This window comes from Rosenbergiella australiborealis, assembly GCF_018494035.1.
Lineage (GTDB): Bacteria > Pseudomonadota > Gammaproteobacteria > Enterobacterales > Enterobacteriaceae > Rosenbergiella > Rosenbergiella australiborealis.
In genome coordinates, this window is sequence record NZ_JABBFO010000003.1 from 115,344 (window position 1) to 173,014 (window position 57,671).

Genomic DNA, 57,671 nt, shown 5'->3' on the forward strand with positions numbered 1-57,671 from the left:
CTGCCCTGGCTGGAGAAGATGAAGCATTTGAACCAGGTCACCCACCTGATGCGGGAAAAAATAACCCGTTCTGGCGGTGGAATGCCAAAACCAGTGGCCACATTCCAAAGTGGTCGCAGTCTGGTTGTATTATTGGACCAAAGCGCAAAGTGGCCTGGCGAATCCTTAATGCCCAATACTTCGGAGTGGCCCAACGCCGCCGCCGTGTGTTCGTTGTCGCAAGTGCTAGAAACGACTTCGATCCCACAAAGGTACTACTTGAGTCCGACGGCATGCGCCGGGATATTGCGCCGAGCAGAGAATCGGGGGAGGCAGTTGCCACCCTTACTGCAAGTGGCGTTGGAACATGTGGCGCAGACGACAATCAGGCACAAGCAGGACATTTGATAGCGACCTTTGGTGGTGGCAATTGCTCAGGAGAGATTGATGTGTCTACTTGCCTAACGGCTCATGGATATAGGATCGATTTTGATGTTGAAACCTTTGCCATACATGGAACACAAGATCCTGATGTTAATGCTGAGTTTGCGCATACTATAGGCCGCAATCAGGGACAGGAGAATACTATTGTCTATGGGATACCGGGGAACTGGATTGGTCGTGCTCCTGAGAATGGTGGTAATTCCTTAGAACCCACCCATAACATTTCACCATGTCTGACGGCAACTGATCGTCATGGTGTCGCTTATGGCAATCTTGTCGTGCGTCGTCTGATGCCGGTTGAATGTGAACGCCTGCAAGGGTTCCCGGCTAACTGGACGCAAATTCACTGGCGTAATGCTGATGCGGTCAATTGCCCGGATGGCCCACGCTATAAAGCGATAGGAAACAGTATGGCAGTACCGGTCATGAGATGGATTGGCGAGCGAATCCATCAGCAACTGTGTAACGCTAATAGTTAGGGGAAGATGATGAACATCCCAAAGACGGACTCCGGTTACACAAATCCAACTTTCAGGCCATAGGCCAGCAACTCTCAGAAGTCCTCCAGTCAGGTGATTGCTACCGACTCAAAATTGAGCCATGGCGAGAACGCAGAAGCCTTTCACAAAACTCACTCAGCCATATGTGGTACGGAGAAATCAGCCGCTACTTAATCAAGCGCGGTAAAGATTTTGCTACGCCTAAATGGGTGAAAGATGCGTTAAAACACACCTATCTCGGATATGAAACCACTGAGAGAGTGGACGTGATAACCGGTGAGAAAACGACGGTTCAGATACTCAGGCAAACATCAAAACTCGATACAGGTGGTATGCATAACTACTTGTCGAAAGTCGAGGGATGGGCGCAAAACATCGGGTGTCTGCTGACCATTCCAGAACATAGCGAATACAGAGAGCTTCAGAGGAAACAAGAACAGTGAAAATAAAAGGACTTAGAAAACCTAAGACCTGTAAAACCTGCAAAGAACAATTCATCCCTCACAGTACAACCCAAACCGTCTGCTCAATCTCCTGTGCCATCCAATACAGTAAAGCTCAGTCAGCAAAACTTGCTGAAAAGCGGGCACTTGCTGAACGGAAAAAACACCGACAAAGACGAGCAGACGTTAAACCCTTAAGCCATTGGGTAAACATGACTCAGCGTGTATTCAATGACTACATACGGGCAAGGGATGGGAATGTCTGTATCAGTTGTGGCAGTACCACCGCATCGAGTTACCACGCAGGTCATTACAGAACAACAGCTGCGGCTAAGCAATTACGCTTCAATGAGGATAACTGCCATTCGCAGTGCGCAGCCTGCAATACGCATCAATCCGGCAACCTTGGCCCCTATCATATCAATCTGCTAGCGAAAATTGGTACTGAGCGAGTCCAGGCGCTTGAAAGTAATAACCAGGCATATCGATACACCAGAGAAGAGCTTGAAGCGCTCAGAGCGCATTACAGGCAGAAAATCAGAACACTTAACTCAGAAAGGGGGCAACCATGACCAAGCATACACACTCGCTATCTTTATTCACGCGCGCGCGCGTTTAGGAGATCCCTATGCCCACTATCGCTACGGTAAAAATCGACTGGTTCCGTGTGATCACCGACATCACCCGCAAAGGTATTCCCTTGCAGGCGATCGCCAAAGAACTGGACGTGTCCAAATCAGCCATCATCGGTTGGAAGCAGGGCGCTGCGCCTAACCATCACACAGGTGAGGCACTCATTAATTTCTGGTGCTATGTCACTCATCACGAGCGACCAGAGCTACCGGTGGTAGTGATATCGAAACGCTTCGTGTATGGATGGCATCGTCGAGCGCCCACACCGTGATTTGGTCAGGATTCTGACCGAGAGGAAAGAGGACACTCTATGCTCACATAACACAGGAGCATACACATGGCACGTGCACAAAAACCAATTGAAGTTCCCGGTCAAGAGCCTGCAGCTGTTGAACCAGAGCAGATCCCCGACACATCCGATACGGAAACAAATCAATCCGTCGAGGCAACCCCTGACGTTACTCCCGATATAGCAGCTCGTAATCAATTACTGTCCACTCTACATCCACAAGCCACTGACATCATCGCTCGTTTTGAAGCACTGGGCTTTATTGACGATCACGGCAGCGCACTGACTGACAACCTTGATTTCATCAATCTCGTTAAACAAGCGACCGTCGTAACAATAGCCTCAGGTTCTGACAGGGTGACCAATGACGAAGGTAAGCGTCAGCCCGTAACGGGTGCGCCCGTACTAACTGAGCGCGGCTGGCATATCCCAGGCTAAGGAGGAATCGCTATGTGCGGAGGACTTGATGTCAACAAAGTGCTGGACCCGTTGGGACTCTTCAAGAAAGACAAAACCCCGGATGTTCAACAGACCGACCCACAGGCTGAAGCGGATGCGGCGGCCAATGCGGCAGCTAAGTCGGCCAATGCCGATGCAGCAGCACGTCGAAAACGTAAACAGGGATCGTCTTTACTGGCATCGGGCGCGTCAGGTGCCGATGACTCGGGCGGCTCCCTGCTGGCATCGGGGGCGCAGGCTGCTCAGAAGAAAAGAACGTTAGGGGCATAAGCGATGGATGAACTGGCGGTTAAGCTCCTCAAGCGCGCAGAAGCTCTCAAAGCGCAACGTCAGATGCATGAAAGTGTCTGGCGTGAATGCTATGACTACACCTATCCACTGCGGGGCGCAGGACTGAGCGGTGAAGTACTTAATGCGCAGAGTGCCAAACACAAAGTGGCTAAACTCCTCGATGGTACCGCGACGGACAGTGCGCGTATGTTGGCCTCGGCGCTGATGTCTGGCATGACCCCAGCCAATGCACAGTGGCTTAATCTGAGCAGTGAATCACTGCCTGATGACGCGAAAGCGTGGCTCTCGGATTGTGCCACACTGGTGTGGGAAAACATTCACGCCGCCAACTTCGATGCGGAAGGTTATGAGGCGAACCTCGATGTGGTCTGTGCGGGCTGGTTGGTGCTGTACATCGATGAAAACCGGGAAGAGGGGGGCTACAGCTTCCAGCAGTGGCCACTGGCACAGTGCTGTGTCGCCTCAACCCGTAACGATGGGATCGTGGATACCCTGTTCCGTCGCTATCAACTTACGGCTGAACAAGCTATGCGTGAGTTTGGTGCAGATCGTGTTCACCCGAAAATTCGGCAGGCAGCACAACAAAAACCCGATGAGGCCTTTGAGTTTATCCATGCCATTTACCCACGTGAGAATTACCTCAGCAGCGGACGTCTAGCCAAGAACTTACGCTTTGCCTCTTATAACCTAGACGTCTCTCACAAGCATATCGTCCGTGAATCGGGCTATCACGAATTCCCTTGCTGTGTACCTCGCTGGATGAAAATTCCGGGGGGTGCCTATGGTATTGGCCCTGTGTATGACGCACTGCCAGACTGCAAAGAGCTTAATCAAACCAAACGCATGGAGAAAGCGGCGCAGGATTTGGCTATCTCTGGAATGTGGATCGCGGAAGATGATGGGGTACTTAACCCACGCACAGTCAAAGTAGGGCCTCGTCGTATCATCATTGCCAACAGCACTGACAGCATGAAACCGTTGCTGACCGGTGCAGATTTTAATGTCGCCTTCACGGCAGAAGAACGGCTGCAAGCCTCCATCCGTAAAATCATGATGGCAGACCAACTCCAACCGCAGGATGGTCCAGCGATGACGGCGACAGAAGTTCACGTCCGCGTCGCGTTGATACGACAGCTGCTAGGACCCGTTTATGGGCGATTTCAGGCGGAATATCTGCAGCCCCTAGTGGCGCGCTGCTTTGGGCTAGCACTGCGAGCTGGAGTATTCAGACCCGCTCCAGAGAGTCTGCAACACGCTAATTTTCATGTGCGTTATATCTCACCCTTGGCACGTGCACAGCAACTCGAGGACGTCACGGCCATTGAACGCCTCGGTGCCAACGTCGCCAACCTCGCATCGATTAACCAGGAGGTGGTGGATCTGGTTGATACCGATGAAGCGACCCGCGTGGTGGCCGATGCACTGGGCGTACCCGCTAAAGTGATCCGCACGACTGAGGCTGTTTCAGACTTACGTCAACAACGCCAGCAAGCACAACAACAGGCACAGCAACAAGCGATGATGATGGAAGCAGGAACTCAAGCAGCTGGGGCTGCCGGAAATATCACCGGCGAAGCACTGGCACAAAAACTGATGGGGGAAGGATGACAAAGCCCGTGATGCCCGCTGATTTTAAACGCGTGTTTGAGGAGATGCCTGGCGGGGCTGCAGTCCTCAATGAATTAACTCGACGATTTGGTCGGGCAGTGTATGTCACCGGCGGCAATGAAGGCGATCGTGAAACCTGTTACCGCGCCGGACAACGTTCTGTACTGGATTTTATCTTACGTGAAATTAATTTAGCTGATGGAGTAGACGATGATTTGGATGATGAAACACCGCCTCATGACGATTGAGCAAGGGGCAGACGAACAGGGGGCTGGCGGCACTCCCCCTGTAAATACCTTACTCGGCGAGGGGGAAAACACAGTTAATGATGCTGCTTGGCTGCCTGAAAAGTTTCAGATTAAAGGGGATGACGGTCAGCTCAATATCGAAGACTCCGCGCGTAAACTGGCCGAGAACTATGCTCACCTTGAGAAACGGCTAGGCAGCGGTGATGCGCCACCCAAAAGCATGGAAGAATATGCCCCACAGGTGGAGGTCAAAGGGTTCCAATGGGAGGAATTTAAACAGGCGCCTGAGTCTCAGGAGTTCTTAAAAGGTGCGCATGCGAAGGGTATCACTAATGACCAGATGGGCTTTATCTTGGGTGAATACCTGAAAAACGCGCAGACGCTGACAACGGGTATGGCAGCGTTGGACGCGGATGCGGCAGCGGCCTCCCTGCGTGATGTATGGAAAAACGATGCCGAGTTCTCACAAAACTTAGGGCTGGCACACCGGGCATTCACCCAGCTGGCCGAACAAGGTGACGACATAAACAGCATTGGTAATAACCCGCTGGTCATTCGCCTATTGGCTAAAGTCGGCCGTGAAATGCAGGAGGATAGCCCAGCAGGCCTGACACAACCGATGGCAGAGCAACAAACGGTAAAGGATTTGATGCGTTCGCCCGCTTATATGGACGACAAACATCCCGATCATCAACGCGTATCCGCACAGGTTCGCGCCTACTATCAAAAGCACTACGGTGACCAAGCCGTGATCTAACCCTCCTAAGCCAGCCTAAGTGCTGGCTTTTTTTATTTGGTCGGGATTCTGACCATTACCCTGCTTGAAAATCACGTCATCAACAGCCCGGCGGGGACGCCGGATAACTGATTTCTCCCGCAGTGCGTAAACGCCAATCGCATTGTGTTGCGGGGTCGGGTAACCGGTAACCCTTAGGCGTTAATTTTTGGAGTACTCACCATGTCATTTGATACTAACAAAAGCATGATCACCGCGGCCTTTGTCACGCAGTTTCATGACTCATTCGATATTGCCTCACAGCAAAAGGATTCACGCCTACAGGCCGCTGTCCATGACCGTGGAAAAATCACCGGTTCCTCATTCACCATCAACGATATGGGTACCATCGAGATGAATGCCATTACCACGCGTTTCGGCGATACCGTATGGGATGTTCCCGAGGCGGGTACCCGTAATGCGCTGATGGCCGATTACGGGGTGTTTGTCCCAGTGGAAAAACGTGACCTACGCAAACTGATCGCCGACCCGCAGGGCCCTTACTTACAGCTGACGCTGGCGGCGGCGAATCGTAAAAAGGACGACATCATTTACCGCGCGCTACTCGATACGGTATTTCGTAAAACGGAAAACAATGGGGCCTATGCGCCGATACCTTTACCACCGGATCAGCGCATTGTGTCGGGTAATGCTGGCATGACAAAAGCGAAGCTGATCGCAGCCAAAGCGATGTTCCGTCGCAATGAGTGTGATGAACAGAATGGCGAAGAGCTGTTCATGACCTATAACGCCGATATGTTGACGCAAATCCTCAGTGATACCACTTTAACCTCTGCCGATTTTATGGCGGTGAAAATGCTGCAGGAAGGCGCCGTATCATCCAAATGGCTGGGCTTTAACTGGTTGGCTTATGAAAAACTCGATGCTGATGCCGCGGGAACCACGAAAACAGCTGCGGCATGGTGTAAATCGGCGGTGCATTTCGGTACCGGAGCGGAATACAACGTCGACATCGGACCGCGCCGCGATAAAAACAACACCATTCAAATCTCGGTAGATGCCTCTTACGGTGCCGGTCGAGCCAGTGAGAAAAAGGTTGTGTCCATCGAGTTTATGGCTTAACCGCTATTTAGGACGCCGGGGGCTAACCCCGGTTTGTCTATCCTTGAGGCATCATTATGACTTCCAGCGTATCAATTTGTTCTAATGCGTTACTGGCACTTGGTGGACATCCGATCAACGATTTGAGTGAGGCAACTGAACACGCACGCTTATGTGCCAATATTTACCCAACGGTTCGCAATAACTTACTGAGAGCCCATCCGTGGAACTGTGCGGTAAAACGTGTGGTGTTATCACCGACCACCGCGACGCCCATTTTTGGTTTCTCACAACAATTTACCCTCCCGAGTGATTTACTGCGCCTGCTGTCCGTCGGCGAAGTCGCAGACGATATCGACTATCAACTCGAAGGCAACCGCTTACTGGCAAACATCAATATGCTGAAGGTGCGTTATATCTTTCGCAATGAGGATGAGTCGACGTGGGATGCTGCCTTGATCCAGGTGGCCGAAGCGATGATGCAAGCCCGACTTGCTTACGCGGTGACCGGATCAACGAGCCTGCGTGATTCCTTAACTCAAGAAGCCAATTATCTATTACGGCAGGCGAAATCGATTGATGGCCAAGAACAGCCTTCAGAAATTCTCGATGGCTTTCCAACCTTTGAGTCGAGGTTCTGAGATGCGTGCAAACCTGATCCAAACCAATTTTACAGCAGGGGAACTCTCTCCTCGCCTTATGGGACGAGTCGATATCTCCCGTTATGGCAATGGTGCAAAGCGCATCGAAAATGGCATCGTTGTCGTACAGGGGGGTATTGTACGCCGTGCGGGTACCGCCTTTGCTGCAGCCACCAAATATGCGGATAAAGGGGTACGTCTCATCCCTTATGTGTTCAATCGTACACAAGCCTATGTGCTTGAATTCGGTGAAAGCTATATCCGAGTCTTTCAGCACGGCATGCCAGTGGTGAATGCAGATAATACTCCTTATGAAATCAACAGCCCTTTTACGGCAGAGATGTTGCCAGAGGTAAATTATGTCCAGGGCGCTGACACCATGTTTCTGGTACATCCAGCCGTCAAGCCGCAGCGACTCCAGCGTCGTGGGCAAACCGAGTGGGTGATGGAGCCAATAAGCTTCACGGTAGAGCCATTCGACGAAATTCGCGATACCCCGCAGAAATGGTGCAAACCCTCTGCAAAACACTTCATCGGCTCAGAAATTACCCTAACCCTAAGCGATGAGGAACCACCGGAGAGTGGCGAAGGCAGTTTTACCGGCAATGGTTGGGCATCACAGGACGTAGGATCCTATTTGCGCATCAATAGTGGTCTGGTGTTACTGACCCATATCACCTCCAGCCAGAAAGCAACCGGAGTTATTCGTGCCGAATTGAGCGCGACACAGGCTTCCTCACCGGGGGCATGGACGCGGGAAGATAGCGTTTGGTCGGAAGAGTTTGGGTATCCCGCCGCCGTCACGCTTTATCAGCAACGTTTGGTACTGGCGGGTTCCCCGCGTTTTCCGCAAACCCTATGGTTTAGCGAAACGGGTGTCTACTTATCGTTCGAGCTTGGCACGGAAGATGATAAGGCAATGAGTTTCACGCTCTCCTCCGATCAACTTAATCCGATTGTTCATCTGGCACAGATGAACACCTTGCTGGCATTAACCTATGGGGGTGAGTTCACTATCACCGCCGGTAATGAGTCTGCGATTACCCCGACCAATATCTCGGTAAAAAATCCCAGTCAATACGGCTGCAATGGTATTCGCCCAATTCGTGTCGGGACCGAAATTATGTTTGTGCAACGGGCAGGCCTCAAGCTCTATGCTACGGCCTACGACCCTGATTCACTAGTGGCCTACAGCTCTAGCGATGTCACGGTGCTGGCAGAACATATCACGCACAGCGGGATTCGCGAGGTGGCGTATCAGCAACAGCCTGACTCACTGGTTTGGTTAGTGCGCAACGATGGCACGTTAGCGTCGATGACGATTGACCGTAATCAGGAAGTGGTAGCCTGGACACAGCATCAGACGCAAGGGACATTCGAATCAATTACCTGTATCCCCTCTGAACAGCATGATGTGTTGTATGCAGTCGTGCAGCGTGAGGTGAATGGGCAACGCGTCCGCTTTGTGGAGGTCTTTGATACTGCCCTAAATACCGACGCGACAGTAAGCGGTAGCAGTGTAGACGGCGCTGATACCTGGTCAGGCTTCTCTCATCTTGAAGGACAACGGCTCGACGTTATTGCCGATGGTAGCGTTATGCCGCAAGCAATGGTCGTCAATGGGTACATTACCCTTACCCGTAAAGCAAAACGGGTAGTCGCTGGCTTGCACTATGAAACCACCATTGAAACACTACCACCAGAAATCGCGACTGCCGAGGGCACGATACAGAACGCGAAGAAACGTATTAGCGAAGTCACTATGCGCTTTCTGAACACTACGGGTGCCGAATGTAATGGACAGGTCATCCCGTTCCGGCGCCTCGGCCCACAGATTCTGGATAAACCTGCAGCGTTATTCACCGGGGATCACTACTGGGGAAAACTCGGCTGGGATCGTGACGGGAGTACCTTACTCATTCAGCAGCGCCAGCCGCTGCCTTTTTATCTGCTGGCCATCATCTTCACTTTTACCAGTAATGGAGGCTAACCATGATCCGACCTGCCACCCATGACGATATTACCGCCATCTTACAACTCTCCGCCGCGATGCATAACGAGTCGCGCTATCGCACCTTACCGTATAACGCCGATAAATTTGCGGCTGTCCTTCAGCAGTTACTCGACTCACCACAGGGCATGGTGGCGGTAGCTGAGCGAGAAGGGCGAGTGATTGGCGCGATCGCTGCGGTGATCACTGAGCACTATTTTGCAGATGCCACGATTTCCTACGAGCTAGGGCTGTATATCGAAAAACCGCAGCGCGGGGGCTTAGCGGGCTATCGACTCGCAAAGGCTTATATTGATTGGGCGCGTTCACGTGGCGTTGATCAAATTGATATGGGGATCACCACCGATATTAACGAATCTCGCACGGCAAGTCTTTACACCCGTCTAGGGTTAAATCGTGTGGGCACCGTCTTTTCAGGAGGTCAATGATGGCATGGGTGGCAGTGGCCGCAGCAGCTGTTTCAGCGCTCGGCTCAATCAAACAAGGTCAATCAGCGCAAACTGCAGCGAACTATAACGCGGCTCAAACAAGAGCTGATGCCGATGCCAGTACCGCAGCAGCCAAAGTTCAGGCACAAAAAATTCGGCAGCAAGGCGCACGTCAGGCATCACAGGCTACCTCAGCATTTGGCGCTTCAGGCGTGGAAACGGATACCGGTACCGCTTTGCGTGTTACATCAGGGATTGCCGGTGATGCGGAGCAGGATGCCTACACCACCATTCTGAATGGCGTTAATAATGCTAATCGGATGCGGGCGCAAGCACAAGCCGATGTGATTGGCGGGCAACAGGCAAAACAGGCGGGAATGATCAGCGGGGGCAGCTCGCTGCTTAACTCAGGCTCGCAATATTACAGTGGATGGAAACGATAATGCGGATACCCGTCGGTAATTTTGGCAACCTCACGCCACAGGCAACCACTGGACGTGTGGGGTTAAGTCATACCACCGCAGTCGGTGCGGCACTCAGTGGCACGGGAGCAACGCTTTCGCACGTCGCAGAGGGGGTGCAGAAGGCGCAAAATAAAAAAGACCTTGCGGCGACGCAGGCGGCACTGCTCGACTTAGACTCTAAATCTAACGAACGCTGGGAAAACCCTGAAACTGGCGCTCTTACTACACGTCAAGGCTTTCACTCCGCTGGAGTGGGGCAAGATATGGGAAAACTAGATAGCAGCGATTATCTCGAAGCACGTCAGCGTATCCCAGCCACACAACTCGACTACTTCGATGCACAGTGGAAAGCAGGTCAGGTTCGGCGCGAGAGCACCTATAACAGTTTTGAACGCACCCAAACCGCGCAGGCACAACAGAAACAACTCACGGCGACGGTGAAACTCTCCGTTAATGATGAAGGGAATGCCTTTGATGATCCGAAATCAGCGGCGTTAATTCGTGGGGCGCGCCGTCATTCCATCGAACTCTATGGGCAGGCGCAAGGCTGGTCGGCTGAGCAGATCAATCAGGCAATTACCACTGCCGACCTCGATGCCAGCGAAAAACGATCAATGAATTTCGCGGTGACCCATCCTCAGGCTTGGTTATCCCGTAAAGATAAACAACAGACGGGGCTGGATGCGGCGACCATTTATCGAATCGACAAAGTGGCTGAGTCAAAAATTAGGGAGCAACGTGAAGCGGCACGGCAGAGTCTCGACGACATTCTGAGCAACACACTGGCCCAGCTAAATAATGGCGAGGTGCCTGATGCGATCCCCGATAAAGGCGCCATCATGTTTGCTTACGGTAAACAGGGCGGTAAAGCGGTCAAACAATTGAATGCCGCACTGGAAAGCGCGCTGACTTTTCAGCGTATTCAGCACGCTTCACCAAATGAGCAAAAACAGGCGTTAGCAGAAGCCAAACCCAAGGTGAATGATGCTAACTATGCGCTCAAACTGGAGAGTTACAACAAGCTGCTTAGTCTAGTGAAACGCAGTAATCAGCAACAGGAAGAGGCACGCAACGCCCAGCATTTCAATGAAGCCTTGGTGATGGGGCAGAAATTGGACCCGACCGATAAAGCCATGCAAAAGGCGGCGGATAGCACCGACTATGTCCAACAGTTTCAGATCAATAATGCGGCAACCCATGATGGCATTGTTCTGCAGGTGGCACAAACGGGGCTTGTTCCTGATAAGGTAACGTCACAATTATCCGCTGTGTCACGTGCCAAAGACCCAGGCATTGTGAATCAAGGAGCGGAACTCTTTAACCGACTCTATGAGACCGATCCGGCCTCGGTTGGCGATTTACCAAAACAAATACAGAGTTTTTATCTGACGGTGAAACAATTCACCGATTCTGGCATGGCCGCAGAGTCAGCCATCGAGCAGGCGCAGAATCTGACCTATAACCAGACTGATGCAATGAAAGCGCAATTGGCCTCACAACAAACTACCAAAGAATATAAAAAGGACCGGAGTAAAGCGATGGACTCTGCCGCGGGTAGCATGTCGCAGTGGTTCCGCTGGGATCCTTCTGCGGACGATCCTACCCCTGAGGCAGTCCGCTTCCGCAACGACTATCAATCGCTTTATGACATTAATTATCGAATCAGTGGCGGCAACAGCGATGCGGCGAAAAAAATGACACAACAGCAAATCTCGCGCACCTGGCGAATCAGTGAGGTAAACGGCAGCGCTCAGTTTATGAAGTATGCCCCGGAAGCCTTATATCCGCATGGCCCGGAGGGCTGGCAGGCCGCGCAATGGCAAGAGGAAAAATCGCTGCTGATGTACGGCGATCGCAGCAAGACCGTTGAAGTGAATGCGGCGCAGCGCGGTGATACCTCAGGGCGGGGCAATATCATTAAGAGCGAGATGGTCGAGAGCCGCATTGACGGAGATCTCGAAATTACACCTGATGTCCTAACCCCTCGTAAGGGCGACTACGCGATTATGGTGCGTCGGAAAGATAAAGACGGTATCGAAACAGTACAGCCCTTCTACGATGAGGAGGGTCGCGCGATGCGCTGGCAGCCAGAGTTAACGGCTTGGCAGCCTTACCAACAAATGCTGAAAGATGCGGAAAAAAATGCGCAGGAAGAACTTAGCCGAGCGCAGGCACAGCGTGGTTTTAATGAAAAACGTCGTGCGCTGAATGAACAGTATCAGCGCTTACATAACCAGCGCAGACAAAATATCCCGCAATTTATTTATGGAAGGAGTGATGACTGATGCCGGTATATGCCTCACCCGATCAAATCGCCAATGGTTTTATGCCGTCAGGCAGCGCGCTACCTGAGGCGGAAGGTTTTGACGTCTCACTCCCTGAAGGGGTTAATCCTCAGCCTGCCGCGCAAAAGCCCTCGGTGTGGAATGCGGCCTTTAATCAGAATAATGTGTTGAGTGGATTATTTCGTTCAGCTCCACAGTTCGAGCCACAAGAGGGCTATAACCCCTTTCAGGATAAGCTCGATATTCAGGGGTATGAAACCTGGGCCACGCAGTTTGTACATTCATCTTCACCCGAAGAAACTGCTTGGATTAAACAGCAAATTGACGATGAAAATGAAGACCGGCAAGTGTTGGCCGAGGCGGGGGGAATAGGACTGTTAGCCAGCATTGCGGCGGGTGCTATTGATCCTATCACGCTAGCCTCCATGGCGATCCCTGTTGCTAAAGGGGGAATGCTCGCACGCGTGGGGTCGCAAATGGTCAGTGGGGTGGAGGGTTCCGCGCTCAGTGAATTGGCACTTAACCAACAGCAACAAACGCGTACCCTCAATGAAAGTGCCGCACACATCGCATCTGCAGCGTTAATGAGTACTGTTTTCGCAACGGCCGGACATTTCATTTCCCCACAAGTCAAAAGTGCCGTGACACAAGAGGTGGCTGATGCGCTGGAAACGGTCAGCGAACGGGCTTCACCCGATGATGCCGCGCACCTATTGCCTCGAGGCGGGAGTGTCGGTGCAGCAAAAATTGAACAGGCCACACTCGAGGATTTGACGCTGGCCAATAATAGCCATCTAAGCAAACTGGCCTATAAAGCAGGGCGATCGTTAACGCCTATCGCTCGGCTGATGGATTCTCCCTCACTCACTACTCGACGTACCGCATTGGAATTGGCTGAGAACAATTTTACCTTACAGGGGAATGCGCGGGGAATTGCCACACCGGTGGCGGCAGAAACCCGCGTAAGAGGCTGGCGCCGTGAAGAAGCTGCGGTGGTGGTGACCAATAAACAGGCCTACACCAAATATAAATCTGCCGGCGGTGACAAATCATTTAGCGAATTTCGGGAAGAGGTCGGCAATGCGATGCGCCAGAATGATGTGCATAGCAATCCGGCAGTGGCTGAAACTGCCCAGGCGATGCGTCAGGTCGTCAATCGTGTAAAAGTCGAACAGCAAAAACTAGGGCTATTGCCACCGGACGAGGAGCTAAAAGCAATCGGCCAAGAGAGTTATTTCCCTCGAGTTTATAAGGTCGGCAAGATCATCAATGAACGGGATAAGTTTCGGGAGATGCTTGTCGACTGGTGGTCACGCGGGGAGCAGACCTTATCGCGTGAAGAGGCTGAGCTGAGTGCAGATGCGACGATCAATAAAATTGTTGGGGCAAAAGTGCCGCAGGATTTTACGACAGTCTTTATGGTGAAATCGCCCTCGAGTACGAAAAGCCGCACGCTCAGTGTGCCTGACCGTTTGATGAAAGATTATCTGGAAAGTGACGTGAACTATGTTCTGCAGCGGCATATTCGTGAGGCCGCCAGTGATATTGAATTAACCCGCAGTTTTGGGGATAAATCACTGAAAACAAGGGTGGATGATATTAATGCTGAATATGATGCGCTGATGCGGGAACGTCCTCAGGATCAGGCCAAATTGTCAAAAGCCCGTGATAATGATGTGCGGGATATTATGGCATTACGTGATCGCCTCGAGGGGACCTATAAAATGCCCGATGATCCCAATTCCTTTTTTGTGCGTGCTGGGGCGTTTATGCGTAGCGCCAACTTCGTTACCAAACTCGGCGGGATGACGGTATCAGCAATTCCTGACCTAGCACGTGGTGTGATGATGAATGGCTTTCAGAAAGTAACCCGAGGCTATGCCACGATGATCACCCGCTCTCCAGCATGGAAAGCCAGTCGAGCTGAACAGAAAAAGATGGCGGTGGGACTGGAAACTATCCTACAGAGTCGCGCTCGCACCATGGCTGATTTAGTCGACAGCTCTGCCCGTACCTCGGCCGTTGAAGCGGGCATCGAACGTGTTACGGATGTGTTCGGCAAATTAACGTTGATGGGGCAGTTTGACGATATTAACAAATCAGTAAATGGCATGATCACTTCGGACGGTATTTTATCAGGCACCTTTGCGACACGCCGTTTGGCGAAGCTTGGTATCAATGAAAATATGGCCCAGCGTATTCGCCAAGAATTTACGCAGCATGGTGAAGTGATTGAGGGCTGGCACATTGGTAACTTTGAGAAGTGGGGCGATCAGCACGTTGCCTCAGTGTTTCAAGCCGCTGTGCTTAAAGATGTTAATAATACGGTGATCACCCCGGGTATTGGTGATACGCCCTTGTGGGCCAGCTCAGCAATGGGAAAAACCATTTTCCAGTTTAAGTCCTTTACTACCGCCTCCTATAACCGCGCGACCTTGGGAGGATTACAGGAGGGAACGGCGCAATTTTATTATGGTACCGCGTTGCAGATTGGGCTGGGTGCGCTGACCTATGCGCTTAAAGAAGCCGCAAAAGGTAAAGAGATTGATTGGTCGCCAGAGAAGTTAGTCGCAGAAGGGATCGACCGCTCAGGTGTTCTGGGGCCACTGATGGAATACAATAACATCGCAGAAAAGGCCTCGTGGGGCACAGTCGGTATGGGGGCATTACTAGGTACCAGTACACAATCACGTTATGCCAGTCGTGGGTTGGTGGGTTCAATCGCGGGTCCTACTTTTGGGCTAACGGATTCAGTGGTCGATGTAACGGGGGGGATATTAAACGGTGATATGGGGGATAGGGTGTTGCACAATTTCCGAACCTTATTGCCGGGTAATAATCTGTTCTGGATTGCGCCTTTAGTTAACCAGGTGGATCCGGGAGTGAGGTGATAGATTTTGATGCATAAGAATGATCGAGAGTGTAAACTCAGTTGTATTGGTATATCAGTTAATACACATTTAATAAGCAGGTATTGAAAAGGATTTAGTTTGAAAGGTATTGTTTTTAGTTTATATGAAAGAGACTCATACCACATACCGTTAATTACGGTATTTTTATATGCGTGTTCATGTTCTTATGAAATGGGAGTGGCTAACTATAACCATATACCAATTAGTTTGATATCTATGGGTATGACTAACATAATATGGAATGTTACGACATCAGTTGTCTTTTTATTTCCTATTTTATTAATAGAGATAATTCTAAGTAGGTTAAACTTTTCTAGTGCTTTAAAGTTTGTAGTATCAAATGTCCTTTTTATTTCTTACCTAGTTTATTCAAGTTCTGCAAATATTTCATTTGTACCACTTTTAGGATTATCATCGGCGTTCATATTAAGCTTGCAGTATATTTTTTTTAGCTTCAGTTATGAAGGTGATGTAAACAAGAGAAATGAACTGATAATGATTTTTATTTTCGTGATAACAACTATATCCATATGTTACTTCATTGGATCTTATCCAAAGACTGAAAGTAGAATGGATGTCGTAAGCATAAAAAACAAACAATACAAATTAATAACAACATATGGTGATAATATTTTTGTAAAAGACGAGAATAATAAAACTATATGGTTAAGAGCAGATGCAGATAATGAAATAAAAATAAATTAATTGTTATTTATTTTTAAATGATGATGTTATTTTTATTTGGGAGATTAAAGTTATAATTCCTGCGTTATATTTATAACTGTATGATTAGATGTTTTTTTGGACGTAACGTACCAGTAGAGTTGTCACTATCATCACCAATCAGTCAGGATCCTGACCTGCGACACACGCCATCATAACCCCGTCTCTCACACGGGGTTATTTTATGCATCAAGATTATAAAACACGCCTAAGCACGCTTTGTGACCAACTCACCGATGTGGTGTTACAAGAAGCCGATCCGACGCAGTGGCCAGGCGCTGATAAGCAAATCAGCGAACTGACCAAAGATGAGCGGGGCAACCGTTATTGGGATAAGAAAAATGCCGCGGCCTCCTTGACGCTATTGATCAAAGTCCACTCATTGATTGGCATGCATCGTCGTGGCGGTACCGCTGACTCACTGGGCGAACAGGATGATGAGGCCTTTGCGCTAGGCCAGCAGGTGTCTAAAGCGGAACGCGAAGCGACAGCCATTCTGGAAAGGTTACAAAAAGGTCGTCGATGATCTCTTTTCTGGCCTTTTTCCTGATGTGGGCAGAGCGCATGCGCTGGCAGGTGCCTGACTGCCATTATCGCGCCTGTCACTGGTTAGAGTATCGTGGTGATCTGGCCGTTTTACGCTGTTTCCGTGGCTTTGGGAAATCAACTATCCTCGCCGTTTATAACGCTTGGCGCTATTACCAGGACCGGCAATATCGCATTCTGCACCAGTCAGAGTCAGATGGCACCGCCTATAAAACCAGTCGCGACACACAAAACGTCTTACGAAATCACCCGCTCACCAAAGGGCTGTTACCCGATGGACAAGGCACGGTGGAACAGTGGTGGGTCAATGGGGCGCTGGATCTGCGTAATGGCAGCATGTATGCCAAAGGCATTCTCTCTAACGTTACCTCGGCGCGCGCCAATGAATGCCAAAACGATGACGTAGAAGTGCCGCGCAATATCCAGACCCCTGAGGCACGTGAAAAATTACGCTATCGCCTCGGTGAGCAAACTCATATCTTAATTCCCGGAGGCCGTAAATTGTTTATCGGAACCCCGCACACGCATGACAGCCTTTATGATGAGATTGAAGCCTTGGGGGCAGACTGCCTAACCATCCGTCTGTTTGATAAAGCGCATCGCATCGAAGCGCAGCAAGCAACACAGCTTAGCTATGAGATCCCTTTTCGACCTGACTATATATTTACTGGAATTCATAAGGGTGCGCGGTTATTGGTGCCGGGCGTAGATTATCAACATACGTCCCAGGGAATTCAGTTTGCCAGCGCGCCGGAATCCGTGATCGACTGTTATGCCGACTGTGCTTGGCCGGAACGCTTCACTCCTGAAGAGATGGAAAAGCGTCGCAAAGAAACCCGCACCATTAATGAATGGGATAGCCAGTATCAGCTCCACAGTAAACCGGTGGGAGAGGTACGACTCGATCCCGATCGTATTCGTGAATATAACCTGCAGCCGGAAATCCGGTACGCCAACCGGAGCGCCTCTCTATGGTTGGGACAAGTGCAAATCGTGGGTGCAGTGGCTTGGTGGGATGTGGCGACAGGAAAGCTAAAAGCTGATGCCTCGGCGTTCTCATTAGTGTTAACGGATACGCGGGGCCATCTTTACTGGCAGGTGTGTGAAGCCTTATCGGGCGAGCTGGCGGAGTTTGACGATCACGATAAGATTATCGGTGGGCAGGTGATGCAAATTAAAGCTCTCGTGCTGAAATATCAAATCCCAGTGGTGTGTGTCGAAGTAAATGGTCCGGGCAGTTTCGCCGGTAAATTACTCCGGCAGACGTTAAAAGGGACGGGATGTGGGGTACGCGAAGAGTTTAGCGTGGTCAATAAACAAAAACGTATCCTTGATGCCTTCGAAGCTCCCTTATCCTCGCGCTTTCTGTGGGCGCATACCGATGTCCTCGATGGTCCGATGTATAACCAATTACGAGATTTCAATCCTGCAGTGAATAACCAACCGGATGATTTTATCGATTCAGGCGCCGGAGCCATCAGTGCCACACCGGTCAGGATAGGTAAAGTAGTCGGGATCCCGACCGGACAGTCGCGCGAACATTGGCAGCAAAGTGACGGAAACCATCTGGTGGACGTCGATTACTAGGCTTGCCAGGGGCGCAGATATGTCATTACCGAATCAACTTCCATTCAATAGCTATCAAGCGAATGGAGCCAGCACAGTGTTTACCTTTGAATTTTACCTGATCAGTGTGGACGATCTTCAGGTGAGTATTGATGGACAACGTATCGACAGTGGCTTTAGTGTCATTGATGTGGGGAAGGTCACTGGCGGCAGCGTAATCTTTTTAACCCCACCCACTGCGGGACGTGTCGTCATGCTTGAACGTGTCGTTCCCGCCTATCGATCAACCGATTATCAAGATAATGGCGATCTACTCGCTGATACCCTCAACAAAGATTTTGACCGGCTCTGGATGGCACTACAGCATATCTCGTTATATCTGGATTTAACCCTTCAGCGGCCTTTATTGTCCGGTCCCTTTAACGCCCAGCACTATCGGATTATCAATGGTGCAGACCCGATCGACGAGCAGGACTTCGCGACGAAACACTATATCGACCAAGTGGCTTTAGCTCAGACACTGCGTGTGCCAGAGAAAAACGTATCACTCTTACCCCTCGCGAAAGAAAGGGCGAATAAACTACTCGCTTTCGATACAGGAGGTCAGCCGATCGTAATTCTCCCTGATAAGGGTACTGCGGCAGATGTTTTACTCGAACTTGAAAAAGAAACCGGTGCAGGCAAGGTTGGCGCACTGACTCCCGATAAAGATAAAACAACGACACAGCAGGCGCTGGATAATCTTGCTGATCGGGCATCGGAAATGGAAAAATCAATTGGTGACATTACAGGAGGGATAGGTGAATGGAATTCAACGGTTGATTACGAGATGAATGAAATTGTGCGTATCGGCTTATCACTGTATATCGCTAAACGAAAAAATAGCCAGTCACGGCCATTAAGCTCCAAAACCAGTATCAATGACTGGTGCCCGCTGTTACTAAATGATCCCATCACTGTCACGGTACCAACGCTGTTTGATACGTTAACTCAGGCGGTGACTTATTTCGACAAAACAACCGCCACTCAGCCGGTCACTATCGTTATTAATGGTTCGATTGCGGATAAAAATATTCAGGTAACGAACAGCGCATTACGTCAGTTAATTATCCGTGGTGGTGAAATCCAGTTGGGTACCGATAATGGCATTATTGCTAAAGGCAGTGGTGTCAATGTGGAAGTCAATAATGTGAAATATATCGGTGCTGGACCAACCGCAGGTGGAGATAAATGGACAAATACCGCTGTTGCCAATTTTGCGATGGATGGTGCGGCAATGATCCTGAAATCTGTGACCACGACAAAAGTTTACTATGGCGCACAGGCAGCCCGGGCTTTCTTGTCCGCTGAATATAGTTCTTTTCTGAGCGGTGGTGATGCGGGGGTGCTGGCGTTTGACGGCGGGCAAATCTACCTGAAACGTTGTGAGAGTAACCAGTGTTACGATGCTGCTCACGGGCTGGGATATGGCTATGTTGCCGAAGCTGGTGGATCAATTTGGCTACAAAACTGTTCTTCAACACTTAATGTTATCGCGGGGCTGTTTGCCAATATCGGTGGGCATATCCGTGATGATGATGGTCGTCATAGTGGCAATGTACGCGCCTGCAAAGTGTGTGCTGGCAGTAACATTGAAATGATGGGCAGCCAAATGAATAACAGCAATACCACCAATGCCGAAGTACTCGGCGGTGCATTATCCGCCTGGAATACCCAGTTTAACGGGTCAAAAGAAGGGAATGGAATGTATGTCACTGGTGGGGGTGTCGTTCACCTGCATAACTGCAGTACCAATTCAAATAAAGCCTACGGCATTATCAGCGAGGGGCTTTCTTCTGTAAAACTTTACTCATCACACACGGCAAGCGGCAATAAAGCCGGACCCTGCTTACCGGCGACATTCCAGCAACTGGGTGAAAATGGTGGTTGGATCAGTAATTAACAGGGAATAGAGGATTCAGGATGAATTCACACAATAACTGGCAATCGTGGGTGGGTAACGGGATTACCACTTTGGCGGCCGCATTAGGGATCTCAACACTCGAACTTTCCTATCTTGTGATAGCCATACTGGGCTTTCTCTTATCCTACTGCAGCTGGTGGGACCGTCGACAGGCGATACGCGCAGAACGTCAAGCGCGCACAGAAACGCTGCGCCTCGATCGGCAGCGCACGCGAGCAGTAATCGATTACCTCAGCCACTCGGAACATCATGACTTAGTACAAACGGATGAGGTGCTGGCAAAAGTTCAGCGCGTATTGAAGGATACGGAGCTTAAATCATGAATAAGCCCTCAAGCAAACTAAGTGTCGCCGTTTTGGGGCTGATTCTAACGGGGGCGCCTGCCTCTGTAGTATTGGATGCTTTCCTTGATGAGAAAGAAGGAAACAGCCTTAAAGCATATCGAGATGGTCATGATCGTGGAACATGGACCATCTGTCGCGGGGCGACTCACGTTAATGGTAAACCCGTCTGGCCAAGCATGCGTTTGAGCGCAGAGCAATGTGAAGTGGTTAATGCCTTAGAGCGAGACAAAGCATTGGCATGGGTTGAGCGCAATATTCATGTACCACTCACTGAACCGCAAAAAGCGGGGATCGCCTCGTTTTGTCCCTATAACATCGGTCCGGGTAAATGTTTTCCCTCAACCTTCTACCAACGTATTAATGCCGGAGATCGGAAGGGTGCGTGCGAGGCGATTCGTTGGTGGATTAAAGATGGTGGCCGAGACTGCCGGGTGAGAGAAAATAACTGTTACGGGCAGGTACTGCGACGCGACCAAGAAAGCGCTTTGGTATGTTGGGGGATAGAGCAATGAGACTCGCAACCGTTGGAACCGGATTAGCCGGAGGGTTTTTACTGTTAAGCAGTATGTTTTATGCCGGTTACCTGAGAGGCTGGTACGGTCACAGTGAAAAGGTTAACCGTGACTATGCAGTCAAACAGCTACAGGTATCCGAAGCTTGGCTTGAACAGGAACAGCTAGCAACAAAAACAGCAGAAGAAGGGAAGGTGGTTTATCGGACCATTTACAAGGATGTGGTGAAATATGTGCAGGTACCGACTCGTAACCAGTGTGATTTTGATCAGTCTGCTGTGCAGCTGCGCCAGCAAGCCCTTGATTATGCCAATACCCTCAGCGGATATGATGAGCCCGCCATGCAAAGGGGCGAGCAAAGCCGGGACAAATAGCGACGAGGACTTACAGGCAGATATTGAAACAGCTGAGTGTCTGCGCCAACTTAGGTTGGATAAGTATCGCTGGCAACAGTGGTGGAGGGGGATCATTTCATCTTATGGCAGCTGATATTCAGCAAAGGTAAGCCGCTGACCATCGCATTATTTCTCGTGGTTAGTCGGTGACTTTTACCAGACTTTTACCATCTTTTTACCATTGGTAAATCACAGCCACAAAAAAAGCAGTCGTAAGTGGCTGCTTTTCTTTGGGATTTTTGGTCGGCACGAGAGGATTTGAACCTCCGACCCCTGACACCCCATGACAGTGCGCTACCAGGCTGCGCTACGTGCCGAACACTGCAAAGTATAGTACCGAGATTTTTTATAAAAGCAATATGTTACTGATCTAATTGATTTATTAATAATCAATTTGCAATAAAACGTTTTTCTTCTGTTAAGACTTGTAGCAGTAATCCTAACTCAGGGGTGTCATCGTGTAGTTTATTACCCTTTGTATCATAAGAGCTATAATTTCCGTTATTATTCAGCACAATAGAACGAGTAGGCGTTGTAATAATCAGTCGATTATCATCACTACTGGTTACCCAGTTGTTACGTCCTAGCGCAGTAAATAAATCGCGGCCTTGAGTGTAATCATAGCTAGGCGTGATTACACCAAGTAAACGCTGCATAAGCGTTGCCATAATATCTTGATGATCAGTTAGGTAATCGATGGACTGTGCTGGCGTATTCGGCCAATGGATCACTAACGGAACGTGTAAGACACTACGTTGACTTGCCGAGTACTTTTGTTGATTAAGGAGCAAGCCATGTGAGCCGGTGATCACTACCACAGTTTTATCGAATGCTGAACTGTGACTCAGTTCGTTAAGAATCACAGCAAGTTGTTTATCAGTGCTAGCGGAATTTTGCTGATAAGTTAGGCTACTTGAATTATTGCTCGCCGCGCCTTGTAGTGCAATCCATGAGAACCAAGGTTGCGTTCCCGCTTGCTGCTGTTCATACCAGTTCTGCCACTGCATAACGGTTTGTGCATCTGACTGACGATGTTGTAATGGAATAGTATAGTCAGTCAGTAATGCTTGGCGGTAAAAGGGTTGTTTAAAGCCGTCAGTTGAAAATAAGCCAAATTGATAGTGGCGATTCGCTAACGTGGTCAATAAAGTTGATGGAATTCTCGAAGCCAGAATTCCGTCTAAATAGCTTGATGAAATACCATAGAATAGGCCAAATAAACCGTTTTCACTGCTCGGCCCAGAACTGTAGTGTTGAGTAAAATTAACGTTTTGTTGTGCAAAATCTGCCAATGATGGATAGGCTGTATTCACATCCTCAGCACTGAGGTTATCGATAGTAATAACCAATAAATTATAACCTGCCGCTTTTGGGGCTAAGGTAATATCGTTTAGCGGATAGGCAATGGATAATGCGTCAGGATCGCCCTGCTGGATAAGGCGCCGCTGATAATCTTCAGAGTCAAGCAGTCCGTGTTTCTCAAGAAAACGGCGAGCAGTCATAGGGTAAGAAAGCGGTAAATTACTTTTTTGCATCGTGATAGGCCGATAAAAATTTGCATCGGCCCAAATATACATAACGTGACTGGCAAAAAATGTCGTAATAAATAGTGCGACAAACGGGCGTGCATAATGGCGACGATTTAAACTACGTAGTTTTTGCCAACTCCAGGTCGCAAAAAGTAGTTCTATCAGGAAAATGATAGGTGCAGCAATAAACATGACTTGCCAGTCTCGGGTCAACTCACTTTGTTCAGGATTGACGACCAATTGCCAGACAATCGGATTTAAATGTAAGTGAAAACGCTGAAACACTGCCGCATCGATGAGCAACAGTGTGAGACCGCAAGTAGCAATAATTGAGGCAATAACCCGTAGCAATCGCTGTGATCGAATAAAAAAAGTGATAGGAAATAGGATCAGCAAATAGGCAGCAAAAACAATAAAGCTAAAGTGGCCTAACCAACTGCAATAAGCATAAATACGGCCAGCCAGTGATGCTGGCCAATCATTAATGAGTAAATAACGACTACCCAGTACCAATGCCAACAAAATATTGAAGAGAGCAAACCAATGTCCCCAGCTAATCATGCTGGAGATTTTTTCGCGATACTGTTGTTGGTGATTGGCCATAGACGTCGTTTTAGTGATTAGTGAGCTGAATCTTCGCTGACAGAGGCTTCTAAAGCCGCAGCAAAGGAGCGAGCCAACGCATGGCGCTGAGCAGGTGAAACACTGGAATTGATCAAATTCGTTACCATATTACCGAGTACCATTAGCGACAAATCGGTAGGGGCCTTGTCCGTTTCAAGGACTTTAGAAAGTTCTTCGAGAAGCTTCTCGACGCGTGAATCACTATAACGAGATAACTGTGGCATAGTATCAACTAATATCATTGTAAAAAGTAGCTAGTCTACTGTAAAACCGAGCTCATATCTGTAATTTTTCATCAAGATTCACCCAGTAAATGATGAAATATGTGTCAGTACAGCTATTTTTCACGTTTAGCCCGCTGATGGGGCGGGGTTGAGCTTGGCAAATCTGATTGTCAGTCCGGGGCCTGCATGATTCAATAGTGCCTCATTTGTTTAGGGAGTTATCTATGAGTCTGGATATTGACCAGATTGTGGTCCATCAGTTAATTAAGCATGAAGATAATTTAACGCTTATGTTACGCGATTCACTGTTGGCGCCGACGCACGACGTTAACCTGATGCTTGAAGAGCTGCACCGTGTCTATAGTGCGAAAAACAAAGCCTATGGATTATTTAATGAAGAGAGCGAGCTTTGCGAGGCATTGCGTGATTGTCGAAAAGGGCAGCAGGATTTTCTCGCTTTTACCCGTGCAGCAACCGGTCGACTGCGTGATGAATTGGGTAAGTATCCTTTTGCCGAAGGTGGTATTGTTCTCTTCGCACAGTATCGCTACTTAGCGGTCGAATACTTACTGATTTCAGTATTAAATAGTCAGTCAAGTATGCGTGTTAATGAAGAATTGGAAATTAGCACGACCCATTATCTTGATATCAATCATGCCGACATTGTTGCCCGTATCGATTTAACTGAATGGGAAACTCAACCCGATTCAACACGCTATTTAACTTTTTTACGTGGACGTGTGGGGCGTAAAGTTGCCGATTTCTTTATGGACTTTCTAGGCGCAAGCCAAGGTCTGGATACCAAAGCACAAAATAGAACACTCCTACAAGCCGTCGACGATTATTGTGAAGAGGTCAGTTTAGATAAGCAGTCACGTCAGGATTATCGTCAACAAGTGCATCAATATTGTAGTGAACAATTAAAGTCTGGTGATGACATCACTATAACGGAATTATCACATCAGCTTCCAGCCGTTAATGAACAAAGTTTTGCTGGTTTTACTGAGCAGAAAGGGTATGAGTTCGAGGAGAGCTTTCCCGCTGATCGCACAACTTTGCGTCAATTAACCAAATTTTCGGGCAGTGGGGGAGGGCTAACGCTAAACTTCGATGCCTTGTTGCTGAATGAGCGTATTTTTTGGGACCCGACCACCGATACGTTAACCATCAAAGGGACACCGCCTAATTTGCGCGATCAACTGCAACGTCGTTTAAAAGAATCATAAAAAAAAACGCCGCGATTGCGGCGTTTCTTATATATCGTCTTCAGCAATTAAGCACGAACGAAGTCGATGTGGTGCAGTTTTGGCTTGAACGGGTGACGTTGAACAGCCTGAACTTTAACCTTCGTTTCTTTACCGTCGATAACCAGAGTCAGAACGTCTGAGTAGAATTCTGGTTTGGTTTGCAGGTTGTTAACGAAATCGTGGTCTAAAACCACTGATACTGCAGCTTCATTTCCGCCGTAAACGATGGCTGGAAATTGGTTAGCTAAACGCAGGCGGCGGCTCGCACCCTTTCCCTGCTCTGTACGGACTTGTGCTTCGATAGTAAACATAATTTTTCTCTTAGAGTAATTCCGCTACAGGCGACCCAGCAACGGAAGGTTTATTCAATGACGCTTTATAGACACAAAGCGCGCGGCATTATAGCGATTAAACCTAGCTAGGGCAAATGATCTAGCTTGCCGAGTCTGCCTTTCTATAACGTCCTTGGTAATCGAAGACTTTATGACGAATTTTCCAAAATGCTTTTTGGCGATGTGCCACAACAAAATCGGGATGTCGTAATAATGATTGTTGGGACACAATATCTTTTGCAGACTGCCAATGTAGTGCAATACCCGGCGCTCGGCTGTGTAAGCGCAGAAATTGTTTTTCAAAAAAATGACGTTGTGCTGGCGTATGTAAACGGAACGTTTCGGGAACTTCTGCCCCATCTTCATCCATATAGGTTACACGTAACCATTCGCCTTTTTGATCTATCCCGTGGTTAAGTCCCATTCCAGAGCACCGCAATACGGTTGCATCACGCAGTTTGAGTGCGGCTTTTAACATATCATCGGGATCAACCAATACCGTGTCGCACGTTTGGCAAATTTTCGCAGCAATATCATTTTCGGCGTTGCACTGTGGACAGGATTTAAAGCGAAAACGAAAGTCGCATTGCTGCGGATATCCAGAAATCTCAACTATCCCTTGGCAGCGTCGTCCGAAGTGTTCAATGACTGTGCCATCGCTCAGTGATTTACCCCAAAAAATATTCGCAAACTGGCACTGAGGGCAGAACACTTGTACCGGATGGTTTTCACTGTCACCTTTTGCCCCCCCAATTTCAGGAAGATAAAGGTCGTAATCGTTGCCAGCATAATCAAGGATCATACAGGCGGTTTTACCCGGATAAAGACGTAAGCCACGGCCGATGATTTGTTGATAAAGACTTATCGACTCGGTGGGGCGCAGTATGGCAATTAAATCAACGTGCGGGGCATCAAAACCGGTAGTCAGTACAGCCACATTGACTAAATATTTGAGTTGTTGCTCGGTAAAGCGCTGTAAAATATCGTCGCGTTCGGCCCCTGGAGTATTTCCCGAGACTAAGGCGCTCTGCGTAGGTAAATAACTGAGGATCTCTTCAGCGTGACGAACGGTGGCGGCAAAAATCATCACGCCTCGACAGCCTTCTGCATGCCGAACAATTTCGGCAACAATCGAGGGCGTAACGCGTTTTTGCTGCGATAAACTTAAATTTAAGGCTTTTTCTGTAAATAGCCCCTGCGAGTGAGTGACAAGGGAGGAAAAGTCATAGCGTAAAATTGGCATATCGAGACGTTGAGGTTCAACTAAATAGCCATGTTTGATCATATACCGTAGCGGTAGCTCATAGATACATTTATAAAACAACGCTGTTTCATCACCTCGCACCATACCATGATAATGGAAGTGATAAATCCATCCTTTACCTAAGCGAAAAGGTGTTGCGGTTAGGCCTAATAGACGTAATTGTGCATTACGCTGTGTGAGATAATCTAATATCTGCTGATATTGACTTTGATCGCTGTCACCAATTCGGTGACACTCATCCACGATCACTAATGAAAATACCGCGTCAAATTTATCCAGATGCCGGGCAACCGACTGTACACTCCCGAAAACAACCTTTTTCTGACTCTCTTTTTGTGCAAGGCCAGCTGAAAAAATATCTGCATCTAAGCCTAATGCGCGATATTTTGCATGGTTCTGTCGGACGAGCTCTTTAACGTGTGCCAACACTAACACACGCCCTCGAGCGATACGTGCGAGTTCAGCGATGACCAGACTTTTTCCGGCCCCAGTAGGTAACACAATTACCGCCGGGCGTTGTTCTTGGCGAAAATAGTGTACCGCAGCCTCGACGGCTTCTTGTTGATAGGGGCGTAGCGTAAAAGTCATCGGATAGGAACTCAGGTAGACGTAGGGTTACACACTGACAGTGGGTGTCGCTTCGAGGTATACTACCATAACTTTATGTATAACCCCCGAATAGGCTGACAGAACCATGCGACTCGATAAATTTATCTCCCAACAACTCGAAATTAGCCGTGCCATTGCTGGCCGTGAAATTAGAGCGCGCAATGTCACTGTTGATGGAGAAGTGGTGCGCGAGGCCGCATTTAAAGTGCTGCCAGAACACGAAGTTGCTTATGATGGTAATGTTCTTCATCAGCAGCACGGCCCACGTTACTATATGCTGCATAAGCCAGTAGGCTATGTCTGTGCGACGGAAGATGAACAACACCCAACAATCCTCTATTTTATTGAAGAGCCTATGGCATGGAAACTTCATGCTGCGGGACGTTTAGACATTGATACCACCGGACTCGTTTTATTAACGGACGATGGTCAATGGTCACACCGTATCACCTCACCCCGCCACCATTGTGAAAAAACTTACCGTGTCTCTTTGGCTGAAACGGTTGATCCAACGTTAATCGCGCGCTTTGCAGCAGGTATCATGTTACAAGGCGAAACTGAGCTGACTAAACCTGCAGTGTTAACCATTATTGGGGATAAAGAGGCGAGGGTGACACTATCTGAAGGCCGTTATCATCAAGTCAAACGTATGTTTGCCGCCTGCGGTAACCATGTTGAAGCGTTACATCGTGAGAGTGTCGGTGATATCACGTTGGATGAAAGTCTGGAGCCGGGAGAGTATCGTGCACTGACAGAGGCGGAAATATTAAGCATTAATTTACCGGCAGAACTGCAAAAGCCATTATCGTAGGATAATGGAAATGAAAAAACGCTGCGAAGGACAGCGTTTTTTTAGCGAACGTTTGTCAGACCTTATGAAAATTAACTGTTAGAGTTACTAAGTACTCTGCGCGCTTCACGATAGCGGGCTTTCCAATAATTGTCATTAAGGTTTGAAATCATGACTCCACTGCTTGTTGAAGCATGAACAAAATCGTTATTACCCAAATAGATGCCGACATGTCTTCCAGTCGATCCTGATTTGAACAAGACTAAGTCACCGGGTCGGAGCTTATTTCTATTAATGTAGCGTCCGGTATCTTGCTGGTCTGCGGTTGAGCGTGGTAGAGATAGACCGAATTGTTCACGGAAAGTCCGTTGTACGAAAGCTGAACAATCGATGCCACGACGTGATTCACCACCTAGTCGGTAACGAACCCCTTTCCAACTCGCATATTGATTCATGATTTTCGATTTAATATCGACGTTTTGAACCAGTTCTTCAAATTGATCCTGAGAAGCTTGAAGTAAAAAACCGTTCCGGTTGCTAACGTCATGTTTCTCTAAATTGGCTGTGGAAGTTGGGTGGCTACTACACGCACTTAGCAGTGTTGCTAAGGCAATTGCTGGAACAGCCCGCCACAAGTATCTCACAATTGGTTGAGATTTGACCATATTAAGCAGTTTCCTTCGATGTCCTTACGACATATTGTCGTTCGCCAATGCACTGATTATGAGATTATCAAAAATAACAAAGAAGACAATTTATGAATTATATCTAGATGTAAATTTCTTCGTCATCATTTAATGCCTACCCCCCTGACTACAAGGGCTAAGCGTTATTTGAGATTACCGTAGAAAATGTTAACTAGCGAGAGTTTTTAAGACTTTTTTTGATCTTAATAGAAAAAAACTTTGTTAGGCTTATTTTTGCGGACTAAGTCAGGGAATATCCGGGAGCTGAGCCTCCCGGAAAGGCAAAAAATACAGCAGCGCGTTACGCTTTGCTGGGGAGTTTACGATAAATCCATTCAATTATCCTATCGGTTAGTGGTGTTAACAGACACCAGCTAAGACCCACCAATACGACTGACAATGATCCTACCGAGATATCTGTGAACCAATGAGCGCCTGCCATAACACGTGGTAGCGCAAATATGCAGAGAATAATCAACCCGATAATAAAGGCTTTACGCCCAAAGTAGCGTCCCATAAAACAGGCGTAAATCATTAGCATCATGCCATGATCGCCAGGAAAGCTATCCGCAGAGCCATCTTTTGTGGGGATACCGGTAAGAGCTCCTGCACGATGAGCATCGGTAAAGAATAATGAAGGGCTGCGATGACTGACCGGAATAAGATGGCCTAACTGGTTAAGCACTACAGCGGTGATTAGCATTGTGAAGCCTAATGCCAACATCCATTTACGCCCATCGCTGTCTTTATTTCGCCAAAAGGAATAAAAGTAGGCAGCCATCACTAACAGCGAGATAACATCAAATCCTCGATAATTAGTAATAGCAACAAAGATGGCAAAAGCGTGGGATTTCACCATTTCGTTATTGAAACTATAAAAAATAGACTTATCCAGTGAAAACCAGAATCCATGATTTGCCGGGAGATACCATGAAAAGAACAGGCAAACACCAAGCAGATTTAATAGGATGATGGCTGGGAAGTTAGATTGACGCATAATACTCATTCCATTGTTAACTAATCGGCACGACTCATATAGCGACGTTCTGGAATATGAACGCGAATTTTATCGCCATTACTCAGGTATTCAGGAACTTGTACAGTAAGGCCTGTCGTTAAGGTAGCCGCTTTTGTGCGTGCACTGGCAGAAGCGCCTTTGATTCCTGGAACGGTATCGATAATAACCAGATCGACAGTTTGAGGCAGTTCTAATGCTAAAACTTGATCATCCATAAGCAGAACTTGCATGCCTGGTAATCCGCCTTCAGGGATAAACAGTAGCTCTTCTTCTATTTGATCTTTCGTAAAGCTGTATGGGGTATAGTCCTCATCATCCATGAATACATATTCATTGCCGTCTGTATAAGAAAAGCTGACTGAACGGCGGCTGAGCTGGATGGTATCGACGATATCATCACCTTTAAAACGTTCTTCAACTTTTAACCCGCTACGGATATCCGTAAACCGCATTTTATAAAGTGTTGCTGCCCCGCGTGCGCTAGGACTTTGCACATCAATATCTTTAACAAGCAGGAGTTTACCATTCCAACTGACCGCCATACCGCGTTTTATTTCGTTTGCCTTCGGCATTGATGACCTCTAATTAATACTATGAGTAGGTAAGAATGCGTGAAAAATACTCGCACGATGACCAACACACAAGAAAAATAGTGATTCTAGTTCTGTATTTATCAAACGTAGACTCATTATTGTCATAAAATTTATATTGCATATTACTGTCGACATTCAGATACTCACATTCATTCACAACTCTTAAGTAAGTTGTTGGCTATGGAATGTCGCAGTCACTGCGGTGCATGTTGCATCGCACCATCAATTTCTTCCTCTATACCGGGTATGCCCCAAGGTAAGCCAGCGGGTGTTCGCTGTGTACAATTGGACGAAGAGAATCATTGCCGGATTTTTACCTCTCCTTTACGTCCTGCGGTTTGTGCTGGCCTTCAGCCTCATAAAGATATGTGTGCCAACTCACGTGAGGAGGCACTGATCTATTTACTTGATTTGGATGCCGCAACGGCCCCTTATTCGTTAACACCAAACTGAATTCGGTAAACTCTTATTTAAATTCAAATTTTGTGCGTTAACTCAAAATTATTTAGCGGAATTTTTGATATAAAACCCGCTAAATAAGCTGCTGAAACGATTCAACCTATAGCGAGGAAAATTATGTTCCAGCTCGAAGTTCAGGCGATTCATACTGGCGCCTCAGCCACCGATAAAGAAGATGCTATACGTCAAGTTGCCGCCGCACTGGCTAGTGCCGGGAATGTGGGTGATGGTTATGTCAATGGGATGTTAGCGCGTGAACAGCAGACCTCGACCTATCTAGGTAACGGTATTGCTATTCCACATGGCACTACTGATACTCGCGATCTTGTGCTTAATACTGGTGTTCAAGTGTTTCAATTCCCACAAGGTATCGCTTGGGGAGCAGAGCAAACGGCTTATGTTGTTATTGGTATTGCAGCAAAATCTGATGAACATCTCGCGTTACTACGTCAACTGACTCATGTGTTGAGTGATGAAACCATCGCTGAAACGATTAAAACTGCTTCAGCTGAAGAGTTACGGGCAATTTTGATGGGTGAAAAACAACCCGCAGAGTTCCGATTTGATACCTCATTAATTACGCTGGGTGTGCAGGCTCAAGACCTTATTACCCTACAGGCCATCAATGCCGGCCGTTTACAATCGATCCATGCAGTCTCTCCACAATTTGTGGCGAATATATTAGCGACTCAACCTTTACACATTGGTCAAGGTATTTGGTTGCAAGATGAGGCTCAAGGAAATTTGTTTAGTGCCGTGGCGGTTAGCCGACCTAGTGCCCCGATAACGCTTGAGTCAGGAGAGCCAGTCGCCTTACTTATCACCTGTTCAACGGCTGATACGCAACCGCTTACTGTGGTTAATTATTTAACGCAGTTAATGAACAATAACCAGATATCTGCATTACTGACCGCTGATGCAGCAGGCGTATTAGCCTTATTGACCAGTGAAGTCAGTTTAGGTGATGACACGGTCACCGAAGAATTTGTGATCAAAAATGAACACGGTTTACATGCCCGTCCTGGTACCGCATTAGTAACCGTCATTAAACAGTTCGATTGTGATGTCAGTGTGATCAATTTGGACGGCAGTGGCAAACCTGCGAACGGTCGCAGTCTAATGAAAGTGGTTGCATTAGGGGTTAAAAAAGGACATCGCTTGCGCTTTACCGCATCGGGGCCCCAAGCAAGTGAAGCGATCCAAGCGATCGGCGAAGCCATTGCAAGTGGATTGGGGGAGGGTGCTGAATGAGCCGCCGTGTCGCAACAATTACACTAAACCCTGCATATGATTTAGTTGGGTTTACGCCTGAAATCGAGCGCGGGGAAGTTAATCTGGTCGAGACTACTGGGCTGCATGCTGCTGGCAAAGGAATTAATGTTGCCAAAGTTCTGAAAAATCTAGGCGTTGATGTCACGGTGGGCGGTCTGCTTGGGCGTGAAAATATTGAGGGATTTGAGCAGCTATTTACTGAACTCGGTTTGGTTAATCGCTTTCAGGTCGTGGAGGGTCGGACGCGTATCAATATCAAAGTGACTGAGAAAGGCGGTGATGTCACTGACTTGAACTTCTCAGGCTTTGAGGTGAGTGCCGAGAATTGGCAGCATTTTAAGCAAGATTCCCTCAGTTGGGTGGGGCAATTTGACATGGTGTGTGTCAGCGGCAGTCTACCAAAAGGGATTGCGCTTGATGAGTTTACCGACTGGATGAAAGCCCTACGTCAACAATGTCCCTGTTTGGTGTTTGACAGTAGCCGCGCTGCGTTGGATGCCGGATTGCTGGCTTCGCCCTGGTTAGTGAAACCGAACCGTCGTGAATTAGAAATGTGGGCAGGCCGTGCGCTGCCTGAGTTAAGCGATATTATTACTGCGGCACAGACATTACGGGATCAAGGGATCAGTCATGTAGTGGTTTCTCTTGGCGCAGACGGAGCGCTATGGGTCAACGCGTCTGGTGCATGGTTAGCAAAACCACCGGCTTGCAATATTGTCAGTACCGTCGGTGCAGGGGATTCAATGGTAGGCGGACTCATCTATGGTTTACTGATGGGCGAGACCAGTGAACATACGCTACGCCTAGCGACTGCCGTTGCCGCATTGGCGGTGAGTCAAAGTAATGTCGGCGTTACCGACCGCTCAGCGTTAGCGGCGATGATGACGCGTGTTGAATTACACTCCGTTACCGAACAGCAGCAGTAGAGGAAAGTAAAGATGAAAATAGCGTTAATTACCGATGCTTCACTGGGTTTAGCGTCGGCACAGTTGGTCAAGCAAGCGTTTGAAAAAACGCTTGCCGAAAAGCCTCACTATACACTCTCTTCGGTCGAAGATGCGGACACCGTTGTTATCGCGGGTAATATCGCGCAGGTGACTTCACCTCTGAATGGAAAAAAAGTGGCATCAGTTGACAGTCAATCAATACTGACTCAGGGCGATCAGGCGATTGAGCATGCCGTATCGACGGCAAGTGTTTGGCAAGCACCGAAGGCTACACAGACAGCGGTAGCCAATTCACCTTCATCAATGAAAAAAATTGTGGCAGTAACCGCTTGTCCAACCGGTGTTGCTCATACATTTATGGCGGCAGAAGCGATTGAAGCTGAAGGCAAAAAGCGTGGTTGGCCAGTACGCGTGGAGACGCGTGGGTCCGTGGGTGCAGGTAACCCGATCACCCCCGAAGAAGTCGCTGAAGCGGATATTGTTTTTATCGCAGCAGATATTGACGTTGATCTGGCTAAATTTGCCGGTAAGCCGATGTACCGAACTTCTACAGGGCTAGCGCTGAAAAAGACAGCACAAGAATTTGATAAAGCCTTAGTGGAAGCTAAACCTTATCAGCCATCAAACAGCAGTGCTTCAGCTTCTGTAAACAGTGGCGAAAAGAAAGAGAAGTCTGGAGCATATCGCCATCTGTTGACCGGTGTGTCCTATATGTTACCGATGGTGGTAGCGGGTGGATTATGTATTGCACTTTCCTTCGCTTTTGGGATTAACGCTTTTAAGCAGGACGGAACGTTAGCAGCCGCATTGATGCTAATTGGTGGAAAGACGGCTTTCGCATTAATGGTTCCGGTATTAGCAGGATATATTGCCTTCTCTATTGCTGACCGCCCGGGTTTAACGCCAGGTTTAATCGGTGGGATGTTAGCGTCTACCTTAAGTGCCGGCTTTTTGGGGGGGATTATTGCTGGTTTTATCGCCGGTTATGCGGCGAAGATGATTAGCGGTAAGTTAAAGCTGCCACAGAGTATGGAAGCGCTAAAACCGATTCTTATTATTCCTCTTGTGGCGAGCTTAGTGACTGGGTTATTGATGATTTATGTTGTCGGTAAACCTGTTGCCTTCATCATGGAGTCTTTAACACACTGGTTGGGCACAATGGGAACGGCAAACGCCGTGTTACTGGGGGCTGTATTAGGAGCCATGCAATGCAGTGATATGGGGGGCCCGATTAACAAAGTTGCTTATGCTTTTGGGGTTGGACTACTGAGTTCAGCGACCTACGGCCCAATGGCGGCGATTATGGCTGCTGGTATGGTACCGCCACTGGCGATGGGATTAGCGACCTTTATTGCACGCAGTAAATTTGCGAAAGCCCAACAAGAGGGCGGTAAAGCGGCGATTATTCTCGGACTGTGCTACATCACTGAAGGAGCAATTCCTTTTGCCGCGCGTGATCCACTGCGTGTACTGCCTTGCTGTATCGTTGGTGGCGCACTGACCGGAGCGATTACGATGGCGATTGGCTCGAAATTAATGGCACCACATGGCGGCATCTTCGTCTTCTTAATTCCTGGAGCGATTACGCCGGTATTAGGGTACATTGGAGCTATTGCAGCCGGTGCGGTAGTAGCGGGAATCGCCTACGCTATCCTTAAACGCCCAGAACCTCTCACTGCGTAATACAATACTCAGTCGGTTACTGATGTATAAGGCCATCATCTTTTAGATGATGGCCTTATTCTTGCGTCGGATAGCCGCTAAACGCTATTGCTGGGCGCGGAGCCAGGCAATCTCTTCTGCCCAAATATCGGGATTAATCGTTTCTAGAATAAGCGGGATATTATCAAATCGGGCATCTTGCATAATCCACTGAAAAGGGGTGTGACCAATATTGCCTTCGCCAAGACTGTCATGACGATCAACTCGACTGTTGAATTGGCTTTTTGCATCATTTAAATGCATGCCGCGTAAATAGTTAAAACCGACAACTCGCTCAAAGTTAGCAAAGGTTTTTTCACAATCTTCGACAGTCCGTAAGTCGTAACCTGCGGCAAAAGCATGGCAAGTATCGATACAGACACCGACACGAGATTTATCTTCAACATGGTGGATGATTTCTGCTAAATGCTCGAACTCGAAACCTAAATTGCTACCTTGTCCGGCAGTATTCTCGATGACTGCGGTGACACCAGAGGTCTTGTCGAGTGCAATATTGATCGACTCGGCAATTCGTTTTAAACAGTCAGTGGGCGATATTTGCTGAAGATGGCTTCCGGGGTGAAAATTAAGCAAGGCTATTCCTAAGGCAGCTGCGCGTTCTAGCTCATCAATAAAGGCCAGCCGTGACTTCTCTAAGGCTTCTGCAACAGGATGCCCGAGATTGATCAGATAACTATCATGAGGCAAAATTTGTTGTGGCCCAAATTGATAGTCGCTACAGGCTTGGCGGAACAAGTCGATAGTCTCTTGCGTAAGGGGGGCGGCTTTCCATTGACGCTGATTCTTTGTAAACAGTGCAAAAGCAGTCGCACCGATTTCATGTGCCCGTGTAACGGCATTAAATACGCCGCCTGAGGCGCTAACATGAGCTCCAATATATTTCATGGTATTTCCCTGACTCGTCGCGTGAAGGGGGATGTGACTTCAATCATTAATTTGTTGATGATTCTATTATTAATCGTTAAAACTGGTAAACTGATTACTTTGAGCAGTTCGTAAATGTTTTCTTTAAGTGTTAAGGTCAGGGACTTACCCTATGCACATCACACTACGGCAACTTTCTGTTTTTACAGAAGTTTTAAAAAGTGGTTCAACCACTCATGCCGCGCAAGTTCTTGCGCTTTCGCAATCCGCTGTCAGTGCGTCATTAACCGATTTAGAAGGCCAACTCGGTGTACAATTATTTGATCGGGCAGGCAAGCGTTTAATCATTAATGAGCACGGAAGATTACTCTATCCTCGTGCTATGGCTTTGTTGGATCATGCTAATGATATTGAAGTGCTCTTTAAGCAAGGGCATGGAGCGTTGTCATTGGCGGCCAGCAGTACGATTGGTAATTATCTACTCCCAGCAGTGATTGCCGATTATCGCCGTGATTACCCAGATGCTCGTCTTGAACTCAACGTGGGTAATAGCCAAGAGGTGATTGATGCCGTAGCGCACTTCAAGGCAGACATTGGCTTAATCGAAGGCCCTTGTCATCAACATGACATCATGAGCCAGCCGTGGCTAGAAGATGAATTAGTGATCTTTGCTGCGCCCTCCGCCGCAATCTTTAAACAACCCATCACATTAGAAACCTTAGCTAATTCGCCTTGGATTTTACGCGAACAGGGTTCCGGGACACGTGAACTGGTCGATTATCTCCTGTTAAGTAAACTCCCTCATTACCATGTGACAATGGAGTTGGGAAACTCGGAAGCGATTAAACATGCGGTGCGTTATGGTATGGGATTGAGCTGTTTATCCCGACGCGTAATCAGTGATTTACTTGATAGCGGCCTTTTACGGGAAGTGCGTGCACCTCTGCCGACGATGACACGTACCCTCTACCTTATTCAGCATCAACAAAAGCAGCGTTCGCGCGCTATTGAGCGTTTTCTAACCTATTGCCATCAGGTCGTTGAGTAGCGTTTGGCTAATGATCTTCTTAAGATTATGAAGGTAACTTATAACAGTAAAGTTTGTGCTAGCCAGTGGCACAGCAATTGCTACAATCGCGCTCATTTTTAGCCAGATAAGTTTTATTCTATGAATTCAAATTCTTCTAAAACGGGTGCATCGGGTTTAAAACGCTCGCTAAAAGCCCGTCATCTCACCATGATCGCGATTGGTGGCTCAATTGGCACCGGCTTATTTGTTGCATCAGGAGCCAGTATTTCTCAAGCGGGTCCGGGAGGCGCATTACTCTCCTATGCCATTATCGGTTTGATGGTGTATTTCTTAATGACCAGCTTAGGGGAGCTTGCTGCCTATATGCCGGTATCGGGTTCTTTTTCAACATATGGCTCGCAATATGTTGATGAAGGGTTTGGCTTTGCTCTAGGATGGAACTACTGGTACAACTGGGCGGTCACTATTGCCGTCGACTTAGTTGCCGCACAACTTGTGATGAACTATTGGTTTCCAGATGTACCAGGGTGGATTTGGAGCGCCTCATTCCTCGCGGTGATTTTCTTACTCAATGTGATTTCAGTGAAAGGTTTTGGCGAAGCAGAGTATTGGTTCTCGCTGATTAAAGTCATCACTGTCGTGATCTTTATCGCCGTCGGTGTATTAATGATTGTCGGAATTCTGCACGGTGCAGAGAATGGTGGCATCAAAAACTGGCAAATGGGCGATGCACCTTTTGTCGGGGGATTTCCTGCGATGATTGGCGTGGCAATGATTGTCGGTTTTTCTTTCCAAGGGACTGAACTTATCGGTATCGCAGCGGGTGAGTCAGAAGAGCCTGAGAAAAATATTCCTCGCGCAGTACGTCAGGTTTTCTGGCGAATTTTGCTCTTTTATGTTTTGGCGATTTTAGTTATTAGTCTGATTTTGCCTTATACCGATCCACGCTTATTACGTAATGATGTTGGCGATATCAGCGTCAGTCCGTTCACGTTAGTTTTCCAAAACGCCGGGCTATTATCCGCAGCAGCAGTGATGAACGCCGTTATTCTAACGTCGGTACTTTCTGCCGGTAATTCGGGTATGTATGCTTCAACGCGTATGCTTTATACCTTAGCTACGGAAGGTAAAGCGCCTAAAATATTTGCGGTATTGACCCGAAACGGTGTGCCACGTAATGCGCTGATTGTCACGACAGTGATTGCTGGCCTCTGTTTTCTCTCTTCACGTTTTGGTAACCAAACCGTCTATTTATGGTTGTTGAACACATCGGGGATGACCGGATTTATTGCTTGGTTGGGTATTGCGATTAGTCACTATCGTTTTCGTAGAGGCTACCTTGCTCAAGGTTATGATTTGAATGATTTACCCTATCGTTCAGGTTTCTTTCCATTAGGGCCTATTTTTGCCTTTGGACTATGTCTCATTATTACACTTGGTCAGAACTACCAAGCCTTTCTTGCCGATAAAATTGATTGGTATGGAGTGGCTGCGACCTATATTGGTATTCCACTGTTTTTACTGATCTGGCTAGGCTATCGCTTAGTGCGTGGTGGGCATATCATTCGTTATCAAGAGATGAATTTCCCGCGTTTTAAAGCAGGAAAGCGTATCGATAGTTAAGGCTAAAGGCCATGATCGCTAAGCACGATGATGGCCTTTATTCTGGTGGATAAATTTCTGCCATCAACGCACTTAACGCCCTAACATTGGGGGTATCCCCTTCACGACGCCAAATTAAACTGGTATGAAGTCGACTGACGCTATCAGGCAGTTGGTGTACCGCAACGCGCGTATGGTCGGACAGTTGGCTGAGTAGCGAGTAGGGGATGACGGCAAGACCGGCTCCGCCCGCCACACAGGCAAGCATAGCGTGGTAGGACTGTATCTCCATAATCGGGCCGGGAGTCACCTCAGCCTGTGCAAACCACTGCTCTAAGCGATGCCGATAAGAGCAACTATTACGAAACGCGAAAAATGTCTCACCTGTCACATCATTGGCCACACTTACCGCTGGATGTGCAGGATTAGTGATTAACACTAATCGATCCTGATAATGATGACCGCAAATGATATCAGGACGAGGCGGTGGTTGGTCGGTCAGTGCTACCGCCAGTTCACCTTTAATCACGCCTTCTAGGATCTCGCCAGAGGTTCCGGTCACTAAAGAGAGTTGTACCGCAGGATAACGTCGATGATAGGCGGAGAGTAGTGCGGGCAAGCGTGTTGCGGCAACACTTTCAAGGCTTCCTAACGTTAACGCACCTGAAGGTTCTGCCGAACGAGTGAGTTGTAAAGCCTCTTCGCTCAGTTGCAGAATTTTCCGCGCGTAGGTTAAAAAATCATGGCCAATTGGTGACAGGCGTAAACGCTGCTTCTCTCGAATAAAGAGCGGACTGGCCACTTCTTCTTCTAATTGTTTGAGACGTGTAGTTAAGTTTGAGGGAACACGATGGAGCTGCTCGGCGGCTTTGACTATTGACCCGCACTCTGCCACAACACAAAACATTTTTAACTGTACGAGATCCATTAGGCTGCCTTGAGTCATTGAGAGAATGTTAGTGTAGGGGCTGTGACCGTTTGACTCAAGCTATCGCTAAATGCGAACAATGATGCGAAGGGCTGGATTAACCACGCAGAGTGCTTCACAATAAGGGAAAAGATTACCCGTACTTATTATGACGGGGTATTACCTGCTGGAGAATGAATACGATGTCCGAATTAAGTCAGGAAGCAATGCTGGTCCATGAAGCGTTGCTGGCTCGCGGGCTTGAAACCCCTTTGAATGCGCCGGTTAACCGCGTAGAAAGTGAACAGCGTAAGCAAAAAATCTCAGAACATATGCGTGAGGTGATGTTGCTGCTTAACCTCGATCTCACCGATGACAGTTTGATGGAGACGCCTAACCGCTTGGCCAAAATGTATGTCGATGAGATTTTCTCCGGCTTAGATTATGCCAATTTTCCTAAGATCACGGTGATTGAAAACAAAATGAAAGTCGATGAGATGGTGACGGTACGTGATATTACGTTGACCAGCACGTGTGAACATCATTTTGTGACAATAGATGGTAAGGCGACAGTTGCTTATATTCCGAAGGATAAGGTGATTGGTCTGTCTAAAATCAACCGTATTGTGCAGTTTTTCGCGCAACGGCCGCAAGTACAGGAGCGACTGACACAGCAAGTGCTAGTTGCATTACAAACCTTGCTTGGTACTAACAATGTTGCCGTCTGTATTGATGCCGTACACTATTGTGTTAAAGCACGGGGCGTAAAAGATGCGACCAGTGCTACCACTACGACATCGCTAGGTGGCTTATTTAAAACGAGCCAAAATACGCGCCAAGAGTTTTTACGGACAATTCGTAATAATTGATGATCCCATGGCCAGGAGACGACCTGGCCCACTGAGACCCCACCGCTATGCCTCGTTATCCTCAAATCGACTGCCTCCGTGGGCTGGCTATACTCGGGATCCTCCTGCTGAATATCGTCAGCTTTGGGCTACCCGCCGCGGCTTACTTAAATCCAGCATGGCAGGGCACGCCTTCCCCTGCGACGACGTTGTTATGGGCAGTTCTCGATCTGTTCGCAGAGTTGAAATTTTTATCCCTATTAGGATTGTTGTTTGGGGCAGGTATTATTTTCCAATTACCGCGAGGATTATCCTGGATCAGACACCGTTTGGCATGGCTAGTGCTGTTTGGCCTACTACATGGCCTCTTACTTTGGGAAGGTGATATTCTGTTGGCTTGGGGGGCAACGGGACTTGCTGTATACCGAATTATTGCCGCGAGTGATGATAACGAAAACTTATTACGCACAGGTGTACTTTTTTATCTGGCAGGGGTTGGGTTATTAGTCGGTTATGCGCTGATCTCTGGCCATACACCGGGCAGTGATTGGTTACCACAACCGGCTGAAATTGCGACAGAACGTGCGATAAAATTAGCAGGTGGATGGCTCGCTATTCAAAACCGTTTGGCACAATTTGATGGTCGCTTAATTGCCTTAGTCACGCAGTACGGTTGGGAACTTGCTGGGTTGATGCTTATCGGCGCGGCATTAACCCGAAAAGGCTGGATGCTTGGGCAACGCACCCCTGCTCATTATCGCGGTTGTTACCGGATTTTACTGCCGCTGGGCATTATTATTACGGGGATTGGCACCTATTTACAATATGCAACGGGCTGGGCGTTTCGCTGGAGCGGCTTTTGGCTTCAAATTCCGCGTGAATTAGGCAGCCCACTGCTTGCACTGGGCTATATTGCGCTATTACATGCCCATTGGCAGCGTCTTTCTACTTGGAAAATCACCGCATCACTCATCCGAGTCGGTCGGATGGCATTGAGCAATTACCTGTTACAAACCCTAGTCTGCACTTTTATCTTCTCAGTTATGGGCTATTTTATGCAGCTTACTCGACTGCAGCTCTTAGCGGTCGTGCCACTGGTTTGGCTAGTTAATCTGGTTTTTTCGTCTTTTTGGCTGCGTAGCTTCCGCCAAGGTCCTCTTGAGAGCGCTTGGCGATGGCTCACCCGATGGACGACTCGCTCTTAAGAGACTTGCCTGACGGCGGCAAGTTGATGCGGGATATTAGTGAGTTAGGGGAAATTTCTAGTGTGCTGCCAGTGCGTTGAAAAACTCGGGGTCGTCCTGTATCGTCGCCAGTACCTTTGCCGCCAGCCCGGTCGGATTACGCCGTTTTTGTTCCCAGCTTTTGATGGTATCGAGGCTAGTACCCAATGCTCTTGCCATTTCAGCCTGTGAAACGTTCAGTTTTTCACGGATAGCTTTCACATCCGCCACGTCATAGCGAGTAACACGTGACGGCGCGACGGTTCCGTTCTTGATAGCGACGGCTTCTTCAAGGGATGCTTTCAGTTCGTTAAAAATGCTCATGCTACACCTCATCGTTGAGTCGTTTGGTCAGTTTTTTCAGTTCCGCTTTCTCAGCCTCGGTGAGGCTTTCTTTCGCGCTTTTCGAGTAAGCCATGACCAGATAGATGACTTCTTCTGTCGCCAGAAAATAGACCACTCTGGCGCTGCTACTTTTGCCTTGGTTACCAGTCGCCATTCTGATTTTTCGCAGGCCACCCGTTCCCGTTATTAAGTCACCTTTATCCGGTGATTCGATAAGCTCGCTCTGTAAATCTTTAAGCTCACTATCCGTAGCAATTGCTCGAATTTGCCGAGTGAAGAGGGATGTCTCAATAAATTCGATAGCGTGACTCATATAACGTTCTCTTTATAGGTGACATAGTACCCCATTGAGTCCCTATTTCCATTTAAAAATATAGGCTAATCTCTCGACTTTGAGACTCACGCTGTCTTTTTTCTATGGTTTGAAACTTTCTCTCGCTTGCTATAGCGGTAATAACATACCGCGCTGACTCTGGTACGACGAGAAAAAGACCAAGGTCATTCCCACGAACATTCTACCCGGCAACGACGAGCAGGATTCACCGGGTAGATTAACGGTTTTCGCCAGTCGATAGGTTCGTCAATATCCCGCCGCCCCCCTGATATACCCTACTGGCTATGTATACCGAGCACAGGGATGCTGAATTCCTCGAAAAAGTGCCTCGTTTTACGGCTGGGTTAGAGCGCGAGTCTCGCGCCCACTTAGCGAAGTGATTTATCGACCGTCTCCTACAACCACTCGATACTGCAATATAGACTATGCTGATTAGCAGGGTACTGAGCCTAGAGTAGGGTGAGTCAATGAGAGGTTTATAATATATGAATATTTTAATTACTGGCGCGACGGGATTAATTGGCCGTCGACTGGTCGATGCGCTACTCAGTCAGTCTCATCAACTGACTATTCTGACACGTTCGCCTCACCGCGCGACTCAATATGTGGGTCGTCAAGTCACGGTATGGGAAACACTCGCCGACCAAACCTCCCTAGATGGTTTCGATGCGGTGATTAATCTGGCGGGAGAGCCGATTGCTGATAAGCGCTGGACGCCAGAACAGAAAAAAAAGCTCTGTGATAGCCGCTGGCAGCTGACGGAGAAGCTCGCTTCACTCATCACGACAAGTCTCAAGCCTCCTGCGGTATTTATTTCGGGTTCTGCAGTCGGCTATTACGGTGATCAGGGAGAGGAGGTGGTGGACGAGGAACATTCTGCGAAACATCATGAATTTAGCTGGCAACTTTGCGCGCAATGGGAAGCCTTAGCACGGGCAGCGACCAGTGAGGCAACACGCGTTTGCTTACTGCGCACAGGCGTCGTGCTCTCACCAACCGGTGGCGCCCTTACGAAAATGGTTTTGCCTTTTCGTGTCGGATTGGGCGGCCCGCTGGGAAATGGCCAACAGTTTATGCCGTGGATCCATATCGAGGATATGGTCAGGGGAATTGTTTTTTTACTGAATCACCATGATGCCGAGGGTGCATTTAATATGGTCGCACCGAATCCGGTACGAAATGCACAATTTAGTCGACAACTTGGAGAGGTTCTCCATCGTCCGACGTTATTTCGTGTACCTGCCAGCGTCATACGGCTACTTATGGGGGAGTCTGCAACGCTAGTGCTGGGCGGTCAACAGGCGGTGCCTAAACGACTTCATGAGGCTGGATTTGTGTTTCATTATCAGGAAGTGAAACCCGCCTTACAGGATGTGTTAAACAAGTAGAACAACATACAGGTTACTGCTTTTCCAGCTCAACCAGTTGTTCAGGGGTGACAGCCGGGTAGGTCGGTCCATGCTTAGGTAATTGCGCTTGGCTGGGAATGGGGATCATCGGGCCTAAAAAATGGGGCTCGCTATCAAAGAGGTAGAGATCGGCCAGTGCAGCCAGCCGAGCGCCGACTTCACGAATACGGATACTCAATATATTTTTGGGTGAAGGTACGGCGAAACATTGCGCTTGGATCCCCTGCTGTAAGGCAATAAACAGTGCACGTTCACAATGGAAGCGCTGAGTAATGATAATAAAATCATTAGTATCGAAGACTTTACGGGTTCTAACAATAGAATCCAAAGTCCTAAAGCCTGCATAATCCAGCACGATATCGCTCGGTCTTACCCCATCTTTAATCAGATCCCGACGCATCGTGCGTGGTTCGTTGTAGCTTTGTTGTGCATTATCGCCACTAAGCAGTAAGTAAGAGACTTTGCCACTGTTGTAGGCATTTAATGCACCTTGAATGCGATAAAGATAGTATTGATTCGGCTCACCACCACGGTAATACTTAGAGGTACCCAATACGACGCCCACTTGACGCTTAGGGAGTTGAGAGACGGTATCGTAGATATAAGGCGCAGTTTTGTAGCTGATCCATTGGTCCAGCCCAAGTGCTGTCATACCGAGTAACAAGACTAGGGTTAACAGACCGAGTAGCAGTCGCTTCATCATACCGGGAACAATCCTTTCGCTGTAACTCAGAGTAGGGTACTTGAGCGGGCTGAATCAGGCAAGGAGTTCAAGGTAAGCCACTGTGATGACTTACCTTTCAGGATGAAAACTAAATGGAAGCTCGGCGATAATATCGATAATGCGGTTTCCAAAAGTTAGCGTCTACCGCCTCATTGATACGTGTTTCACTTCGTTGCGGTGCAACACTATCTTGTTGTGCGGCGAGAGCGACTTTCAGTGCAATATGCCGCGATACGGATTGAATCTCAGTGATTGGGGGCAGAATTGGCCCCTCGCCATTTTTTACCTTTGGCGAACAATCGGCTAATGCGCGACAAGCACTGAGCAACATATTTTCAGTCACACGCTGTGCGCCACTTGCGATAACCCCTAGACCAATACCGGGGAAAATATACGCGTTATTGCACTGTGCAATCGTATAGTCTTTACCTTGCCAGCTGACGGTGCCAAATGGACTGCCTGTGGCAACCAACGCTTTACCCTCAGTCCAAGTGAGTATATCTACCGGTGTCGCTTCTGCGCGAGACGTCGGATTTGATAACGGCATAACGATCGGCGTGTCGCAGTGTGTGACCATTTCACGGATAATTTCTTCGGTAAATAGCCCTGGTTGGCCAGAGACACCGATAAGAATTGACGGGCGGGCATGGCGCACAACATCTAATAATGAATAGTCGTCGTTACTGCTTTGCCAATCGCTGAGCGAGGCCACTGGTTGGCTTAATCGTTGCTGGAAATCGAGCAGGTTTGTTAATTTATCGGTTAAGAGGCCATAGCGATCGACCATAAACACTTGCGCGCGTGCCTCTTGTTCAGACAGCCCCTCATGTTGCATTTCTTTAACTATTTGTTCGGCGATGCCACATCCCGCTGATCCTGCCCCTAAGAATACGACTCGTTGGTCGGAAAGTTTGGTTCCTGCGGCTCGGCTGGCGGCAATCAGCGTGCCTACCGCGACGGCTGCAGTACCTTGAATATCATCATTGAAACAGCACAGTTGGTCGTGATAGCGCTCCAGCAGTGGCATGGCATTTTTCTGGGCAAAATCTTCAAATTGCAGTAACACATTCGGCCAACGACGTTTGACAGCAGAAATGAACGCGTCAACAAAATTATCATACTCTTCACCCGTGATACGTGGATGTCGCCACCCCATATATAGGGGGTCATTCAGTAATTGCTGATTATTAGTCCCGACATCGAGCACTATTGGTAGCGTATAGGCGGGGCTTATCCCCCCACAAGCGGTATAGAGTGATAGTTTACCAATGGGGATCCCCATGCCGCCAATACCTAAATCGCCCAACCCTAAAATGCGCTCGCCATCTGTAACAACAATGACTTTGACGTTCTGTTTGGTGGCATTTTGCAGCATATCTTCGATATGGTCGCGTTGCGGATAGGAAATAAACACTCCCCGAGCTCGGCGATAGATTTCTGAAAAATGTTCGCACGCGCTGCCCACGGTGGGGGTATAGATAATGGGCATCATCTCTTCAAGATGATCATCGATTAAACGATAAAATAGCGTCTCATTAGTATCTTGGATGTTACGTAAGAAGACATGCTTATCGTTGTCATTACGAAATGCATTGAATTGTTGCCAAGCACGCTCAGCCTGTTCATCAATCGTTTCCACGGTAGCAGGCAATAAGCCATTTAAGTTGAAGGCTTCACGTTCTTCTTGGCTAAAAGCACTGCCTTTGTTTAGTAATGGAAACTCCAGTAAAACTGGCCCTGCATAGGGGATATAGAGGGGACGTTCGCTTTCATACTCTAATTCCATGACTGACTCCATGATAGGACAGATGTGTGACGTAAAGTTGTCTAACTATAGTCCGCTACGCTTGAACTTACTGGGTGTTGAGTCAATTTCTTACTAAATTTAACGGTAGGTTATCCATTTGTGGTGAATGTCAGTGTTTCTATATCGTGGCACCCTAATGCGCTTAATGTGGCGAGGGTGGCACTCTTTTGTGAAATGGCTGCCCCTGCTATTTCGACAAATACTGCGCGAGTAATCGATGAAGGGTCATACCCTTGTAAGCGCAGAATAATTAACGCGCTTTGTAGCGGCGGCAGGCTAGGATTGAACGCTGCATTTTCGGCATAGCGACCCGTCACTCGTTGGCCGGTATCCAGCAGTAATGCTACGGCACTATAAGCATGTGTATATGGGGCATAACTCTGGCTCGCCGCAGAGAGTGCAGCATTGATCAACGGATCATGGTGCATTGTCATCGCGTGTATCTGGGGATCAAACAGTGCGTGCGTGATCCCTAAATCTTTAGGGCCGAAAGCATGGGGAAGATAAAAAGGTAAAGTACGAGGGGGAGTATCGGGCAGTTGAATAAGCAGTTGCTCAGCGCAGTTCAACTCATTCATAAACTGTCGACAATGGCCGCAGGGAGTGTAATTGACGGTCATCTGATTCAAACGTGTTTCGCCACTGATCCAAGCATGGTTAATCGCACTTTGTTCAGCATGAACGGTTTGTTGTAAGGGAGTCGTTATAAATTCCATATTGGCGCCAAGATACCACCGTCCGCTGGCCCCGTGAGCAATGGCGCCGACCTTAAAATCAGAGAGCGGGGCAAAGGCATAGCTGGCGGCAAGAGGCAATAATGCTAAGGCCAGCTCTGTTGAAGATAAGCCGCTAGACTGTTGCAGGGCAATCACTTCTGTTGCACTGAAACTGGCATGAAAAGTGTCGCTGTTCAGGTAGGGAAGTAAGGCATTGGCAAGGGACGAAGGACATTCGTTCAGGGCCTGAGATAAGCGTTCATTCATCTTTTTTCTCGTTAAATGACGGGATAAAAAAGCCGGGCAATGCCCGGCTGACGGATAATGAAAAGCTATCGAACGGGCATTCCCGGTATTGCGCCACTATCAGCCGACAGAATAAAGAGATCAGCACCACCGTGACCTGCTGAGAGTACCATTCCCTCTGACACACCGAAGCGCATTTTGCGTGGTGCAAGATTCGCGACAATGATCGTTAAACGGCCGACTAAGACAGCAGGATCCGGATAGGCTGCACGAATGCCTGAAAAAATTTGGCGCTTCTCACCGCCGACATCCAGCATCAGGCGAAGTAGTTTGTCTGAGCCCTCTACCAGTTCAGCCTCTTCAATCAGGGCGACACGCATATCGACTTTAGCGAAGTCATCGATAGTAATTGGGCCTGCTGGCGATTCATCAACTGGCGCTGCGGGCTTCTTCTCACTTTTCTTATTGGTTGCTTTAGGCGCTGGGGCAGTCGCTTGTGCATCCTGTTTTGAGGCTTCGATAAGGGCTTCTACTTTCGCAGGTTCGATACGCTGATAAAGCGCTTTAAACGGTGCCACACGATGATTTAATAACGGTGTACGAATGGCATCCCATTCCAGAGGGCTTTGTAAGAAAAGCTCTGTACGTTCACTTAACGAAGGTAAAACAGGTTTTAACCAAGTCATGAGAATGCGGAATAACTGAATTCCCATCGAGCAGATGGCCTGTAGTTTCGCATCGCTCCCTTCTTGTTTAGCCACGACCCACGGCGCTTGTTCATCTACGTAACGGTTGGCTTCATCAGCTAAGGCCATAATCTCGCGGATAGCACGGCTAAACTCGCGACTCTCCCAGGCCTCGCCAATTGACGCTGACGCGTCAACAAAACGTTGGTAAAGGGCTGGGTCATCTAACTCTGCGGCTAATTGTCCATCAAAACGCTTAGTAATAAAACCAGCATTACGAGAAGCTAGGTTGACGACTTTATTCACCACATCGGCGTTGACGCGCTGAACATAATCTTCCAAGTTCAAATCGATATCATCAATCCGTGAGGAGAGTTTAGCCGCGTAGTAGTAACGTAAGCTATCGGCATCCAAATGCTCTAGCCACGTGCTGGCTTTAATAAAGGTACCGCGGGATTTAGACATCTTCGCGCCGTTAACCGTGACATAGCCATGAACGAATAGATTCGTCGGTTTACGGTGGTCGCTACCTTCCAACATCGCTGGCCAGAACAAGCTGTGGAAGTAGACAATATCTTTGCCAATAAAGTGGTAAAGCTCGGTGGTCGAGTCTTTTTTCCAGTACTCATCGAAATCGATATCGGTGCGCTTGTTACAGAGGTTACGGAATGACCCCATGTAACCGATCGGGGCATCTAGCCAGACATAGAAATATTTGCCCGGTGCATCAGGAATTTCAAAGCCAAAATAGGGGGCATCGCGGGAAATGTCCCACTGTTGTAAGCCTGTCTCAAACCATTCTTGCATCTTATTCGCGACTTGTTCTTGCAGCGCACCCGAGCGGGTCCAAGCCTTAAGCATTTCAGAGAATGAGGGAAGGTCGAAGAAAAAATGCTCAGAATCGCGCATGACTGGTGTCGCGCCAGAAACGACGGATTTTGGATCAATCAACTCAGTCGGGCTATAAGTGGCACTACAGACTTCGCAGTTATCACCGTACTGATCAACGGCCTTACATTTCGGACAGGTGCCTTTTACAAAGCGGTCCGGTAAGAACATTCCTTTTTCTGGGTCATACAGCTGTGAAATGGTGCGGTTTTTAATTAAGCCATTTTCTTTGAGGCGACCGTAGATCAATTCAGAAAGCTGACGGTTCTCTTCACAATGGGTTGAGTGATAGTTGTCATAGCTGATATTAAAGCCGGCAAAATCCCGTTGATGCTCTGCACTCATTTCAGCAATCATCGCTTCAGGGGTGACCCCAGATTGTTGCGCTTTGAGCATAATAGGGGTGCCGTGTGCATCATCCGCACAGATAAACCAAGCGGTATTGCCACGCATCCGCTGATACCGTACCCAGATATCAGCTTGGATATGTTCAAGCATATGCCCAAGGTGAATTGAGCCGTTAGCGTAAGGCAAGGCGCAGGTGACCAGTAATTTTTTAGTGGCTTGAGTCATAATTTGCGTAGCTTTCTATAATGAAAAAAAGAATGGTTGAATGGTAACTGATGGCCCCGACAAGGTAAACGGTTAACGTCAACTAACAGCATGGACGAGGAGATTCTGTTAATATTGCCGCCATTATTGGGATTTATGGAACCGTCATTGACGCCCTGAGGAGCAACGCTATGTCTTTTGACCCTTCACACTCGCATGATCTGCGTGACATCGTTAATCCGCTGCTGGCGGAGTTTTCCCATCCTACCTTACGTAAAAATCTTGTTGAGCTAGGGGCAATCCGCCATGCTGTGCTGCTCGACCAGGTCCTGCATATCGAACTGACGCTGCCTTTTGCTTGGCCGCAAGGCTCACAGGCTCTTCAGGCTTGGGCATCGCCGCTGCTTTGTGAGGCGACAGGCGCGACGGCGGTGGACTGGCACCTCGACTATGCCATTGCGACGTTGCAACGGGTCAAAAAACTACCCGGCTGTCGTGGGGTTAAGAATATTATCGCGGTCAGCTCTGGCAAAGGCGGCGTCGGTAAGTCCAGTACCGCGCTAAATGTCGCGTTGGCCTTGGCGACGCCAGGGGTTAAGGTTGGCGTGCTCGATGCGGATATCTATGGCCCGTCGATTCCGCAAATGTTGGGTACCGCAGAACAACGTCCTTCCTCGCCCGACGGTAAACATATGGCGCCGATCCTGAGCTATGGGCTGGCGACTAACTCGATTGGTTATCTTGTCACCGACGATAACGCGATGATTTGGCGCGGACCGATGGCTAGTAAGGCATTGTTGCAGCTTCTTAATGAGACCCTATGGCCAGATCTCGATTATCTCGTGGTCGACATGCCCCCCGGCACGGGTGACATCCAGTTAACACTCGCGCAGAATATCCCCGTCACCGGTGCGGTTGTCGTCACGACGCCGCAAGATGTCGCGCTGCTTGATGCGCGTAAAGGGGTGGTGATGTTCAATAAAGTGGACGTCCCGGTACTCGGTATTGTTGAGAATATGAGTATTCATATTTGCCAACATTGCGGACACCAAGAGGCTATTTTTGGGGAAGCCGGGGCTCAAACGTTGAGTGATGATTATGGGGTGCCGGTATTGGGTAAGGTCCCGCTACATCGCCGCTTACGCGAAGATTTAGATGCGGGGATCCCGACAGTGGTTCGCGATCCTGAGGGCGAGTTTAGTGATATTTATCGTGAGATTGCTGAAAATATCGCTACACAACTCTATTGGCAAGGCGAGATTATTCCCGAAGATATCGCAATTAGAACTCTTTGATAGGTATAACTAATTACATTGATACGTAGGAGTGATTGGTCTGACCGTAGAAGATGGCTTAAGGTACTTGCTAATACTACTACGGAGGCCAGTCATGTCCATTATCAATACCAAAATTAAACCTTTTAAAAATACTGCGTTTAAAGCGGGTCAATTTATCGACCTGACAGAGAAAGATGTTGAAGGTAAATGGAGCGTGTTCTTCTTCTATCCTGCTGACTTCACCTTTGTTTGCCCGACTGAACTGGGTGATGTTGCTGACCACTACGATGAATTCCAAAAATTGGGTGTCGATATCTACTCTGTTTCAACGGATACTCACTTTACTCACAAAGCATGGCACGGTAGCTCCGAAACCATTGGTAAAATCAACTATGCAATGATCGGTGACCCAACAGGCGCTCTGACCCGTAACTTCGACATTATGCGTGAAGCACAAGGTCTTGCTGACCGTGGAACCTTCATTGTTGATCCAGAAGGGATCATCCAATCTGTTGAAATCACTGCGGAAGGTATTGGCCGTGATGCATCAGACTTACTGCGTAAGGTAAAAGCTGCACAATACGTCGCGAGCCACCCAGGTGAAGTTTGCCCAGCAAAATGGAAAGAAGGTGAAGCGACCTTATCACCCTCTTTAGACCTAGTCGGAAAAATCTAAACGACACTCGCAACGTCATACTGTTACGGGCGCTCTAGCGCCCGTTTTTTTTACCCGGGGAGTGAAAAATGTTAGAGACTCAATTACAAACACAATTAAAAGCCTATTTAGAAAAACTGACGCGACCCGTCGATTTAGTCGCCTCACTTGACGACTCAGCCGCTTCGACAGAAATTCGCCAACTGCTTACGCAGATTGCTGCATTGTCAGAAAAGGTTAACTTTATTGAGGAAAACCGCGCGGATCTTCGCCAACCGTCTTTCTTAATTACCCAACAGGGTCAACGTCATGGGCCACGTTTCGCAGGTTCTCCTCTTGGGCACGAATTTACGTCATTGGTCTTAGCACTCTTACAAACCGGTGGGCATCCTTCTAAAGAGAGCCAAGCGCTTTTAGAGCAAATCAAAGCGCTGCCAGATGAATTACATTTTGAGACCTATTACTCGCTGTCTTGCCACAACTGCCCAGATGTCGTGCAAGCACTGAATCTATTATCTATCCTTAATCCGCGTATTCACCATACCGCGATCGATGGCGGTAAATTCCAACAAGAGATCACCGATCGCAATATCATGGGTGTCCCTGCGGTGTTTTTAAACGGAGAGAGCTTCGGCCACGGGCGCATGACCTTGGCGGAGATCGTGAATAAAGTTGATAGTGGTGCGGCAGCTCGTCAAGCACAGTCCTTAAGCGAACAAGCACCCTTCGATGTGTTAATCGTCGGTAGCGGCCCGGCAGGCGCAGCGGCGGCAGTCTATACCGCGCGTAAAGGGATCCGCACAGGGTTACTCGGCGAACGTTTTGGCGGTCAGGTGCTCGATACCGTCGATATCGAAAACTATATCTCGGTCCCGAAAACTGAGGGTAGCCGCTTAGCCACAGCGCTACGGACACATGTTGAGGATTATCAAGTCGATATAATTGATGCTCAACAAGCTGTGAAACTGACGCCTGCGAGTGAGCGTGGTGGGTTACATCAGCTGCATACCGCGAGTGGCGCAATACTCAACGCCAAAAGTATTATACTTGCGACCGGAGCCCGTTGGCGAAATATGGGGGTACCGGGCGAAGAAGAGTACCGTACGCGCGGCGTCACTTATTGTCCTCACTGCGACGGCCCTCTGTTTAAAGGTAAACGTGTCGCAGTCGTCGGCGGCGGAAACTCTGGGGTCGAAGCGGCAATCGATCTTGCAGGGCTAGTCGAGCATGTGACGCTATTGGAGTTCGCCGATGTGTTGAAGGCCGATCAGGTGCTGCAAACGAAGCTACGCAGCCTGCCGAATGTTGAGGTGATTGTAAATGCCCATACTCAAGAAGTACTGGGCGATGGTCAGCAGGTGAGCGGTTTGGTCTGGAAAGACAGACTTACCGAAACTCTGCACACGCTGCCACTTGCAGGGATTTTCGTCCAAATTGGTTTGTTACCAAATACAAACTGGTTAGGCGAGCAGGTTGCGCGCAATAAAATGGGCGAGATTATCGTCGATAGCCGTGGCGAAACTAATCAGCCAGGTATCTTTGCTGCGGGAGACTGTACCACCGTGCCTTATAAGCAAATTATTATTGCCAGTGGTGAAGGGGCGAAGGCGGCACTCAGCGCGTTCGATTACCTGATTCGTACCGAGTAATCCCTAACCGCGCAGTAAGATAGAACATTTAATCGCCCGATAAAAAATCGACATTGGCTATTTTTTATCGGGTATTATATCTTCACTGTGTAAATCGGGCTCCCATCACTGCCCGAATAACGAAACACGCGTTGCGGCAGGAGTTCTACGGCATACCCCTCCGAAAGAGTTTTACCATCCATTCATCAGTGATTTCCTAGCCCTTTTTATAATGAGATAATCGTAAAGTCTCTCGTCTATTCAATCTTCGCTCATATTCATAATTCCAGTATCTACGTCGGCTTTAGATCATTGAGAGATATGATTGAGTCTTTGACGGGTGGGTGGAGCTCGCCAAGGAAGAGCGTGATTGTTTCGGATAAAAGGGAAGATATTCCCCAAATCGATAAGTCGCCTTGTTAGGGTTCAAGGAATAGCTTTAATCATAAAAATCGATCTATATTTTGTGAGACCTGTGTCAATCGCTTCTGAGGCGCGATACATTTTCTTCCACTCATGCACGCCGTTTTTCTATTCAATTTTGAAGGATAATGTGCTTTTTATGACTTTTAATAAGGCGACAGCCATAGGATTAGTAGCTATTTTACTTTGGAGCACCATTGTAGGTCTTATGAGAAGTGTTACCGGAGCACTCGGCGCGGTAGGCGGGGCTGCGATGATCTATACGCTTAGTTCATTGATCCTAATATTGACAGTAGGTTTTCCTAAAATTTCTAAGTTTCCACGTAAGTATCTTATTTGGGGAGGCCTTCTTTTTGTCGTTTACGAATTATGTCTTTCTCTTTCTGTTGGATTAGCGAAATCCGATTCACAAGCTATCGAAGTGAGCATGGTGAACTATCTCTGGCCAAGTATGACGTTATTGCTGGCATGTATAGCTGATGGAAAAAAATTGCGTCCTCTCATGCTAGGTGGAATGCTTGTATGCCTTGCTGGCGTAGGTAAAGTTATTGGTGGTGCAAACGGGCTTTCAATACCCGGCATGATCGATAATCTTGCTTCCAATCCTATTAGCTACGGTCTTGCTTTTTCTGGCGCAATTATATGGAGTTTCTACTGTGTCTTGACCAAAAAAATAGCTGAAGGCTGCAATGGTATTACTCTCTTTTTTATGCTTACAGCTGCTGTTCTATGGTTGAAATTCAGTCTGTCTGATAACGTGCATATGGATTTTACACCTACTGTGATCGTAAACCTGTTACTCGTGGCTGGTTCAATGGGGCTGGGGTATGCAGCATGGAATACGGGTATTCTGCACGGTAATGTGACTGTTTTGGCTACTGCATCGTATTTTATACCTGTACTTTCGGCCCTATTTGCGGCATTACTATTAGGCGAGTCTCTCGGCTATACATTCTGGATAGGGGCTTTGATGGTAAGTTTTGGATCGGTACTCTGTTGGTGGGTTACACGTAAAAGGGAGTATTAGTGAATAATTTGGAGTGCTGAGTGAATTAACCTTGAAGCTTACCGTAAGTGTGGGATGTCGCTCTGAAAAGAATTATTTTCTAGACGTACCGAGTGGTACATCAGCTGTAGCATATCAAGAACATTCCTTTTCGTATTCTCCCCGGCAGTGCAAGGCAGAGTGTAGTGGGGTAGGGACACTCCCTTCCTCGCTTCTCATACCCACGTGTTGTGATTTTAAGAGATGTCCACGATGACAAACCATCCATTATCTTCTTAACTATATCTATTCTGGTTACTAGGACAACATGATGATACCCATCTGGCGTGGTAGCTTTCCCTATATCTTGGCTACAGCTCTTTTCTTTCTTTTTAGTCGTCAGTCGAACGCCGCTATGCCGGATTTGACGACAAACCCGGCTCCATTAGGCTCGCAAGTTACAACACTACCGGCATTAAAAAAACCGGAAGGGCTACGGCCATGTTGTGCCTTTGGCCATGATCTACAGGCTGAGTTAAAAGGGGCGCCTGTCCCTCTCTATCGTCTTAATAACATCGTGGAAAGCCATGACTTAGGTAAGCATCGCTATAACGATAGTATCGTGCGCGGGTTAACCAGTATGATCGGCGGCGGCAGTGAGAAAAACGGTATTGTCTACACCCAACATGGTGGTTTTATCGATACGGCACATGTGCGAGACAGTATGGATATGACCTACTGGGTGGCGAGTCAATTGTTGCAACATCCGGGGAGCGCATTGCGGGTTAGGCTCAGCGATGAACTCGCTCATCGGGAGATCGTGGTGCATCCTTACCGGGTACCTAGCGACCCGCAAGCGGCGTTTAGCTTGGTCGTTTGGACTGCTGCGCGAGTGGCGTTCGACCTTGCCGCGTGGCATGAAATTGCTCAGTGGTATGGTTTTGAATCGGTACCGGGTTTCTCTGAAGGGGTATCGGCTTTCTCTCCCGAGGATCTCTATTCTAACTTGGTCGGGGTGCGCCTTGCCGCTTCGCTATTGTTATCGGGGCAGGGGGCTGAACTGCAGCAGTATAACCAGCAGGCGACGCAGGTCTTAACCCAAGCGCTGGACCAGCTGAGCGCAGTATCTCGGCAAGAGACTGCACGACAGTTTGACAGGTTAGACGGTCAATGGTGGGATAGCCAGCAGCGAGTCCCCAATAAGTGGTTAGTGTTACATCGTAATTATTCCACCGACAGTACCCGTCGACCCACTCCGATCCCGGGAGAGCCCTCGGCGAACCACTTATTAGCGCTACCGGAACAGGTCGCGGGGGTGACGTTGGACAAAGTTGCGGCGCTGCAGCTCCTGCCCGCTCGTTCCTCTTCGCAACTGCCTGTGTTTTCAGGAAGTCTGACACGCGATGATTTCCCACGGTTAGCGCAGCAAGCTGAGGCGCAAGATACCCAATCGCTCTCCGCCCGCTTGCCAGCGAGTGCAAAGTGATGCGTTAGACCGCGACGCGCATGCCGCCATCGACAAACAGGAGATGGCCGTTAACGAAGTCAGAAGCTTTCGAGGAGAGGAAGACGGCGGCGCCGATCAGCTCTTCAGGATTGCCCCAGCGCGCCGCCGGTGTGCGCTTGGTTAGCCACTCAGTAAAGGCTTTATCGTCAACCAATGCTTGCGTCATTTCAGTAGCGAAGTAGCCGGGTGCGATGCCATTAACTTGAATATTATAGCGCGCTAATTCCACACACATTCCACGGGTGAGCATGGTGACTGCGCCTTTTGAGGCAGCATAAGGTGTAATGGTGTCACGCCCTAATTCACTTTGCATCGAGCCAATATTGATGATCTTACCCGACTGGCGTTTAGCCATATGGCGTGCGACAGTTTGCGATACGAGGAATACAGCCGTTTGGTTTACGGCGATAACATCGTTCCAATCCTGCTCTGCAAACTCAAGAAACGGACGGCGACGCTGTATACCGGCGTTATTGATCAGAATATCGATAGGACCTATTTTCGCCTCGATATCGTCGATAGCTTGATGAATCTGATGAGAGTCAGTCACATCGAAAGCGACCGCATGGGCGGTGTGACCGAGTGCGCGGAGCTTCTCGGCAGCGCTCTGCGCACCGGCCTGTTGCGTGGCATTGATAATGACTTCAGCTCCTGCTTCAGCGAGTCCCTTCGCCATCAGAAAACCAATTCCCCGTCCTGATCCGGTAATGAGTGCGCGTTTAGTTGCCAGTGAGAAGAGTTGGCTCATGCAAGTTTTCCTTATTCATCATCAAGTAAAATCAATCGAGGCTTATTTAGCGAGATTCGCACCGCTGTTAATGTGATCTATATCACTGTTTTTCGATTTTACAAATTGATGATACGCAAAGCGTGCGCCAAGCTCGCTTTCTCCCTCGCGATCGCGCGGCATTGGGTAACTATTGAGCTTGCCCCATCGCAAGATAACGCTGCATCTCCTCGTCTGGTACCATGCTGCCACCGGTCGCCCAGACCAGATGCGTGGCTTTATCAAGCTGAGATGTTGGGTCGCTGCACACCCATAATGGGCCTTGCATACCGGCTAATGCCGAAGGCTCCAGTTGAATATTTTCCGTGCGGTGAAGTAAAAGCTGTAAGTCCGCGAGTCGTTGGTCGCTTAGGGTGTAACAGCCATCGATCAGTGATTGCATGGCACGTCCGACGAATCCTGAGGCACGACCCACGGCCAAGCCATCGGCGATGGTTTGATTATCGAGCCCGATATCTTGAACAGAGATGGCATCGTGATAGCCCGTGCTCATACCGAGCAGCATACAGGGGGAGTGTGTCGGTTCGGCGAAGAAGCAGTGTACGGCATCGCCAAAGGCAAGTTTGAGTCCAAACGCCACGCCCCCCGGCCCACCGCCTACACCACAGGGTAAGTAGACATAAAGCGGATGTTCGCGATCAACGCTAATGCCTAATGCTGCTAATTGCTCGGGGAGGCGCAAGCCAGCGACGGCATAGCCTAGAAATAGCGTGTGCGAGTGTTCGTCATCGATAAAGAAACAGTAGGGATCGTTAGCCGCTGTTTGTCGGCCTTGCTCGACGGCAACACTGTAGTCATCTTCGTGCTCCACCACGGTAACCTGATGGTCCCTCAGTCGCTGTTTTTTCCACTCCCGGGCATCCGCTGACATATGAACAATAACTTGAAAGCCTAATGTTGCCCCCATAATCCCAATCGATAGCCCAAGGTTGCCGGTCGAACCTACCGCAATTTTATAGCGCCCAAAAAATTCACGGCACTCGGGGGATAATAGACGGCGGTAATCGTCCTGCTCACTAAGAAGTCCTGCATCGACAGCGAGCTTTTCGGCCAGAACGAGCACTTCATAGATCCCACCACGCGCTTTAATCGAGCCAGAAATCGGTAGGTGACTATCTTTCTTCAACCAGAGTTTCCCTGCTAAAGAGCCTTGTTGCATGAGCGCGTGTTGCATAGCAGGGAGGGCCACCACCTCTGATTCAATGATCCCTCCTCGTGAACGGCTTTCTGGGAAAGCTTCAGCGATCAATGGAGCAAATCGTTGTAAGCGCGCCGCAGCATCTTGGACGTCTTCTAGTGTCAATCCTACCTGTGCTAATCCTTCGGTAGCAGGCAGTTGTTGCGGATTATTCCAAAACACAGCAGTCTGGGCAGCGAGTTGTTGTACGATT

Annotated in this window: 56 protein-coding genes and 1 tRNA gene (2 of these 57 cut by a window edge); 39 read left to right on the forward strand and 18 right to left on the reverse strand. The window is 48.4% G+C overall.

Features of this window, described 5'->3' with window-relative positions; all coding sequences use genetic code 11:
* From HGT73_RS05295 to HGT73_RS05405, 23 genes are all read left to right on the forward strand, one after another.
* Positions 1–902: the 3' portion of a DNA cytosine methyltransferase gene (locus HGT73_RS05295; RefSeq protein ID WP_455431229.1), read on the forward strand. Its footprint begins 430 nt before the window's first position; only the last 902 of its 1,332 coding nucleotides appear in the window; its start codon lies off the left edge, out of view; it ends in the stop codon at positions 900–902.
* A 59-nt stretch (positions 903–961) separates the two neighbouring features.
* The gene (locus HGT73_RS05300; RefSeq protein ID WP_214212729.1) at positions 962–1,366 is read left to right on the forward strand and encodes a recombination protein NinB; all 405 of its coding nucleotides are present in this window, start codon (positions 962–964) and stop codon (positions 1,364–1,366) included.
* A complete protein-coding gene (locus tag HGT73_RS05305) occupies positions 1,363–1,938 on the forward strand; it encodes a recombination protein NinG (RefSeq protein WP_214212621.1) in 576 nt (191 codons plus the stop codon). The genes HGT73_RS05300 and HGT73_RS05305 overlap by 4 nt, the downstream gene beginning before the upstream one ends.
* A 56-nt stretch (positions 1,939–1,994) precedes the next feature.
* On the forward strand, positions 1,995–2,270 hold the full coding sequence (locus HGT73_RS05310; protein ID WP_214212622.1) for a hypothetical protein: 276 nt from the start codon (positions 1,995–1,997) through the stop codon (positions 2,268–2,270).
* 66 nt (positions 2,271–2,336) lie between these two features.
* Positions 2,337–2,726, forward strand: coding sequence for a hypothetical protein (locus tag HGT73_RS05315; RefSeq protein ID WP_214212623.1), 390 nt, complete (start codon positions 2,337–2,339; stop codon positions 2,724–2,726).
* A gap of 12 nt (positions 2,727–2,738) precedes the next feature.
* On the forward strand, positions 2,739–3,017 hold the full coding sequence (locus HGT73_RS05320; RefSeq protein WP_244968463.1) for a hypothetical protein: 279 nt from the start codon (positions 2,739–2,741) through the stop codon (positions 3,015–3,017).
* 3 nt (positions 3,018–3,020) lie between these two features.
* A complete protein-coding gene (locus HGT73_RS05325; RefSeq protein WP_214212624.1) occupies positions 3,021–4,646 on the forward strand; it encodes a portal protein in 1,626 nt (541 codons plus the stop codon).
* Entirely contained in the window at positions 4,643–4,894 is a 252-nt protein-coding gene (locus tag HGT73_RS05330; protein WP_214212625.1) for a Bbp19 family protein, read from the forward strand. The genes HGT73_RS05325 and HGT73_RS05330 overlap by 4 nt, the downstream gene beginning before the upstream one ends.
* Entirely contained in the window at positions 4,866–5,651 is a 786-nt protein-coding gene (locus tag HGT73_RS05335) for a hypothetical protein (RefSeq protein ID WP_338111579.1), read from the forward strand. The genes HGT73_RS05330 and HGT73_RS05335 overlap by 29 nt, the downstream gene beginning before the upstream one ends.
* Positions 5,652–5,852: 201 nt before the next feature.
* Complete coding sequence (locus tag HGT73_RS05340; RefSeq protein ID WP_214212626.1) at positions 5,853–6,752, forward strand: phage capsid protein; 900 nt, start codon at positions 5,853–5,855, stop codon at positions 6,750–6,752.
* Positions 6,753–6,808: 56 nt separating this feature from the next.
* Positions 6,809–7,372 carry a hypothetical protein gene (locus tag HGT73_RS05345; protein WP_214212627.1) on the forward strand — a complete coding sequence of 188 codons (564 nt, stop codon included), beginning with the start codon at positions 6,809–6,811 and terminating at the stop codon, positions 7,370–7,372.
* Position 7,373: 1 nt separating this feature from the next.
* Positions 7,374–9,362, forward strand: a complete 1,989-nt coding sequence (locus HGT73_RS05350) for a hypothetical protein (RefSeq protein WP_214212628.1) — start codon at positions 7,374–7,376, stop codon at positions 9,360–9,362.
* Between the two features lie 2 nt (positions 9,363–9,364).
* Positions 9,365–9,811, forward strand: coding sequence for a GNAT family N-acetyltransferase (locus tag HGT73_RS05355; RefSeq protein ID WP_214212629.1), 447 nt, complete (start codon positions 9,365–9,367; stop codon positions 9,809–9,811).
* A complete protein-coding gene (locus HGT73_RS05360) occupies positions 9,808–10,254 on the forward strand; it encodes a hypothetical protein (protein WP_214212630.1) in 447 nt (148 codons plus the stop codon). Before HGT73_RS05355 ends, HGT73_RS05360 begins: the two co-directional genes overlap by 4 nt.
* A complete protein-coding gene (locus tag HGT73_RS05365; RefSeq protein ID WP_214212631.1) occupies positions 10,254–12,560 on the forward strand; it encodes a lytic transglycosylase in 2,307 nt (768 codons plus the stop codon). The genes HGT73_RS05360 and HGT73_RS05365 overlap by 1 nt, the downstream gene beginning before the upstream one ends.
* A complete protein-coding gene (locus tag HGT73_RS05370) occupies positions 12,560–15,451 on the forward strand; it encodes a hypothetical protein (protein ID WP_214212632.1) in 2,892 nt (963 codons plus the stop codon). Before HGT73_RS05365 ends, HGT73_RS05370 begins: the two co-directional genes overlap by 1 nt.
* A 99-nt stretch (positions 15,452–15,550) precedes the next feature.
* On the forward strand, positions 15,551–16,177 hold the full coding sequence (locus HGT73_RS05375; protein ID WP_214212633.1) for a hypothetical protein: 627 nt from the start codon (positions 15,551–15,553) through the stop codon (positions 16,175–16,177).
* Between the two features lie 202 nt (positions 16,178–16,379).
* Positions 16,380–16,721, forward strand: a complete 342-nt coding sequence (locus tag HGT73_RS05380) for a hypothetical protein (protein WP_214212634.1) — start codon at positions 16,380–16,382, stop codon at positions 16,719–16,721.
* Positions 16,718–18,328 (forward strand): phage terminase large subunit, encoded by a 1,611-nt coding sequence (terL, locus tag HGT73_RS05385; RefSeq protein WP_214212635.1) that lies wholly within the window; start codon positions 16,718–16,720, stop codon positions 18,326–18,328. The genes HGT73_RS05380 and terL overlap by 4 nt, the downstream gene beginning before the upstream one ends.
* A 19-nt stretch (positions 18,329–18,347) precedes the next feature.
* Positions 18,348–20,249, forward strand: coding sequence for a phage tail fiber domain-containing protein (locus HGT73_RS05390; protein ID WP_214212636.1), 1,902 nt, complete (start codon positions 18,348–18,350; stop codon positions 20,247–20,249).
* 20 nt (positions 20,250–20,269) lie between these two features.
* Positions 20,270–20,593, forward strand: a complete 324-nt coding sequence (locus tag HGT73_RS05395; protein WP_214212637.1) for a hypothetical protein — start codon at positions 20,270–20,272, stop codon at positions 20,591–20,593.
* Positions 20,590–21,126 (forward strand): lysozyme, encoded by a 537-nt coding sequence (locus HGT73_RS05400; protein WP_214212638.1) that lies wholly within the window; start codon positions 20,590–20,592, stop codon positions 21,124–21,126. Before HGT73_RS05395 ends, HGT73_RS05400 begins: the two co-directional genes overlap by 4 nt.
* Positions 21,123–21,500 (forward strand): hypothetical protein, encoded by a 378-nt coding sequence (locus HGT73_RS05405; protein WP_214212639.1) that lies wholly within the window; start codon positions 21,123–21,125, stop codon positions 21,498–21,500. The genes HGT73_RS05400 and HGT73_RS05405 overlap by 4 nt, the downstream gene beginning before the upstream one ends.
* A 261-nt stretch (positions 21,501–21,761) precedes the next feature.
* Here the strand turns inward: HGT73_RS05405 and HGT73_RS05410 are convergent.
* The 3 genes from HGT73_RS05410 to HGT73_RS05420 form a co-directional block, all read right to left on the reverse strand.
* Positions 21,762–21,838 (reverse strand) — tRNA-Pro (locus HGT73_RS05410).
* Between the two features lie 72 nt (positions 21,839–21,910).
* Complete coding sequence (gene yejM, locus HGT73_RS05415; protein ID WP_214212640.1) at positions 21,911–23,653, reverse strand: LPS biosynthesis-modulating metalloenzyme YejM; 1,743 nt, start codon at positions 23,651–23,653, stop codon at positions 21,911–21,913.
* 17 nt (positions 23,654–23,670) lie between these two features.
* Positions 23,671–23,898, reverse strand: a complete 228-nt coding sequence (locus HGT73_RS05420) for a YejL family protein (RefSeq protein ID WP_214212641.1) — start codon at positions 23,896–23,898, stop codon at positions 23,671–23,673.
* Positions 23,899–24,122: 224 nt separating this feature from the next.
* Here HGT73_RS05420 and yejK point away from each other — a divergent pair, with 224 nt between their 5' ends.
* Positions 24,123–25,124 carry a nucleoid-associated protein YejK gene (gene yejK / locus HGT73_RS05425; protein ID WP_214212642.1) on the forward strand — a complete coding sequence of 334 codons (1,002 nt, stop codon included), beginning with the start codon at positions 24,123–24,125 and terminating at the stop codon, positions 25,122–25,124.
* A gap of 47 nt (positions 25,125–25,171) precedes the next feature.
* Here the strand turns inward: yejK and rplY are convergent, their stop codons facing one another.
* Entirely contained in the window at positions 25,172–25,456 is a 285-nt protein-coding gene (gene rplY / locus HGT73_RS05430) for a 50S ribosomal protein L25 (RefSeq protein WP_214212643.1), read from the reverse strand.
* Between the two features lie 121 nt (positions 25,457–25,577).
* Entirely contained in the window at positions 25,578–27,329 is a 1,752-nt protein-coding gene (locus HGT73_RS05435; RefSeq protein ID WP_214212644.1) for a DEAD/DEAH box helicase, read from the reverse strand.
* 106 nt (positions 27,330–27,435) lie between these two features.
* Between HGT73_RS05435 and rsuA the strand changes: the two genes are divergently transcribed.
* Positions 27,436–28,161 carry a 16S rRNA pseudouridine(516) synthase RsuA gene (rsuA, locus tag HGT73_RS05440; protein ID WP_214212645.1) on the forward strand — a complete coding sequence of 242 codons (726 nt, stop codon included), beginning with the start codon at positions 27,436–27,438 and terminating at the stop codon, positions 28,159–28,161.
* A gap of 71 nt (positions 28,162–28,232) precedes the next feature.
* On the opposite strand, the gene mepS is transcribed toward rsuA, so the two are convergent.
* From mepS to yeiP, 3 genes are all read right to left on the reverse strand, one after another.
* Positions 28,233–28,805: a bifunctional murein DD-endopeptidase/murein LD-carboxypeptidase gene (gene mepS, locus HGT73_RS05445; protein WP_214212646.1), complete on the reverse strand. Its 573-nt coding sequence runs from the start codon at positions 28,803–28,805 to the stop codon at positions 28,233–28,235.
* Between the two features lie 322 nt (positions 28,806–29,127).
* Positions 29,128–29,823, reverse strand: a complete 696-nt coding sequence (locus HGT73_RS05450) for a phosphatase PAP2 family protein (protein ID WP_214212647.1) — start codon at positions 29,821–29,823, stop codon at positions 29,128–29,130.
* Between the two features lie 20 nt (positions 29,824–29,843).
* Positions 29,844–30,416, reverse strand: a complete 573-nt coding sequence (gene yeiP / locus HGT73_RS05455) for an elongation factor P-like protein YeiP (RefSeq protein WP_214212648.1) — start codon at positions 30,414–30,416, stop codon at positions 29,844–29,846.
* 201 nt (positions 30,417–30,617) lie between these two features.
* Between yeiP and HGT73_RS05460 the strand changes: the two genes are divergently transcribed.
* The 4 genes from HGT73_RS05460 (at position 30,618) to fruA (ending at position 34,798) form a co-directional block, all read left to right on the forward strand.
* A complete protein-coding gene (locus HGT73_RS05460; protein ID WP_214212649.1) occupies positions 30,618–30,890 on the forward strand; it encodes a YkgJ family cysteine cluster protein in 273 nt (90 codons plus the stop codon).
* Positions 30,891–31,013: 123 nt separating this feature from the next.
* Complete coding sequence (fruB, locus tag HGT73_RS05465; RefSeq protein WP_214212650.1) at positions 31,014–32,147, forward strand: fused PTS fructose transporter subunit IIA/HPr protein; 1,134 nt, start codon at positions 31,014–31,016, stop codon at positions 32,145–32,147.
* Entirely contained in the window at positions 32,144–33,094 is a 951-nt protein-coding gene (gene fruK / locus HGT73_RS05470; protein ID WP_214212651.1) for a 1-phosphofructokinase, read from the forward strand. The genes fruB and fruK overlap by 4 nt, the downstream gene beginning before the upstream one ends.
* A gap of 12 nt (positions 33,095–33,106) precedes the next feature.
* On the forward strand, positions 33,107–34,798 hold the full coding sequence (gene fruA / locus HGT73_RS05475; protein ID WP_214212652.1) for a PTS fructose transporter subunit IIBC: 1,692 nt from the start codon (positions 33,107–33,109) through the stop codon (positions 34,796–34,798).
* Positions 34,799–34,882: 84 nt separating this feature from the next.
* On the opposite strand, the gene nfo is transcribed toward fruA, so the two are convergent.
* Positions 34,883–35,722: a deoxyribonuclease IV gene (gene nfo / locus HGT73_RS05480; protein ID WP_214212653.1), complete on the reverse strand. Its 840-nt coding sequence runs from the start codon at positions 35,720–35,722 to the stop codon at positions 34,883–34,885.
* A gap of 151 nt (positions 35,723–35,873) precedes the next feature.
* Between nfo and yieE the strand changes: the two genes are divergently transcribed.
* Complete coding sequence (gene yieE, locus HGT73_RS05485) at positions 35,874–36,749, forward strand: DNA-binding transcriptional regulator YeiE (protein WP_214212654.1); 876 nt, start codon at positions 35,874–35,876, stop codon at positions 36,747–36,749.
* A 120-nt stretch (positions 36,750–36,869) separates the two neighbouring features.
* Positions 36,870–38,354: an amino acid permease gene (locus HGT73_RS05490; RefSeq protein WP_214212655.1), complete on the forward strand. Its 1,485-nt coding sequence runs from the start codon at positions 36,870–36,872 to the stop codon at positions 38,352–38,354.
* A 37-nt stretch (positions 38,355–38,391) separates the two neighbouring features.
* On the opposite strand, the gene ptrR is transcribed toward HGT73_RS05490, so the two are convergent.
* Positions 38,392–39,261 (reverse strand): putrescine utilization regulator PtrR, encoded by an 870-nt coding sequence (gene ptrR, locus HGT73_RS05495; protein WP_214212656.1) that lies wholly within the window; start codon positions 39,259–39,261, stop codon positions 38,392–38,394.
* A gap of 182 nt (positions 39,262–39,443) precedes the next feature.
* On the opposite strand from ptrR, the gene folE reads away from it, so the two are divergent.
* Together folE and yeiB are read left to right on the forward strand one after the other, a co-directional pair.
* A complete protein-coding gene (gene folE, locus HGT73_RS05500) occupies positions 39,444–40,109 on the forward strand; it encodes a GTP cyclohydrolase I FolE (protein ID WP_214212657.1) in 666 nt (221 codons plus the stop codon).
* A 47-nt stretch (positions 40,110–40,156) separates the two neighbouring features.
* A complete protein-coding gene (gene yeiB / locus HGT73_RS05505) occupies positions 40,157–41,293 on the forward strand; it encodes a DUF418 domain-containing protein YeiB (RefSeq protein WP_214212658.1) in 1,137 nt (378 codons plus the stop codon).
* A 57-nt stretch (positions 41,294–41,350) separates the two neighbouring features.
* Here the strand turns inward: yeiB and nadS are convergent, their stop codons facing one another.
* Together nadS and HGT73_RS05515 are read right to left on the reverse strand one after the other, a co-directional pair.
* The gene (gene nadS, locus HGT73_RS05510) at positions 41,351–41,635 is read right to left on the reverse strand and encodes a NadS family protein (RefSeq protein ID WP_214212732.1); all 285 of its coding nucleotides are present in this window, start codon (positions 41,633–41,635) and stop codon (positions 41,351–41,353) included.
* Position 41,636: 1 nt separating this feature from the next.
* Positions 41,637–41,969, reverse strand: coding sequence for a type II toxin-antitoxin system RelE/ParE family toxin (locus HGT73_RS05515; RefSeq protein WP_214212659.1), 333 nt, complete (start codon positions 41,967–41,969; stop codon positions 41,637–41,639).
* A gap of 506 nt (positions 41,970–42,475) precedes the next feature.
* Between HGT73_RS05515 and HGT73_RS05520 the strand changes: the two genes are divergently transcribed.
* Positions 42,476–43,378 carry a TIGR01777 family oxidoreductase gene (locus tag HGT73_RS05520; RefSeq protein WP_214212660.1) on the forward strand — a complete coding sequence of 301 codons (903 nt, stop codon included), beginning with the start codon at positions 42,476–42,478 and terminating at the stop codon, positions 43,376–43,378.
* Positions 43,379–43,391: 13 nt separating this feature from the next.
* On the opposite strand, the gene sanA is transcribed toward HGT73_RS05520, so the two are convergent.
* The 4 genes from sanA to metG form a co-directional block, all read right to left on the reverse strand.
* A complete protein-coding gene (gene sanA, locus HGT73_RS05525; protein WP_214212661.1) occupies positions 43,392–44,102 on the reverse strand; it encodes an outer membrane permeability protein SanA in 711 nt (236 codons plus the stop codon).
* A gap of 109 nt (positions 44,103–44,211) precedes the next feature.
* Positions 44,212–45,909, reverse strand: a complete 1,698-nt coding sequence (locus HGT73_RS05530; protein ID WP_214212662.1) for an NAD-dependent malic enzyme — start codon at positions 45,907–45,909, stop codon at positions 44,212–44,214.
* A gap of 110 nt (positions 45,910–46,019) precedes the next feature.
* Positions 46,020–46,913, reverse strand: coding sequence for a cytidine deaminase (gene cdd / locus HGT73_RS05535; RefSeq protein ID WP_214212663.1), 894 nt, complete (start codon positions 46,911–46,913; stop codon positions 46,020–46,022).
* A 65-nt stretch (positions 46,914–46,978) separates the two neighbouring features.
* On the reverse strand, positions 46,979–49,039 hold the full coding sequence (metG, locus tag HGT73_RS05540) for a methionine--tRNA ligase (RefSeq protein ID WP_214212664.1): 2,061 nt from the start codon (positions 49,037–49,039) through the stop codon (positions 46,979–46,981).
* Between the two features lie 170 nt (positions 49,040–49,209).
* Here metG and apbC point away from each other — a divergent pair, with 170 nt between their 5' ends.
* The 5 genes from apbC (at position 49,210) to HGT73_RS05565 (ending at position 55,472) form a co-directional block, all read left to right on the forward strand.
* Positions 49,210–50,313: an iron-sulfur cluster carrier protein ApbC gene (apbC, locus tag HGT73_RS05545; protein WP_214212665.1), complete on the forward strand. Its 1,104-nt coding sequence runs from the start codon at positions 49,210–49,212 to the stop codon at positions 50,311–50,313.
* A 94-nt stretch (positions 50,314–50,407) separates the two neighbouring features.
* Entirely contained in the window at positions 50,408–50,971 is a 564-nt protein-coding gene (ahpC, locus tag HGT73_RS05550) for an alkyl hydroperoxide reductase subunit C (RefSeq protein WP_214212666.1), read from the forward strand.
* Between the two features lie 68 nt (positions 50,972–51,039).
* Positions 51,040–52,599: an alkyl hydroperoxide reductase subunit F gene (gene ahpF / locus HGT73_RS05555; RefSeq protein WP_214212667.1), complete on the forward strand. Its 1,560-nt coding sequence runs from the start codon at positions 51,040–51,042 to the stop codon at positions 52,597–52,599.
* A gap of 541 nt (positions 52,600–53,140) precedes the next feature.
* Complete coding sequence (yddG, locus tag HGT73_RS05560; RefSeq protein ID WP_214212668.1) at positions 53,141–54,028, forward strand: aromatic amino acid DMT transporter YddG; 888 nt, start codon at positions 53,141–53,143, stop codon at positions 54,026–54,028.
* 286 nt (positions 54,029–54,314) lie between these two features.
* Positions 54,315–55,472 (forward strand): DUF4056 domain-containing protein, encoded by a 1,158-nt coding sequence (locus tag HGT73_RS05565; protein WP_244968465.1) that lies wholly within the window; start codon positions 54,315–54,317, stop codon positions 55,470–55,472.
* A 4-nt stretch (positions 55,473–55,476) separates the two neighbouring features.
* Here the strand turns inward: HGT73_RS05565 and idnO are convergent, their stop codons facing one another.
* Positions 55,477–56,241, reverse strand: coding sequence for a gluconate 5-dehydrogenase (gene idnO / locus HGT73_RS05570; RefSeq protein ID WP_214212669.1), 765 nt, complete (start codon positions 56,239–56,241; stop codon positions 55,477–55,479).
* Positions 56,242–56,410: 169 nt separating this feature from the next.
* Positions 56,411–57,671 carry the 3' portion of a D-serine ammonia-lyase gene (locus HGT73_RS05575; protein ID WP_214212670.1) on the reverse strand. The gene runs 35 nt beyond the window's last position, so the window shows 1,261 of its 1,296 coding nt (coding positions 36–1,296); its start codon lies off the right edge, out of view; its stop codon occupies positions 56,411–56,413.

Excerpts from the sequence above, each read along its gene's own strand:
- nfo (WP_214212653.1), bottom strand. The coding sequence starts at position 35,722 with ATGAAATATATTGGAGCTCATGTTAGCGCCTCAGGCGGCGTATTTAAT.
- yejM (WP_214212640.1), bottom strand. The coding sequence starts at position 23,653 with ATGGCCAATCACCAACAACAGTATCGCGAAAAAATCTCCAGCATGATT.
- fruK (WP_214212651.1), top strand. The coding sequence starts at position 32,144 with ATGAGCCGCCGTGTCGCAACAATTACACTAAACCCTGCATATGATTTA.
- HGT73_RS05335 (WP_338111579.1), top strand. The coding sequence starts at position 4,866 with ATGATGAAACACCGCCTCATGACGATTGAGCAAGGGGCAGACGAACAG.
- yeiP (WP_214212648.1), bottom strand. The coding sequence starts at position 30,416 with ATGCCGAAGGCAAACGAAATAAAACGCGGTATGGCGGTCAGTTGGAAT.
- HGT73_RS05340 (WP_214212626.1), top strand. The coding sequence starts at position 5,853 with ATGTCATTTGATACTAACAAAAGCATGATCACCGCGGCCTTTGTCACG.
- HGT73_RS05360 (WP_214212630.1), top strand. The coding sequence starts at position 9,808 with ATGATGGCATGGGTGGCAGTGGCCGCAGCAGCTGTTTCAGCGCTCGGC.
- HGT73_RS05450 (WP_214212647.1), bottom strand. The coding sequence starts at position 29,823 with ATGCGTCAATCTAACTTCCCAGCCATCATCCTATTAAATCTGCTTGGT.
- HGT73_RS05350 (WP_214212628.1), top strand. The coding sequence starts at position 7,374 with ATGCGTGCAAACCTGATCCAAACCAATTTTACAGCAGGGGAACTCTCT.
- HGT73_RS05420 (WP_214212641.1), bottom strand. The coding sequence starts at position 23,898 with ATGCCACAGTTATCTCGTTATAGTGATTCACGCGTCGAGAAGCTTCTC.
- HGT73_RS05565 (WP_244968465.1), top strand. The coding sequence starts at position 54,315 with ATGATGATACCCATCTGGCGTGGTAGCTTTCCCTATATCTTGGCTACA.
- rplY (WP_214212643.1), bottom strand. The coding sequence starts at position 25,456 with ATGTTTACTATCGAAGCACAAGTCCGTACAGAGCAGGGAAAGGGTGCG.
- HGT73_RS05365 (WP_214212631.1), top strand. The coding sequence starts at position 10,254 with ATGCGGATACCCGTCGGTAATTTTGGCAACCTCACGCCACAGGCAACC.
- yddG (WP_214212668.1), top strand. The coding sequence starts at position 53,141 with ATGACTTTTAATAAGGCGACAGCCATAGGATTAGTAGCTATTTTACTT.
- HGT73_RS05460 (WP_214212649.1), top strand. The coding sequence starts at position 30,618 with ATGGAATGTCGCAGTCACTGCGGTGCATGTTGCATCGCACCATCAATT.
- HGT73_RS05520 (WP_214212660.1), top strand. The coding sequence starts at position 42,476 with ATGAATATTTTAATTACTGGCGCGACGGGATTAATTGGCCGTCGACTG.
- mepS (WP_214212646.1), bottom strand. The coding sequence starts at position 28,805 with ATGGTCAAATCTCAACCAATTGTGAGATACTTGTGGCGGGCTGTTCCA.
- HGT73_RS05370 (WP_214212632.1), top strand. The coding sequence starts at position 12,560 with ATGCCGGTATATGCCTCACCCGATCAAATCGCCAATGGTTTTATGCCG.
- nadS (WP_214212732.1), bottom strand. The coding sequence starts at position 41,635 with ATGAGCATTTTTAACGAACTGAAAGCATCCCTTGAAGAAGCCGTCGCT.
- ahpF (WP_214212667.1), top strand. The coding sequence starts at position 51,040 with ATGTTAGAGACTCAATTACAAACACAATTAAAAGCCTATTTAGAAAAA.
- HGT73_RS05395 (WP_214212637.1), top strand. The coding sequence starts at position 20,270 with ATGAATTCACACAATAACTGGCAATCGTGGGTGGGTAACGGGATTACC.
- yejK (WP_214212642.1), top strand. The coding sequence starts at position 24,123 with ATGAGTCTGGATATTGACCAGATTGTGGTCCATCAGTTAATTAAGCAT.
- HGT73_RS05390 (WP_214212636.1), top strand. The coding sequence starts at position 18,348 with ATGTCATTACCGAATCAACTTCCATTCAATAGCTATCAAGCGAATGGA.
- terL (WP_214212635.1), top strand. The coding sequence starts at position 16,718 with ATGATCTCTTTTCTGGCCTTTTTCCTGATGTGGGCAGAGCGCATGCGC.
- apbC (WP_214212665.1), top strand. The coding sequence starts at position 49,210 with ATGTCTTTTGACCCTTCACACTCGCATGATCTGCGTGACATCGTTAAT.
- HGT73_RS05310 (WP_214212622.1), top strand. The coding sequence starts at position 1,995 with ATGCCCACTATCGCTACGGTAAAAATCGACTGGTTCCGTGTGATCACC.
- fruB (WP_214212650.1), top strand. The coding sequence starts at position 31,014 with ATGTTCCAGCTCGAAGTTCAGGCGATTCATACTGGCGCCTCAGCCACC.
- HGT73_RS05345 (WP_214212627.1), top strand. The coding sequence starts at position 6,809 with ATGACTTCCAGCGTATCAATTTGTTCTAATGCGTTACTGGCACTTGGT.
- sanA (WP_214212661.1), bottom strand. The coding sequence starts at position 44,102 with ATGATGAAGCGACTGCTACTCGGTCTGTTAACCCTAGTCTTGTTACTC.
- HGT73_RS05405 (WP_214212639.1), top strand. The coding sequence starts at position 21,123 with ATGAGACTCGCAACCGTTGGAACCGGATTAGCCGGAGGGTTTTTACTG.
- HGT73_RS05435 (WP_214212644.1), bottom strand. The coding sequence starts at position 27,329 with ATGACTTTTACGCTACGCCCCTATCAACAAGAAGCCGTCGAGGCTGCG.
- HGT73_RS05325 (WP_214212624.1), top strand. The coding sequence starts at position 3,021 with ATGGATGAACTGGCGGTTAAGCTCCTCAAGCGCGCAGAAGCTCTCAAA.
- ptrR (WP_214212656.1), bottom strand. The coding sequence starts at position 39,261 with ATGGATCTCGTACAGTTAAAAATGTTTTGTGTTGTGGCAGAGTGCGGG.
- HGT73_RS05400 (WP_214212638.1), top strand. The coding sequence starts at position 20,590 with ATGAATAAGCCCTCAAGCAAACTAAGTGTCGCCGTTTTGGGGCTGATT.
- idnO (WP_214212669.1), bottom strand. The coding sequence starts at position 56,241 with ATGAGCCAACTCTTCTCACTGGCAACTAAACGCGCACTCATTACCGGA.
- yieE (WP_214212654.1), top strand. The coding sequence starts at position 35,874 with ATGCACATCACACTACGGCAACTTTCTGTTTTTACAGAAGTTTTAAAA.
- fruA (WP_214212652.1), top strand. The coding sequence starts at position 33,107 with ATGAAAATAGCGTTAATTACCGATGCTTCACTGGGTTTAGCGTCGGCA.
- HGT73_RS05515 (WP_214212659.1), bottom strand. The coding sequence starts at position 41,969 with ATGAGTCACGCTATCGAATTTATTGAGACATCCCTCTTCACTCGGCAA.
- metG (WP_214212664.1), bottom strand. The coding sequence starts at position 49,039 with ATGACTCAAGCCACTAAAAAATTACTGGTCACCTGCGCCTTGCCTTAC.
- HGT73_RS05355 (WP_214212629.1), top strand. The coding sequence starts at position 9,365 with ATGATCCGACCTGCCACCCATGACGATATTACCGCCATCTTACAACTC.
- HGT73_RS05320 (WP_244968463.1), top strand. The coding sequence starts at position 2,739 with ATGTGCGGAGGACTTGATGTCAACAAAGTGCTGGACCCGTTGGGACTC.
- HGT73_RS05490 (WP_214212655.1), top strand. The coding sequence starts at position 36,870 with ATGAATTCAAATTCTTCTAAAACGGGTGCATCGGGTTTAAAACGCTCG.
- ahpC (WP_214212666.1), top strand. The coding sequence starts at position 50,408 with ATGTCCATTATCAATACCAAAATTAAACCTTTTAAAAATACTGCGTTT.
- HGT73_RS05315 (WP_214212623.1), top strand. The coding sequence starts at position 2,337 with ATGGCACGTGCACAAAAACCAATTGAAGTTCCCGGTCAAGAGCCTGCA.
- HGT73_RS05330 (WP_214212625.1), top strand. The coding sequence starts at position 4,643 with ATGACAAAGCCCGTGATGCCCGCTGATTTTAAACGCGTGTTTGAGGAG.
- HGT73_RS05530 (WP_214212662.1), bottom strand. The coding sequence starts at position 45,909 with ATGGAATTAGAGTATGAAAGCGAACGTCCCCTCTATATCCCCTATGCA.
- rsuA (WP_214212645.1), top strand. The coding sequence starts at position 27,436 with ATGCGACTCGATAAATTTATCTCCCAACAACTCGAAATTAGCCGTGCC.
- yeiB (WP_214212658.1), top strand. The coding sequence starts at position 40,157 with ATGCCTCGTTATCCTCAAATCGACTGCCTCCGTGGGCTGGCTATACTC.
- cdd (WP_214212663.1), bottom strand. The coding sequence starts at position 46,913 with ATGAATGAACGCTTATCTCAGGCCCTGAACGAATGTCCTTCGTCCCTT.
- folE (WP_214212657.1), top strand. The coding sequence starts at position 39,444 with ATGTCCGAATTAAGTCAGGAAGCAATGCTGGTCCATGAAGCGTTGCTG.
- HGT73_RS05380 (WP_214212634.1), top strand. The coding sequence starts at position 16,380 with ATGCATCAAGATTATAAAACACGCCTAAGCACGCTTTGTGACCAACTC.